Raw genomic sequence first — 42,627 nt, forward strand, 5'->3', positions numbered from 1 at the left:
ACAAGTTCAACACTATTGCCGGCTGGGCACTTTTCGGCGGCATCGTGGCCATCGGCCTTTCGAGCGTCAGCGGCCGCGTCTTCATGGCCGACAAGCACCACGCGCCTGAGGAATCGGGTTACGCGATCGCCGCCGCCGAAGGCGAAGGCGAAGGGGACAGCGGCCCGTCGCTGGCCACGCTGCTCGCCACGGCCGATGTCGCCGCGGGTGAAAAGCTGTTCGCCAAGTGCAGCGCCTGCCACACCGCGAACCAGGGCGGGGCCAACGGCATCGGTCCGAACCTGTGGGGCACGCTGGGTGAGGAAATCGGCCACGGCAAGGGCGGCTTCGCTTTCTCCTCCGCGCTGGCCGACCACGGCGGCAGCTGGGGCTTTGACGAAATGGACGCATGGCTCGCCAGCCCGAAGGCTTTTGCCGCGGGCACGAAGATGAGCTTCGCCGGCCTGTCGAAGGCTGAAGACCGCGCCAACATCATCGCCTATCTCAACTCGCTGGGCTCCAACCTGCCCCTGCCGACACCGGAAGCACCGGCGGCAGAGGAAGAAGGCGCAGAGCAGCCGGCAGCAGAGGAAGCACCCGAGGGTGCGGACGCGGCAGACGCGGAAGTGACGACGCCGGTGGCGGAGGAAGCGCCTGCGAACTGATCGCCGTTCAAGGCATAACGAAAAAGGCCCGCCGGTTTGTTTCCGGCGGGCCTTTTTCGTTTCGGCGGCGATGGTCAGTGTACCGGCGGGTCCTCTGCCGGAACGCGGTTGACCGGCGCGACCGGCTCGCCTTCCTCACGGGGAGGCATGGCGTTTTCGGGCACATCGGGGATCATCATGTCCGCACTCGGCACATCCTCAAGATTGCGGACGACGACGCGGATCCCTCCGCCGGACAAGTGCAGTTCGTTGAAGCTGGGCGGGGTGGAACGAAGCCGCTGCGACAATGTGCCCGCACCGATCATCCGCACCGGCCCTTCCGGCGTATCCTGCATCAGGTCGAACGCATCGTGGACATGGCCCGACATCACGGCCAGCACGCCGCGCTTTGCCAGTTCGGCCAGTGCCTTGTTCCCGCCCCGCGTCAGCGCGGTGCCGCGCGTGCCCACTTCCACCAGCGGGTGGTGGCAGGCGACCAGCGCGCGCGTACCGGCAGGCAGGGCATCGATGGCGGCAAGGCAGGTTTCCAGCGCATGGCCGGTGATCCAGCCTTTCGACCAGTTCAGCCGCCACTGCGCGCGCGCCGCTGTTTTCAACGGAACGATGGCCACGCCGGGCAAGTCGATCTCCCGCTCCACCAGTTCCTCGATCGCGCGGAACCGGCGATAGGGTGCGACGAACCGCTCGACCGGATTGAAGTACGGCATGTCGTGATTGCCGACCTCCACCGTAACCGGCACGTTCAGCGCCCTTATCCATTCGGAAGCGGCGGCAAATTCGTGGTGGCGCGCCCGCATCGTCAGGTCGCCGGTAATCGTGACCGCGTCGGGACGGCGGCGTTCGATCTCTGCCGCCACCCAATCCAGCGCCCGTTCGTCGGCAAGGCCGAAGTGAATGTCGCTGAGGTGGAACAGCAAACGATCGCCATCGGCGCATTCAGTCATCGGGGGTTGCCCCCGCCGTCACCAGCAGATCGACTTCGCAGGGCACGATCGCGAACCGCGCGCGCGCGGGCAATGTCGCAGGCTCTCCGTCGATCAGTGCTTTCAACGGTTCGTTTGCGGCACTGTCCATCGTCATCGCCTCGAATGTTCCCAGGTCGTCGTGCGGTCCTTCGCGGAAATCCCGCTTCACCAGCGCGACACCCTGCTGCGCATACTCGCCAACCGTTTCGGAATGATAGGCCGCGACCGACATTTTTTCGCCTTCCGGCGTCATCACGATCAGCGGATAGCCCTCTTCCTTCCCGATAGCCGGATCGACCACGCGGACACGGGTGCCGCCGGTCGATTCGCCCAGGGCCTCTGCCGCGCCGCCGGCCATGGCGAGGATATCGCCCTGTCGCATCGCTTCGCGCACGTCGTTCCATGCCGTACCCGGCCCGACCATAAGTCCCGCAAGCGCGTCTCCCTTGCCGGAGCGGACGACGGCGGGGCGTTCGGCGCGGGCCTGTCCGCTGGCCACGCGACACACGATCTCCTCTGCCGAAACGTCGCCGTGAAGGCGGATGGAAAGCAGGTTCATCGTGCCGCCCGGCAGGATCAGCACCGATCCGCCCCAGCCATAGAGGCCGGTGACCAGAGCGTTGATGGTTCCATCGCCGGTGAAGATGGTGACAAGGTCGATGCCGGCGGCGTCGAGTTCGTCCGCGCTCGGCAGGTCTTCCTTGGGAAAGCGGATCACGCGGTCCAGATCGATCGCCTGGTCGGTGCAGCAGTCGCACAGCGCGTCGAATGCCGCACGGTCATAGCTACCGCTATCAGGGTTCACGACCAGCCAGGTCTTGCGCGGAATGTTCATGTCAGTTGGAAAACCGGAAGCGCGCGGCGGTTCCCGATGCTAGCTCCCTTCAGGATTTTGGCATGCAGGAAGGGTATCATAATTTGCAAGGAGGCGTATGTCGCTATGCAATAAGATCGTCATTTATGAACTTGCCCGTTACTTTTCAAAATTAGCTTACATTCGTGTAAATTATTTTATTTGCCGCAATGGAGCTTGACTTGGTTTCCTGTGAAACTTTGGTAAATATTTCATTAATTTGGAGTCGACTCGAAGTAAATATCCAAGTAAATGGCGTTCGTCGGTCGAATAATGTCGTTCGTCGTTTTGGCACGACACAGGTCGGGCTCTATTGTCCCTTGGCAGACTTAGCAGGGACAGACGCCGCAGTGCGGTTCACAACAGGATCACCCGATCGCGAAACCGAACCGACAGACACTGGGGGAATACCATGTTCAAGTCTCTTATCGTTCCGGCCGCTGCCGGTATCGCCGTCCTCGCCACGCCCGCTGCGGCGCTTGCTGGCGAGAACCTGTCTCAAAACCGTGTCGTGGTCTCGATCAATGACCTCGACATATCCACCAGCGAAGGCGCGGCAGAGATGCAAAAGCGCGTCCGTGCCGCGACCTACAAGGCGTGCCTCTTCGACGAAAAGGGCCAGATCGTCTCGCCCGAAGCGCAGAACGCCTGCGCCCGTGTGGCCATGAAGAAATCGGAAACGCAAATGGCGCAGAAGATCGCCAATGTGCGCTACGGCGGCTGATCCCGAGCCGTCGCAACTAGAGCCCCGGCCGGATCAGTCCCCCGGCCGGGGCTCTTTCACCCGGTGATGCAATGAAGGCGGTGCCGATGCGGCAGCCGCCTTTTTGTCGGCCCCGTTAGCGCCTGACTCAACTACCGTCCGGCCATGGCCTTCACCGCCTTCAGGTGCGTGCGCCCGATCCGCACCGGCTCGCCCTTCGCGATTTCGGCAGACCATACGCCCAGCCCTTCGTGGCGCAGGCCGGTGATGAAATCCTTCTTCAGGATCGTCGACCTGTGGACACGGATAAAGCTTTCGGGATCGAGCCGTTCTTCCAGCGATCCGATCGTTTCCAGCAGCAGGTGGCTGGTTTCGCCGACGTGCAGCCTGACATAGTCGCGCTCTGCATCGATGCGATGGACATCGGCGGCGGCGATACGCAGCAGTTCGGACCGGTGGGGAACCCAGAATTCCTCGATCCAGGGTGTCGGTTGCGGCGCCCGGCCCGAACCGCGCCGGTTGAACGCGCGGTCGATCGCGCGTTCCAGCCGGTCCTGCGCGACGGGCTTCAACACGTAGTCCACGGCATCGAGGTCAAAGGCCTCCACCGCGAAACTGTCATGCGCCGTCACGAAAACGACGGCAGGGCGATCGGCGGGGTCGGCCACGGTTTCGGCGATGCGGCGGGCCACGGAAAGCCCGTCGACTTGCGGCATCGTCATGTCGAGCAGGACGAGATCGGGCGTCAGCGCCTCTATCATGCGCAGCGCCGCCGCACCGTCGCCCGCGGTGCCGACGATGCGCAATTGCGGCATGCGGGCGCAGATCACCTGCATCCGCTCCACCGCCAGCGGTTCATCGTCCACGATCAGCGTTGCAAGCGTTTCCGTCATGTCCCCGCTTTCCCCCCGGGCATTGCCTATTCCCCGTCCACGCCGTCGTAGGGCGCACCGCTGGCCGCGAACGACAGCGGCATGCGGATCACGGTGCGCCAGCCACTGTCGGCAGGGCCGCTCACCACGTTTGCCGCATCGCCAAATCGCGCCTTCAGCCGGTCGCGCACATTGGCAAGGCCGATGCCGAAGCCGTGCTCCTTGTGCTCCGCCGCCGCGCCCGGCCCGTCGTCGGACACCGTCACAACCAGCCGCTCGTACTCCTCGCGCGCCGTCAGCCGGATCGTGACCGGCCGGTTGACCGGCGCGACGGCATAACGGACCGAGTTTTCGACCAGCGGTTGCAGGATCATGCCGGGAATGCGCGCATTGGCAAGCTCGGTCGGGATATCGATCTGCACCCTCAGCCGGTCGGGAAAGCGCACGGCCTCGATCTGGAGATAGAGGCGTTGCAACTCGATTTCCTCGGACAGGGGCACGTCATGCGTCGGGTCGCCCGAAAGCGAGCGGCGATAGAACGTACTGATCGTCTGGATCATCGTTTCCGCCTGCTCGTTGCGGTTGGTCATCACCAGCGCCGACAGCGAATTGAGCGTGTTGAACAGGAAGTGCGGATTGACCTGATAGCGCAGAGAACGCAGCTCCGCCGCCTTGGCCGCACGGCGGTATTCGCCCTCCCGCCGCTCGGCCACGCGGGCCTGCACCGCCTGGCTCATCGCAATGTAGAGCGCGCACCACGACAGCAGCAGGAAATAACGGCCCAGTGCAATGTCGGTCAGCTGCTGCCACATGATCTTCTGGCGCAGCGGTTCTTCCAGCCGCACCATCTCTGCCTCCGCCTCGGCCGCGGCGCGTTCGGCATCCTCGCGCATCTGCTTGACTACATCGTCCGGCAACGGAGGGGCGGGGGGCGGAGGGGCATCCACCTCGCTGGCCGTTTTACCCGGCGGGACAGGCGGTGGCGGAGGGGGTGGAGGCACATCTTCGGTCGGCACGCCGGGCACATCGACCAGCAGGTTCCCGGCCTCGTCACGGCGGATGCGCACACCCTGATCGTTGCCCACGTTCTTCACGATCTTTGCCTCGACATCGGCAAAGGCCTGCTGGTTGATGACCGCAAGCAGAAGCGACGCCGGAACCGTGGCCAGCACGGCCACCAGAATGCGCAGGCCCATGCGCCGGTTGTCGAACCCGCGCAGCAGCAGCCAGACCAGCACGGTGACGCCCACGCCCGCCAGCGCCACGACGAAACGGCGGGTAAGCAGCGCATCCTGATAATCGAATTCGAGAACCAGCCCGCGCGCTGTCGCCATCGCGAAATAGGCGGCCCACAGGATCACCATCGAGACCAGCACGGTCCGGATGCCGACACCTTCGGCACGCGGTGCGCCGGTTATTTCATTCTCGTTCTTCACCCCGCCCTGATAAGCCGCGCTTTGGCGGCGCACCAGTGGGCGTACGTTCCCGGTCGAGCCGAATCCGCGCTTGGTCGATCAGGTACCGGGCAGCAGGTGCTCTGCCGCGATCTTTTCCTGCCAGACCAGCGGGGCGAGCCGGTGCACGTTCTGCCCCTCGGCATCGACAGCGACCGTGACCGGCATGTCCTCGACCTTGAATTCGTAGATCGCTTCCATGCCCAGATCCTCGAACGCGACGACCTTGGCTTCCTTGATGGCACGCGCAACGAGATAGGCCGCGCCGCCGACCGCCATCAGATAGGCAACCTTGTGCTTGGCGATGACATCGGTTGCGCCCTGCCCGCGTTCGGCCTTGCCGATCATGGCCAGAAGGCCAAGCTCGAGCATCTGGTCGGTAAACTTGTCCATGCGGGTCGCCGTGGTGGGGCCAGCGGGTCCGACGACTTCGCCGACGATCGGATCGACGGGGCCGACATAGTAGATCGCGCGACCCTTGAAATCGACGGGCAGTTCCTCACCCTTGGCCAGCATGTCGGCGATACGCTTGTGCGCCGCGTCACGGCCGGTCAGCATGTGGCCCGACAGCAGCAGGCGGTCGCCATGCTTCCAGCCCTTCACTTCCTCGTGCGTCAGCGTGTCGAGGTTGACCTTCTTCGCCGCCGCGTCAGGCTTCCAGCCCACGTTCGGCCACTCGTCAAGGTTGGGGACGGGGATGAAGCTGGGGCCGGAACCGTCCAGCGTGAAATGCGCGTGGCGGGTGGCGGCGCAGTTCGGGATCATGGCAACCGGCTTGCCCGCGGCGTGGCACGGCCAGTCGTAGATCTTGACGTCGAGCACGGTGGACAACCCGCCAAGGCCCTGCGCACCGATGCCCAGCGCGTTTACCTTGTCGTAGATCTCTACACGCATCCGCTCGATATCGGTCTGCGGGCCGCGCGCCTTCAGCTGGCCCATGTCGATCGGGTCCATCAGGCTCATCTTGGCCAGCTTCACGCAATGTTCGGCCGTGCCGCCGATGCCGATGCCCAGCATGCCCGGCGGACACCATCCCGCGCCCATCTGCGGCAGCATTTCCAGCACCCAGTCGACGATGTTGTCGCTGGGGTTCATCATCTTGAACTTCGACTTGTTCTCGCTGCCGCCACCCTTGGCCGCGACGTCGATGCTCACCTTGTCGCCCGGCACCATTTCGACCGACAGCACACACGGCGTGTTGTCCTTGGTATTGCGGCGGGTGAAGGCCGGGTCGGCAAGAATGGATGCGCGCAGCTTGTTGTCGGGGTTGAGATAGCCGCGGCGCACGCCTTCATCGACGACTTCCTGCAGGCTCAGCTTCGATGCAAGGCGGCAGTTCTGGCCCCACTTGATGAAGACGTTGACGATGCCGGTGTCCTGACAGATCGGGCGGTGCCCTTCGGCGCACATCCGGCTGTTGGTCAGGATTTGCGCGATCGCGTCCTTTGCCGCCGGATTCGCTTCCGCCTCATACGCCTCGCCCAGCGCCTTGATATAGTCCATCGGGTGGTAGAAGCTGATGTATTGCAGCGCGTCGGCCACGCTGTCGATCAGATCCTGTTCCTCGATCACCACCATGTCGGACATCGCTTGGGCCCCTTCTTGCTAACCGGTTTCGAGCCGCGCCTTAGACCCGCGAACCCATGATGGGAAGCCGCTGCTGCAAATGCGAGCAACCGGCGCGGCGTGAAGGGCTTGGCGGGCGGGCGCATATGGCGTAGGGCCGCGCGCAGGTCTTGCACCCCGACGATCCGGCCCATCGAATCTTGACGCCGGTGCCGCCATGGCGCAAGTGTATTGCATAGATAGGACAGTGGCTTTTTGCCCGCGTCCGCAGCAGAGAGTGAATACGCGATGGCCACCGCTGCCGCTGCTTCCGCCGCAACTACCGTTTCGGGCGGGGAATACGCCCGCGCCCGCCGCGCCATGATCGATAGCCAGCTGCGCGTCAGCGGTATCAACGATCCGGCGATTCTGGCCGCTTTCGCCGCTGTCCCGCGCGAGGATTACGTCGCCGCCGACCAGCGCGCGACCGCCTATGTCGACCGTGCCCTGCCGCTTGGCGAGGGCCGCGCCCTGTCCGCCCCGCTGTCGCAGGCCCGCCTGATTCTCGAAGCCGCGCCGAAGCAGACCGACAAGGTCCTGCTTGTCGCTGGCGGCACCGGCTATCTTGCCGCCGTGCTCGCCCCGCTCGTCGCCTCTCTCGACGTGGTGGAGGATGATGCCCGCCTGTCCGGCAATGCCGCGGCCAAGGCCGGAAGCTGGCACAAGGGCGACCTTACCGCCGGTTACAAGAAGGGCGGACCCTACGACCTGATCGTGATCGACGGCGCGGTAGAGGCGCTGCCCAAGGCTTTTGCCGCGCAGCTTGCGCCCGATGGCCGGCTCGTCACCGGCACTGTCGAGCGCGGCGTGACCCGCGTCGCGGTTGGCCGCCTTTCCGACAAGGCGATCGCGCTACAGCCGGTTCACGATATCGCGATGCCGGTGCTTGCCTCCTTTGCCGCTCCGAAGGAGTGGTCGTTCTGATGATCGGGCAGAAGGGCCGCACCGCCGCCGCGCTGCTGGCCGGGGCGGCGCTGCTTGCCCCCGCTGCCGCACTGGCCGATACGCTGCAGGAAGCGCTCGCGCTTGCCTATCAGACCAATCCCACGATCCAGTCCGCCCGCGCCGACCTGCGCGCGAACGACGAGAATGTGCCGATCGAGAAATCGGACGGGTTGCCCAGCATCGGCGGCAGTGCCCAATATGTCGAGGCGTTCAAGCAAAGCTCAAGCAGCTTCACCGCGCCCGACCGTTACCTGAACGCCGGTGTCGAACTGTCGGTGCCGGTCTATTCCGGCGGATCGGTGAAGAACTCGATCCGCGCCGCAAAGGAACGGGTGCAGGCAGGCCGCGCCGACCTGAAAGCGACCGAATCGGGTATCTTCGCACAAGTCGTGGCCGCCTACATGGACGTGATCCGCGATTCCGCGGTCGTCCAGCTGAACCAGCAGAACGTGGAAACGCTGCAGGTCAATTTCCGCGCGACGAGCGACCGGTTCGAGATCGGCGACCTGACGCGGACAGACGTGGCCCAGTCCGATTCGCGCCTTGCCATCTCGCGCAGCGACTTGCTGACCGCGCGTTCGAACCTCATCGGCAGCCGCGAACGTTATATCCAGCTGGTGGGCAAGCCGCCGGTCGCGCTTGCGCCGCCGCCGCCGCTGCCCGGCCTGCCTTCCGGCCCGGACGAGGCGGTGGACGTTGCGTTGGCCAACAATCCCGACCTGATGGCCGCGCGCGAACGCAGCCAGGCTGCGAAGTACGATATCGAGGTTGCCGGTGCGACCCGCCTGCCCCGCGTGGAACTCTATACCAGCGGCGCCTACGTCGATTATTTCGGCACGCTGGCGCGCGGCACCGAAGGCGTAAGCCAGAGCGAGACGACCGCGCAGGCGGGCGCGCGCTTGACCGTGCCGATCTTCCAGGGCGGCTTTCCCGCCGCGCTGGAACGGCAGGCACAGGCCCGCGCACAATCGACGATGGAAACCGAAATCGCCATCGAACGCGACGTGATCGCCCAGACGCGCGCCGCCTATGCCGCGTGGATCGCCGCGAACGAGGTTATCGAGGCGACGACGACCGCCGTTTCCGCAGCTTCGCTCAGCCTGGAAGGCGTGCGGGCGGAAAATACGGTGGGCAACCGCACCATCCTCGACATCCTTGATGCGGAGCGTGAATTGCTGTCGGCGCAAGTCCAGTTGGTGGCCGCGCAGCGCAATGCCTATGTCGCCGGATTCTCGCTGCTGGCCGCAATGGGAAAGGCAGAGGCGGAGGACCTGAACTTCGACGTCGGCCCGCTGTATGACCCCGTCGTGCATTACGACAGCGTGAAGAGCGCGATCTTCGACTGGCGGATGGAGCCGGACCCTGTGGCCCAATCGACCCGCACCGTTGACACGCCCGCGCAAGACGCGGACATTCAAGGCGAATAGACGGCCGGGAAGGCCCCGGCCAGACGATAGGAGCTGCCGCGTGCAGAAGGACGGGGAACCCTCGGTCGAAGATATCCTGCGCTCGATCAAGAAAGTCATCTCTCGCGATGACGAACAGGGCGGACAGGTCGGATTCACGCCCTCTTTCGCCGGCTCGCGCCCGTTCGGGCACCGAGAGGGATTTGCCCCGACGCCTGCTGCCGCGAATGCCACTGACGACAAGGCGCCTGATAGCCATGCGCAGGGCGGGAACGACGTCTACGACCTTGGCAACCTGCCCAGCGGAGAAGCGCCCGTCGTGCCGGAGCTTGCGGATGAACCCGTTCCGCTACCCGCAGCCTTCGCATTGCCGGACGACGAGGACGAGGACAGCCACCTTGGCGCGATAACTTCGGCGGGATCGCGGTTCACATCCGAAGTGGATCAGGAAACAGATGAGGCCTCCGGCGAAGACGCGGAGGAGGAACCTGCCATCACCCTGACACCGCCGGATGCCCCCGCGCAGGCAGAGGCAGCGCCCACCGCTGCTCCCGAACCCGCCAAGGCTGCATTCAAGCCCGCCGCCAAGGCGGATGCCACGGCAGACGAAGGCCTGATCGCCGGTGCCGCCGCAGCCGCCGTGCGCAGCCAGCTTTCGACGCTGAGCAGCCTGTCCGCCGCCGCGCCCAAGGCCGAAGCCCCCGCAAATCCGCTGGAAGACGTGGTCCGCGACATGCTTCGCCCGATGCTGAAGGAATGGCTCGACGCCAACCTGCAAGGCATTATCGAGCGCATGGTGCAGGACGAGATCGCCCGCATCACCGGACGGCGCTGAACCCGCCATGGCGCGGATCGCCGGGCCGGATCTGATCGCCCGCGCGCGTGCCGAACTTTCGGTGATGGGCGGGGGAGAGACGTTTTCGCGCCACATCTTCCTCTGCGCGGACCAGACCAAACCCAAGTGCTGCCCCAAGAAACAGGGCCTCGAATCGTGGGACTACCTGAAGACCCGCCTTGCCGAACTGGGGCTGGACCGTGCGGGCGGCGTGATGCGCACGAAGGCCAACTGCCTGCGCCTTTGCGTGGCGGGACCACTGGCCGTCGTCTATCCCGACGGGGTCTGGTATCACTCCTGCACGCCGGAGGTGCTGGAGGAGATCATCCAGCAGCACCTGATCGGCGGAGAGCCGGTGGAGGCGTACAGGCTGACGGTGCCGGAAGAAGGCTGAACGGCTGGATTCGAGATGTGTGTTGCGATGCCTTATCGCGACGAACCGCCCGTTTTCAACGATCACCTTCAGTCATGCCCGCGCCCATATGCGGACCAATCCGCATAATTCGGATATCAGGCGTCCCATGTCTTTCCTCGATCGTTTCCGTCTTGAACTGCCATTGATCCAGGCGCCGATGGCCGGTGTCTCGACGCCCCTTCTGGCCGCTGCGGTCTGCGAAGCAGGGGGGCTGGGATCGATCGGCGTGGGTGCGACGGATGCCGCTGGCGCAAGGGATATGATCGAGGAATTGCGCCATCGGACCGAACGCAGTTTCAACGTCAACCTGTTCGTCCACCAGGAGGCCGAGGCGAAACCCGCTCGTGAAGCCGCCTGGCTGGAATGGCTTGCCCCCCTGTTTGCAGAGTTCGACGCCGCACCTCCAAAGGCTTTGCGTACCATCTACAGGAGCTTTGCCGACGACCCTGAAATGCTGGCAATGCTGCTGGAACTGGCACCACCGGTGATCAGCTTCCACTTCGGACTGCCTGCGGCGGATGTCATATCCGCGTTGCGCGCGCGCAGCATCTATCTGATGGCGACCGCAACCAGCCTGGAAGAAGCACGGGCGGCAAAGGCGGCCGGAATCGATGCCGTAGTTGCGCAAGGGATCGAGGCTGGCGGTCATCGCGGCATTTTCGATCCGGCATCCCGTGATGATGCGCTTGGCACCTTCGCGCTCACGCGCATGCTGGTGCGGGAAGCGGAGTTACCGGTAATTGCCGCGGGCGGAATCATGGATGGCGCCGGAATTGCGGCCGTCTTGCAACTCGGCGCCGTGGCAGCCCAGCTCGGCACGGCGTTCATCGCATGTCCGGAATCGGCCGCCGACGATGCCTATCGAACGGCCCTCGCCGGCCCGGGCGCGTACCATACGGTCATGACATCGCTGATATCGGGCCGGCCGGCCCGCGCCCTTGCCAACCGCTTCACGGCCTTGGACAAGTGCGAAGACGGGCTGCTCCCGCCGGATTACCCCATCGCTTACGATGCAGGGAAAGCTCTTCACGCAGCAGCCAAGGCACGCGGTGATTATGGCTTTGGGGCACAATGGGCTGGACAGGGTGCACCATTATCCCGTGCCATGCCTGCAGGGGACCTTGTTCGAGAGCTGAAGAAAGAACTCGAAAGCTGCCAAACCGGGTTACATCGGCATTAGCCGCCGGCCCTACTCGATATTATCCCACGCATCCCTGGCCGAATCGCCCAGCCGGTCGTCCACCGCCTCGTCATGTCCCGTCCCGCTCGACAGGAAGACGAGACCCATCAGCGCCGCCATCAGCATCATTGCCGCCGTCACGCCTAGCGCCGTCGCGATGTAGAGGTGGATCGAAACCAGCCCGTTGCGCCAGTACAGGAACGCCATCGCGATCAGCACGGTCGTGCTGGTCAGCCCGAACATCCACTTCATCAACCGGCGATAGCGCGCCCATGCATGGGCGGCGTTTTGCGGGTCGTCGAGAGGCGAGGGGCGCGTCATGGCCCTACCCCCATGAACCTCGGCGGACCTGCTGGCAAGTCGCCCGTACATCTGTCATGATGCACTGCATCAAGAGCCGTGACCTGCCGGATGCGGGGCGGGTGCGGTGCAGCTGTTGGGAGACGGGACCATGAGCATCGCCAGGATCACCACGCGCCGCGATTTCGACATTGTCACCTGTTCGGAGGACCATACGGTCGCCCAGGCGGTCGAATTGCTGTCAGAGCGCAGGATCGGCGCGATGCCCGTTACCGACGAATCGGGCCGCGTGGTCGGTGTCTTTTCCGAACGCGACGTCATCCGCTGCCTGAAAGTGCATGGCGGCGACGCACTGGCGCTGAAGATGGCGGACGTCATGACCTCCCCCGCCGTTACCGTCAGCCCGGATACCAGCGAAAACCAGGCACTTGCGCTGATGACGCGGCGGCGCATCCGCCATCTGCCGGTGGTGGAAAACGGCAAGATGGTCGATTTCGTTTCGATCGGAGACCTCGTGAAAGCCCGCATCGACGAGATCGAGAGCGAGGCGCAGGCGCTGCGCGACTACATCCACTCCGCCTGAGAGGTATCGGGGCGCTTGCCCCGCCCGCGTGCGCACCCTATCTCGGCAGGTATGGAACAGCCGATCTCGCTCAGCCCCTCTGCCGCGGCCCGCGTGGCCACGATTGCCACGAAGCAAGGGCGCGACGCCGCGCTGCGGCTTGCCGTGGAAGGCGGCGGCTGTTCGGGTTTCCAGTACCGGTTCGACCTCGCCTCCGATATCGAAGGCGATGACATCGTCGTCGAACAGGACGGGGTGAAGCTGGTCGTCGATCCGGTCAGCCTCGATCTCGTGCGGGGCAGCGTGGTGGATTTCGTCGAATCGCTGGGCGGCGCGGCCTTCCGCGTCGAAAACCCGCAAGCGGCCGCCGGCTGCGGTTGCGGCTCCAGCTTCTCGATCTGACCCGGTGAGGATCGCAAGTTTCAACATCAACGGGGTAAAGGCGCGCATGCCGCGCCTGCTCGAATGGCTGGACGAGACGAAGCCCGACGTTGCCTGCCTGCAGGAAATCAAGTCGAGTGACGAGACCTTTCCCGGCGATGCCTTTCACGAAGTTGGCTACCGCGCGATCTGGCACGGGCAGAAGGGTTTCAACGGCGTCGCCATCCTGCAACGCGGGGAAGAACCCCCGCACGAAGTGCTGCGCGGACTTCCCGGCGATGACGAGGATACGCACAGCCGCTATATAGAGGCGGACGTGAACGGTGTGCGCGTCGTGTGCATCTACCTGCCCAACGGCAATCCGGTGCCGGGGCCGAAATTCGATTACAAGCTGGGATGGATGAAACGGCTGCGCACCCGCATGGCCGAACTGCTGGCGGCAGAGATCCCGGCGGTCGTCATCGGCGATTACAACGTGATTCCGGAAGACAAGGACGTCTGGTCGCCCAAGGCGATGGCATCCGACGCGCTGATGCAGCCGGAATCGCGCGATGCATACTTCCGCTTGTTGGGTGACGGGTGGACCGACGCGATCGACCTCCACCATCCGCGCGGCGGCATGTGGACGTTCTGGGACTATCAGGCCGGTGCGTGGCAACGCGACCACGGCTTCCGCATCGACCACGCCCTCCTCTCGCCCGCCCTTGCCGACAGACTGATATCATGCGGCATAGACAAGGAATACCGAGGCCGCGAAAAGGCAAGCGACCACGTGCCGGTCTGGATAGAAGTCAGGGATTAAACGCTAAATTCCACGCCAACGCCCGGTTGGATGGATTTTTTCACAGGGATAGGAGCGAACTTTAGGTTCGTGACCTGAGAAGCGACGCCGCCCTGGGGAAAAAGACGCCAACCGAAAAGTCGAAAGGCCGCCGGATTGGGGGAACCCGGCGGCCTTTCCGCTTACGCGCGCACTTGGGGGATTTGCGCGTTAGCGTTCCGACTCTCGACTTAACGATAGAAAATGTGATTGTCGATCTGTGCAAGCCGCGTCATGCGATTTTTCCAGCGCGGAGAGACGTAGCGGGCGTGGAAGAACAGCGCGCCTTCGGCCACGCTTTCCCATGCACCTTCATGCGCGATAGTCGCGATTTTCTTCGCCCGCTGCCACGCACGGCTGGACGTATCGATCGACGGCATACGGCCGCCGCGTACGAACGAGAACTGCGAACGCTGATAGACGACGCCGCAGTAGCTGGAGGGGAAGCGGCCGGATTCGGCGCGGGCGATGATCACCCGGCCAACGGCCAGCTGTCCGGCCAGCGGCTCGCCCTTCGATTCGAAATAGATCGCACCGGCAAGGCAGCGCATCTGTTCGTCGAGCTTTCCGGGAACCGGTTCTTCGGCGACCAGTTCAGCAAGAGAGGCCGCATCGCGCGGCGCGCCCGCCACGATCGTCTCGACAGCCGGAACCGGCTGAACAACAGGCTGGGAGATGAATTGCGTGCCAGATACGGCATCGGCGGATTCCGCCTGAGCGCCGGGAATGGCTTCCGGGGCGGAAATGGCAGTCTCTGCCGGCGAAACCAGGGCCGGCATGGCCACGCTGGCTTCTGCCATGGCGCTGGAACCGTCCGTTCCCAGCAGGGTGACCCCTAGGGTCGCGACCAGCGAAAGCGCGCTGGCGCTCTTGACCTTGCGGCTCATCAATGTTCGTTCGAGTGCGGTGAACACCTGTCACAGCGCTTTATCGAAGAACGAGCGGCCGATCCCGACTGCCCTTTCGCGTTCTTCGAAACGACGCTGCCGGTCGTTCCCCGTCTGCGCGCTCGCTACACGTGCCTTAATGCACGCGGCAGCTGCCTACGCCCGTAATCGGGGCGCATCTGCAATTGTGGCGTAAAAGTGTCAACACCGGTAACCTTACCGTTAAGGAATTACCGGGATGAACTGTGGCGCATTTGCGACATCCAGTTCCACGACCCAGCAATCTGGGTCCTGAGACACGCGCTTGTCAAGGTAGTTATTGAAATCTAACGGTTTTTCCGGGTCCATGCGCCGGATTTCGGTCCATTTCCGGCCCAGATCAAGGTCTGGCATGCGCTCATAAAGCACTGAATCGCGACCGTTTTGGCAAGCCACCACAAGAATTTGCCCGGTCTCCCGCTCGCCCTTGTTAATGATTGTGGCAAAGCCCCCTGCGGCCTCAACCGCCCGAATCATGCCGCTGACTTCGATATGAGCCGGTAATCTGCCTTCCATCACGGACGGCCCATCAGGAATTGTTCGGCACGACGTAACCGGGCAGGCCCGACAGCGGAATCTGCGATCGCATGAAAGTGCCGGTTCCGCGGCCCAATTCCTCGCCCTCTTCGTCGATGATGCGCGCCTCGCCCACCAGCACGCGACGACGGCCGCTGATCCAATTCCCTTCTGCCGTGACACGCCCGCCACGGATCGGGCGCGAAAAGTGAAGGTTGAACGAGGTGGTCAAAAGGAAGCGATCCGTGACCAGCGTGTTCGCCGCATAGAAGGCCGCATCGTCGAGCATCTTGAAATAGATCGTACCATGCGCGGCGCCGGCGGCGTGAAACACGCTCTGGTCGACGTCGAAGACAATGCGGGCCAGCCCCTCCCCCGGAATCTCGAGGCGCGAGGCGAACAGGCTGTTCACCGGGGCAGAGGCATAGAGCGATTCGAGCGCGCGCCAGTGCAGTGAGGCCCCGGTTGCAGCCTCGTTCCCGCTGTCCTGACCGCTCATTCCGCCTCCCCCGATCCGATGCCCGCGCCCCTTCAGGCCGCGCTGCGGCCCGATTCGCTGGTCAGCAAGGCATAGACGGTTTCGTCGTTCTGCGCTTCGGCAAGTCTGTCGCGCAGGCGTTCATCGCGCATCATGCGCGAAATAGCGGCCAGCGCGTGAAGGTGCGTCGCCCCCGACTGGTCGGGGGACAGCAGGCCGAAGGCAAGGTCGACCGGAAGCCCGTCTGCGGAATCGAAGCTGACCGGTGCGTCCAGCCGCACGACGGCACAGACCGGACGGCGCAGGCCGGGAATGCGGGCATGGGGAATCGCGACGCCACGCCCGAAACCGGTGCTGCCCAGCCGCTCGCGTTCTTCCAGCGCATCGAGAACGAGCGAAGCGTCGAGATCGTAGACACGGGCAAACCGCTCGGCCAGGGCCGAGAGTACCTCGTTCTTGGACAGGGCATTGCTGGACCCCACGGCGGCGGGGTCTAGAAGGTACAGCGCGCTCATCGTTCAGATCTTGTCTTTCAGCCTTACATCGTCCGTCCGCCGGTTCGGTGGCGGTCCGGAGCAGGTCGGTATGACGCCGTAAAGACACGCGCACGAAAGCGCGTGCCCCAAAGGCGCTTTGCGAACTCTTCTCCCTGATTCGCAAAAACCGACGATCAGCCTGCTCTTTCCGAAAGGGAAAGATCCTTAGCGGCCCGCGACTTGGATCGCGGGCACGCACCAGCAGGCGTTACGTGGACGGTTCGACCCAGCCGATCGTACCGTCAGCGCGGCGGTAAACCATATTATGACGGCCCGTGCCAGCATTTTTGAAGAACAGGGCCGGCGTGTCGCGCAAGTCGAGCATCATCACCGCATCGGAAACCGAAGTTTCGGGGATATGGGTACGCGTTTCGGCAATGACCGGCGGCGCATAAGTTTCGACCATTTCCTCTTCATCGTCATCGGGAACGACGGCGAATACAGTATAGGCCGCTTCTTCTTCCCTCAGCGCATGTTCGGTCTGTTCGTGGCGATCCTTCAGCCGGCGCTTGTAACGTCGCAACTGCTTGTCGATCTTCTCCGCCGCCTTGTCGACCGCCTGGTGCGCATCCTGCGCCTCTGCATGGCCCTTCAGGATCAGGCCTTGCATGACGTGGGTCACGATATCGACGGTGAAGCTGTCATGCGGGCCCTTGCCCAGCGTGACCTGGGACGAGATCGCCCGGTTGAAGTACTTGTCTACGATTCCGTTGAGTCTGTCGGAGGCGTGTTCCTGAAGTGCTGCACCCGTCTCGACCTGGTGACCGGAAACGCGAATATCCATCGACAACTCCTTCTTTCTTGTCATTTCCCATAAGGGCAGGAGCGTGGGTGCCGTTTGGGTCAGCCCGCGACCGCTCCTTTTATCCAGATGGGGTCTTTCAACGTCGCGATAAAGGCCTCGTGCCGCTCGATTTCCTCCGCGCTCGCCGCATGGGGACGAGCCGGTCTGAATTCGCGTTGGACGTGAGCCGTCTCGACGACGGTGGAAGTCTCGGTAATCGTGGTGCCGGCGGCCAGTTCAAGGCCGATCTGCCTGCCGCCGGTCAGTTCGACGTAAACTTGCGCCAGCAATTCGGCGTCGAGCAGCGCGCCGTGCATAGTGCGGTGGCTGCGATCGATGCCGTAACGGGTGCACAGCGCATCGAGCGAAAGCTTCGCGCCGGGGTGCTTCTTCCGCGCGATCTGCACGGTGTCTATCATGCGGGTGGTGGAAACGATCTCCAGCCCACACATGCCCAGTTCCGCGTTGATGAAGCCGAAGTCGAAACCGGCGTTGTGCGCCACCAGCGGGGCATCGCCGATGAAGTCGAGGAACTCGCCCGCCTTCTCTGCAAAGCGGGGTTTGTCGGACAGGAAAGTGGCGGACAGGCCGTGCACGGCTTCCGCCTCTGCCGGCATGTCGCGATCGGGATTGAAGTATTCGTGGTATACGCGGCCGGTGGCGACCTTGTTCACCATCTCTACGCAGCCGATTTCCACGAGGCGATCACCTGTGCGGGGGTCAAGGCCGGTGGTTTCGGTATCGAACACGATTTCGCGCATTTGCAAAACTATGCGCCCGCCCCGCCGGTCTGGCAAGTGGTTAGGGCGCGAAGGAACGAACCTTTGTACCTGCGGGTTTGGCTGATGCCATGAACACGCGCGCGCTTCCCGACTTTTCCTGGCTAAGCCCCGATCCGCACGGCATTTTCGTGGCGCCCTGCAATGCGTGGATCGACCCTTCGAAACCGGTGGAGACCGCGCTGGTCACGCATGGGCATGCCGATCACGCACGCGGCGGCCATGCGCGGGTTTTCGCGACTCGGGAAACGCTGGCGATCATGAACTTGCGCTATGGCGCCGCCGGGGATGAAATCGCGGTGCCGCTGCGCGAACCGGTGGAGCTTGGCGGCGGCGTGACCGCGACATATTTTCCGGCGGGCCACGTTCTGGGCAGCGCGCAGATCCTGCTGGAGCACGGCGGCGAACGAGTGGTGGTGACCGGCGACTACAAGCGGCGGCCCGATCCGACTTGCGAGCCGTTCGAGGTGGTGCCCTGCGATGTGTTCATTACCGAGGCGACGTTCGGGCTGCCCGTCTTCAGGCACCCGCCGATCGCGGGCGAGATGCGGAAACTGCTCTATGCGCGTGAACAACGGCCCGATGGCTGCGTGGCGGTTGGTGCCTATGCCCTGGGCAAGGCGCAGCGGGTGATCTGCGAGTTGCGGCGGGCGGGTTATCACGAACCGATCTACCTGCACGGCGCGCTGGAAAAGATGTGCGGGCTTTATGAAGAGCTGGGCGTGCCGCTGGGCGCATTGCGCAGTGCGACCGGCATTGGGAAGGACGAACTGAAAGGCCAGATCGTGCTCTGCCCGCCGTCGGCCCTGAATGACAGGTGGAGCAGGCGGCTGCCCGATCCGGTGACGGCCATGGCATCGGGCTGGATGCGCGTGCGTCAGCGGGCGCGGCAGCGCAATGTCGAACTGCCGCTCGTGATTTCGGACCATTGCGACTGGGACGAACTGACGCAGACCATCCGCGACGTCGATCCGGCGGAAACCTGGGTGACGCATGGGCGCGAGGAAGCGCTGCTGCGCTGGTGCCAGCTGAACCAGCGCCGTGCCCGCGCGCTCGCCATGGTCGGGTACGAGGATGAGGACGACTGATGCGCGCCTTCGCCACTCTCGTCGACCGGCTGACCTATACGCGCAGCCGCAATGCCAAGCTGGACCTCATCGCCGAATACTTGCGCACCACGCCAGATCCGGACAGGGGCTGGGCACTGGCGGCGCTGACCGGCGCGCTCGATTTTCCCGCCGTGAAGTCGGGCACGATCCGCAACCTGCTGACAGAGCGGGTCGATCCGGTGCTCTACACCCTGTCGCGCGATTACGTGGGCGATACGGCGGAAACCGCCAGCCTGCTTTGGCCCGCGCCCGAAGGTGAGACGCCGACGGACGAGCCCGGCCTGTCGGAAGTCGTCGACCTGCTGCGCGCGATGACGCGCGGTTCGGTGATGACGGAACTGCCGAAGCTGCTCGACCGGCTGGACGCCAACGGGCGCTATGCCCTGCTGAAGTTCGCGACCGGCGCGATGCGGATCGGGGTTTCGGCGCGTCTTGCCCGCGTCGCCTTTGCGCAGGCGTTCGATGTGCCGGTCGATGCGGTGGAGGAATACTGGCACGGCGTCGATCCGCCCTACCCCACGTTGTTCGCATGGGCTGCGGACGGCGCGGACCCGCCGCGCACCGATCTGGTCCCGCTGTTCCGCCCCTTCATGCTCGCCCATCCGCTGGAGGATACCGTCGTTTCGATGGACGACTATGCGGCGGAGTGGAAGTGGGACGGCATCCGCGTGCAGCTCGTCCACGTGAACGGCGAAACCCGCGTCTATTCGCGCAGCGGGGACGACATTTCCGCCACTTTCCCCGAAATGGCAGAGGCGCTGGACTTTCCCGCCGTGCTGGATGGCGAACTGCTCGTGCGCGGCACGCATCAGGGCGGTGAACAGGGCGGCGCGGCCAGTTTCAACGCCCTGCAGCAGCGGCTCGGCCGCAAGACCGTGTCGAAGAAGATGCTGCGCGAGGCACCGGCCTTCGTCCGGCTCTATGACGTGCTTCTCCGCGATGGCGAGGACTTGCGCGAACTGGGCTGGGCGCAGCGTCGCGAACATCTCGAACTGCTGATGGACCGCCTCGATCCCGAACGCTTCGACCTGTCCCGCCTGATAGAGGCCGACAACTTCGCGGACCTTGCCGCCATCCGCGAAGGCGCACGCGACGATGCGATCGAGGGCGTGATGCTGAAGCGGCGCGATGCCCCCTATATCGCGGGACGCAAGGTGGGCCTGTGGTACAAGTGGAAGCGCGATCCGCTGCTGATCGACTGCGTGCTGATGTATGCGCAGCGCGGCAGCGGCAAGCGGTCCAGCTTCTATTCCGACTTCACCTTCGGCTGCTGGGACGGTGATCCCGATGCGGGCGCGGAATTGCTGCCGGTCGGCAAGGCCTATTTCGGATTTACCGATGACGAACTCAAATGGCTGGACCGGCATGTGCGGCAGAACACCGTGAACCGCTTCGGACCGGTGCGAGAGACCGACAAGTCGCTGGTGCTGGAAGTCGCGTTCGATTCCGTCCACGAAAGCAAGCGCCACAAGTCCGGCCTTGCCATGCGTTTTCCGCGCATCAACCGCATCCGGCAGGACAAGCCCGCGCACGAGGCGGACCGGATCGATGCGCTGAAAGCACTCGTGCGCGATTAGCGCCGCAGATCGCGGGCCAGCACGCGGGCGATTCGTGCACCGGCGCGGCCGTCTCCGAACACATCGCTTACCTGCGGGGCAGGCCGCGCCAAGGCATAGCGGGCGGCGGTGAGCAGCATCTGCGGATCGTACCCGATGATCCGCGCGACCCCTGCCTCCACCGCCTCCGGCCGCTCCGTCGTTTCGCGCAGGACGAGAACCGGGCGGCCCTTCGCCGCCGCCTCTTCCTGAACGCCGCCACTGTCGGAAATCACCAGCCGCGCCGCCTGCATCAGCCGCAGGAAAGAGAAATAGTCGAGCGCGGGCACCAGCGATATGCGCGGCAGATTGTCGAGCCGCTGCCGCAGCATCTCGCTCTCTGCGCGCGGATGCAGCGGCAGGACGAGATGCACGCCCTCGCTCTCCACCAGCGACAGCAGGCCCGACGCGATGGCCCGCATGGCATCCGGCCCCGTTTCGCGGCGGTGGATCGTGGCCAGCACCAGCGGCTTGCCCTTCGACTCCTCTATCAACGGGATTGCGGCGCCGCCCAATGCCGGATTGCCGTCCAGCAACAGCTTTGCCCAGTGCAGGGCGTCAACCACGGTATTGCCCACCATGTCGATCCGGGCGGGATCGATTCCTTCGGCCTGCAAGGCGGTTTCGGCGCGGCGCGTGGGCGCAAAGTGCCAGCGCGCGATCTGGGTGACCATGCGGCGATAGCCTTCTTCGGGGAATGGGCGCGCCATGTCGCCCGATCGCAGCCCCGCCTCGACATGGGCGACGGGGATCTGCCGGTGGAATGCGGCAAGCGCGGCGGCAAGCGTGGTTGCCGTGTCGCCCTGTACGACAACCGCGTCAGGCCCCTGCCTGTCAATCGCCGCGCCGATGGTGGTGACCATGCCCGCCAGCAGCTTGGCAACGCCGGTCGCGGCGGGGCGGTCCAGCCGCTCTGCCGGATCGATCCGCGCGGCATCGAGAAATTCGCGGCCGAGATCGGGGTGCTGGCCACTATGACACAGCCGCACCGACATCGACGCCTCGTCACGCAAGGCCTGCACCACGGGGACGAGCTTGATGATCTCCGGCCGGGTGCCGGCGACGACGAGTATGGACAAGGTTTGCGACCCTTTGTTCCGTAAGGATGTTTGCCTGCCTTCACGGTAAAGGGCGCAGGTTCAAGGCCTGCCTGCAAGATATTGACCGGGATCAAGGACATGTCGTGGACAAGCGGGGCAAACGGCAGGCTCGGTAATCTGACAGGAATGGCGAGAGGCAGGCCGGCGATGGCGACAGACGAAACGAAACCGGAGGCCCGCACGCCGTATGATGCGCTGGGCGGCGCGCCCGCGTTTCGCACCATCGTCGACAGGTTCTACGACCTGATGGACAGCGACCCCGCCTATGCCCGCCTGCGCGACATGCATGGCACCGATCTTGCCCCGATGCGCGATGCGCTGGCCAGCTTTCTGGGCGGCTGGGCCGGCGGCCCGCGCGAATGGTTCGAAGCCAATCCCGGCCGCTGCATGTTTTCCATCCACGGCGGATTCCCGATCGATGCGGAAACCGGCGGCCAGTGGGCAGAGGCGATGGAGCGGGCGATTGCCGATGCCGACATCGATGATCGTGCCCTTGCCGGACAACTGTCCGAACGCCTGTCGATGATGGCGCGTGGCATGGCGCGGAACGCACAAGACGCCTAGCACCACAACTAGCCGGTAATCCGCAGCACCTTTTCCCGCGCGGTTGCCCCGCGCACCAGTTCGATGCGCGCGGGCGCGATGCCCAGCCCCTTTGCGACCAGGCGGATGACTGCCTTGTTCGCCTTCCCATCCTCCGGCACGGCGGTCACGCGAACGCGCAGCTTGCCGTCCTCTATCGCCAGCGCATCACCCTTCGCATTGGGCGTGGCGCGCAGGAACAGCAGCCCCTCCCCGTCGATCAGCGCACGCAGGGCATCGGCATCGGGCAGACTTGCGCGCGGCTTGGCCATCGCCTGTTTCAGTCGGCCAGTGCCGCCTTGTGATGTTGACCATTCTCGACATAGTGGGCCACGCCGCGCTGCATGTCGGCGCATTGCGCGTCGTTCAGGTGACGCATGAATTTCGCCGGACGGCCCGACCACAGTTCGCGTGCACCGATGGTCTTGCCGCCGGTCAGCATCGCGCCCGCCGCCAGCATCCCGTCGCTTTCGATCGTGGCCCCGCTCATCACGATGGCACCCAAGCCGACGAAGGCACGGTCGAACAGGGTGCAGCCGTGAACCATGGCAAGATGGCCGATCAGCACGTCCTCTCCGATAATCGTCGGCCAGCCTTCGGGCCGGTTGTCGGTCGGGCTGTCGCAATGGACGACGCTGCCATCCTGTATGTTGGTGCGCGCCCCGATGACGATGCGGTTCACGTCGCCGCGGATCACGCAGTTGTACCAGATGCTGACATCCGGTCCGATCTCCACATCGCCGATGATGCGGCAGCCCGGCGCGATGAAGGCGCTGTCGTGGATCTTCGGGCGCTTGCCGTGGATTGCGGCGATGGTGATGTCGTTCATGCCTGTCGTTCCCAGTCTTCTCGCGTGATCGTGTACACGATGATCCGTTCGCGCCCGAAACGTTCGTTCGGTTCCAGCACGAAATCGAGGTCGGCGCGGCGTTTCATGCCCAGCCGTTCCATCAGTCCCCAACTGGCCGTGTTTTCGATGACCGTCAGTGCCACGACATGCGGGGCTTCGTATGTGGCGAAAGCGGCGGCAAGGCTCGCCTCGGCGGCTTCGCGGGCATAGCCCTTGCCCCAGGCGTCTTCACGCAGGCGCCAGCCGATCTCGAAATCGCCTTGCGGACCATTCGGCAGGTCGGCCCGCTTCAAGCCGCAGAAGCCGAGGATTTCGCCGGCCAGGTGCCCGCCGTCGTCCTTGCGCTCCACGGCCCAGAAGGTGTGGCCGTACCCCTCGCTCCAACCGCGCAGCTTGTCGGCCATCTTGCCGCAGGTTTCGTCATCCATCACGCCGCCCAGCCATTGCATAACGGCAGGCGTGTTGGTGTGTGCGATGAACGGCGCGAAATCCTCGTCGCGCCAATCGTGCAAAATCAACCGCTCCGTTTGGAAAGCAATCTCAGCCATTCAGCAATCGCGCGGCCAGCGGCGCGTGATAGGTCAGCACCCCGCTCGTGCCCGCACGCTTGAACGACATCAGCGTTTCCATGACCAGCGCCTCACGCTCTCCCGCACCGGCAGCGGCGGCGGCTTCGATCATCGCGTATTCGCCGCTGACCTGATAGGCGAAGACCGGTACGGCAAATTCCTCGTGCACGCGGCGCACGATGTCGAGATAGGGCAGACCCGGCTTCACCATGACGCTGTCCGCACCCTCGATCAGATCCAGCTCCACTTCGCGCAGTGCCTCGGCGCCGTTCGCCGGGTCCATCTGGTAGGTTTTCTTGTCGCCCTTCAGCAGCCCGCGCGAACCCACGGCATCGCGAAACGGGCCGTAAAACGCACTGGCATACTTGGCGGCATAGGCCATGATCTGGACGTTGTGGTGGCCCTCGTCCTCCAGCGCTTCGCGCACCGCGCCGATGCGGCCGTCCATCATGTCCGAAGGCGCGACAATGTCCGCGCCCGCCGCGGCCTGCACCAGCGCCTGCGACACAAGCGCTTCGACGGTCGCGTCGTTCGCGACATAGCCGTTATCGTCGATCAGCCCGTCCTGCCCGTGGCTGGTATAGGGATCGAGCGCGACATCGGTCAGCACCCCCAGATCGTCGCCCACCGCGTCCTTGATCGCGCGGATGGCATTGCACATCAGGTTCTGCGGATTGTGCGCCTCGCTTCCGGTATCGTCGCGCAAGTTCGGCGGTGTGTTCGGGAACAGCGCGACGCAAGGAATGCCCAGCGCCACGGCCTCTTTCGCGCGCGCCGCGATCCCGTCCAGCGACCAGCGCGACACTCCGGGCAAAGAGGAGATCGGTTCTTCCACCCCTTGCCCCGATGTGACGAACAGCGGCCAGATCAGGTCGGCAGGGGTCAGCACCGTTTCGCGGTGCATCGCGCGGCTCCACGAAGTGGCACGGGTACGGCGAAGGCGGAGGTGCGGATACTGGCTCATGATGCGCAGCCTAGTGCCCGTTTTGCCGCGCCTAGGGAAGAGGGCTGTGCCCGCCGTTCGCGTCAGGCGGGCGCATTCGACAGGCGGTCGATCTCGCGCTGCGGTTCTTCCGGCTCTGCGGCGGTCTGCGTCATCGGTTCCAGCGCTGCACCCGGCTTCACCTTCTTCAATTCGAGAAGTTGCGCGCGGAACTGGCGCAGCTCGTCCGCCGACAATTGCGCGCGAACCACGAATTGCACCGACAACGGATCGATCGTCTTGCCGCCGCGATAAAGCTCGTAGTGCAGGTGCGGGCCGGTCGACAGGCCGGTCGATCCGGCATAGCCGATGACCTGCCCGCGCTTCACCCGCTGCCCGCTGGACACGGCAAAGCGCGACAAGTGGGCATAGCCCGATTGCAGGCCGCCGCCGTGGTTGATCCTGACGAAGTTGCCGAACCCGCCCTTGCGGGAGGCATAGTTCACCGTGCCGTCCGTCACCGCATAGATCGGCTGGCCGGTTCGCGCGCGGAAATCGACGCCCGCATGCATCCGCTTGTACCCCAGGATCGGGTGACGCCGCATGCCATAGCGCGATGTAATCGAACCGTTCGTCGGCGCGACGAGGCCCGAACGCATCTCGCCCGCGCCGTTCGCGTCATAGAACTTCTTGTCCTTGCCCCAGCGCAGCATCTGCGCCCGCGGCGTGCCGCGCCGCGACAGCCCGGCATAGAGCACGTCGCCCACCTCTACCTCGCCGGTCTCGGCCCGCTTGTAGGCGATTATGACGTCGAAATCGTCGCCGGCCCCCACATCGCGGTCAAGGTCGATCGCTTCGTCCAGCGCCTTCAGGTATTGCTGCACGGATCGTGCGGGCACGCCAGCCGCGCGGGCGGAGCGGTAGAGGCCCGATCCCACCTTGCCGGTAATGCGCAGCGGCGTATCGTCCACGCGGATGACCCGCTTTTCCAGCGCGAGCGGCCCGCCAGCCCGGTCCACCGTCAATTGCAGGTCGAACCGCGCGCGGAAGGTCAGGTTTTCCAGCGGTCGCGGCTGGCTCGGGCTTTCGCGGCGGCCAAGGCGCATCTGGAATCCGGTGCCCGGCTCGATATCGCCAACGGGATAAGCCTCGTTGATCAGCGCCTGAGTCTGCTCCGCATCGCCAGAACCCACGCCGGCGCGGCGCAGCATGTTTTCCAGCGATCCATCGCGGCCCATCGTCGCGGTCAGTTCGATGACGGGGCGTTCCGGCGCACTTGCCAGCGGGACGACCAGCCGCGAAGGCCCCATGCGCTTGCCGGTGTCGGCACCCAGCGCCAGCGGGGTGATCATCTGCGCGCGGTATTCCTCGCGTTCGTCATCCGTCAGCCGAATGTCGGGCGCGGCCTGCACCGCGTTGAAATCGGGCCAGAGCGCAAGCGCAATGGCGATCAGCACCAGCATGAAGGCAAGGCTGCGATACCAGCGCGGCGAACCGATGCCGTCGGCAAGATCGGAAACCCAGGGCTCGTCCTCGCCCTTCTTCAGCCCGAACTGGCGCAGCACGGTCGCGAAATCGCGGCGCTCGACCTCTGCGGTCTGCGCAACGTCCCCGTCTTTCGCCCCGACCTTGTCGAGTGTGGTCATGCGCGGTGCGTCCACCGCAGGCTCCTTCACACTGGTATCCGTTGCCGCCCGCCGATCCGTTGCACGCAGCATGGCGGGTTCGATGGCCCAAATCATGCTTTCCGCAAAGTTGCCAAAGTGCTGCTTCCACAGACCGCCGCGACGAGATGCCGCAAGGATGCGACGAACCGCACCGTCAAATGCCCGTTCGTCCGTTGATGACGCCGTGCGCGCATCTTGCGGCAGGGCATGGCCGCTGCCAGATTGGAAGGCATCATGCCCCGCGCTGCATCACACGGCAGTATCGTGAAGGCCGTGCTAGGCCCCACCAATACCGGCAAGACCCACCTCGCGGTCGAGCGGCTGTGCGCGCATTCCAGCGGCCAGATCGGCTTTCCCCTGCGTCTGCTGGCGCGAGAGATCTATGACCGCGTCGTCGCCATAAAGGGGGCCGATAACGTGGCTCTCATCACCGGCGAGGAACGGATCGATCCGCCCAACGCGCGCTGGAAACTGTGCACGGTAGAAGCGATGGACCGCGATGCCGACCTCGCCTTCGTCGCGGTGGACGAGGCGCAGCTGGGCGCAACGCCCGAACGCGGCCACGTCTTTACGGACAGGCTGCTGAACGCACGCGGGCGGGAGGAGACGATGATCCTCGGCTCCTCCGCCCTCGCGCCGATGGTCGATGCGTTGGTGCCGGAAGCGGAAATCGTCACCCGCCCGCGCTTTTCCACGCTGAGCCATGCCGGATCGCTGAAACTGTCGCGCCTGCCGCCGCGCAGCGCGGTCGTCGCGTTCAGTGCAGAGGAAGTCTACGCCGTGGCCGAAATGCTGCGTCGCTTTCGCGGCGGCGCAGCTGTCGTCATGGGCGCATTGTCGCCGCAGACGCGCAACCGCCAGGTCGAACTGTTCCAGTCGGGAGAGGTCGACTATCTCGTGGCCACAGATGCCATCGGCATGGGCCTCAATCTCGATGTCGCGCATGTCGCCTTTGCCGGCCTTGCCAAGTTCGACGGCCAGCGCCGCCGCCGCCTGACGATCGCCGAAATGGCCCAGATCGCGGGCCGCGCCGGCCGGCACCAGAAGGACGGCACCTTCGGCACCCTTGCCGGAGAGCGAGGGGCCGAGTTTTCCGAGGACGAGATCCACGCGATCGAGGAACATATCTTTCCGCCGATCGAAAAACTGATGTGGCGCGATGCGGAGCCGCGGCTGACATCCATCGACACGCTGATCGACGATCTGTCCGCCCCGCCCGCCGATCCCGCGCTGGCCCCTGCGCCCGAAGCCATCGATCTTGCCGTCGCCCGCATCCTGTCAGAACGGCCTGACGTGCGGGAACGGGCAAAAGGCAAGGCGATGGTCGGCCGGTTCTGGGATGCCTGTTCGCTGCCGGATTTCCGCTCGCTTGGCGCGGAAAACCACGCGCGTTTCGTGGCGCGGTTGTGGCAGGATCTTTCGACCGGCACCGGCAGGCTGGGGCATGACTATGTCGCGGGCATGATCGCCCATCTGGATGACGCGCGCGGCGATATCGACACACTGCAGGGCCGCATCGCCGCGATCCGCAGCTGGGCCTATATCGCGCAGCGCCCCGATTGGGTACTGGACCGGGAGGACATGGCCGAACGCGCCCGCGCGGTGGAGGCGAAATTATCCGATGCGCTGCACGAGCGGCTGACCGAGCGGTTCGTCAACCGGCGCACCGCAGTGCTGATGAAGAAGATGGGAGACGCCGGATTGCTACCGGTAACGATGGGTGAAAACGGGGCCGTTCTGGTCGACGGGGAAGAGATCGGAAAGCTGGAAGGCTTCCGCTTCGATGTCGATCCGCAGGCGCGGCTGGAAACGCGAAGGCTGCTGCTTGCCGCGGCGGAGAAACACTTGCCGGTGCTGCTGAACGCGCGCGCCGATGCACTGCTGGCCGATGCGAACGGACCAAGGGAAGAGCCGGGGGACGAAGCGCTGACATGGGCTGACGACACGATCGTCTGGCAAGGCCACATCGTCGCCCGGCTACAGGCAGGCCGCAAGGTGCTCGACCCGCAGATCCGGCTGGAACCCGGCCTTGCCGCGCTGCCCGCGCCATTGCGCGAAAAACTGGGCAAGGCGCTGCAGGAATGGCTGACCCGCACGATCGCCGCGCGCCTGAAACCGATGGTGCGGATCGACGAGGCGGCACAGGACAGCGAGGGCGGGCCCGACCTTCGCGCCCTGCTGATCGCCCTGCACGATGCGGGCGGCGCGCTGCCACGGCGCGATTCGCGTGTCGAGGAACTCGATCCGGCCCAGCGGCAGCGCCTGCGCAAGCTGGGCGTACAAGTCGGCGCGATCGATATCTTCATGCCCGCAATGGCACGCGCAGCAACTCTGGCGGACTGGGCAGCACTTGCATGGCTTGGTGACAGGGGCGCAAAGCCGCTGGCAAGCGAGCTTTCCGCCACCCTTCCGGCCAAGGGGCGTCCTCCCGCTTTCTACCGCCGTGTCGGGCAGCAATTCGTGCGCATCGATCTGGCCGAGCGCCTGCTCCACGCCGCGCACCAGCGGCGCGCTCGCTGGGCCGGGGGTGCACCGCGCCGGCGCCAACGCGGCGACACGCCGCCGCCCCGCTTCGCGCTCGATCCGACGTTGGCGCTATCCATGGGCCTGTCGACGCAGACGTTCGCCGAGTTGCTGCGCCAGGCCGGTTTCACGGCGACTGCCCCGCGCCCCCTGACCGAGGGGCAGTTCGGCCCGCCCGAACCCCCGCTGTGGCAATGGCGTCCACGGCGCAGCGGCCCACCCGCGGAACGGCGCAAGCCCGAAAACCGGAACCCCGCACGCGGCAAACCCGCACCCACCGTGGCAGAGGGCAATCCCTTCGCCGGTCTTGCCGAGCTGATCCGGTGAAGCCGGGCAGCGGCCCGCAAGCCGGTCCGCGCCCGATGCAGCGCATCGACCGCGTCTTGTGGATGCTGCGCCTGACGCCCACACGCGGCGCGGCACAGGCGCTGGTCGGTGAAGGACATGTGCGCGTGAACGGGCGGCGCGTGGTGCGCTGCGCGCAGCCGGTGGGCGCTGGCGATGTCGTGACGATGCCGCACGGACACGGCGTGCGCGTGGTGCGAATGCTGGCCCTGCCCGTCCGTCGCGGCCCTGCGGAAGAGGCGCGACGGCTCTACGAGGAAATTGAGAGTGTTTCGCATTAAGCCCGCATGGCTTGACGAAGCAATTCAGCGTGCATAGTCGCCAAAGCACGGCCCGGCGCGCATGGTCTTTTTGCGCCGGCACGAGAAGGAAAGTTCACGCGCCATGACCTACGTCGTCACCGATGCCTGCATCAAATGCAAATACATGGACTGCGTTGAGGTTTGCCCCGTCGACTGCTTCTACGAAGGCGATAACATGCTGGTGATCAATCCCAGCGAGTGCATCGACTGCGGCGTCTGCGAACCGGAATGCCCGGCCGAAGCCATTCTGCCCGACACCGAAAGCGGCCTTGAACAGTGGCTGGAACTGAACACCAAGTATTCGGCGGAATGGCCGAACATCACGGTGAAGCGCGAATCTCCCGCCGATGCCGACGAGCACAAGGGCGAAGAGGGCAAGTTCGACAAGTACTTCTCGGCAGAGCCGGGCGAAGGCGACTAAGCCCTTATCATCGCTGATGATTTTGCTGCATCGCGGCATGGCGCGACGCGCCGTGCCTTGATTGCGCCTGCCTATTGCGAACGGCAGCAGGAAGGATTCGCATTTTCCGTCAAATTGTGGTAAAACTTCTGTCGAACCGGTGGGTGATGTGCCCTCGGTGCGTCAGGAAAGGCGTTTTTCCCGTCAGGCATAATTCGGATCCGGCCGGGCTTTTCGGCAGGTGAAAATGACTGCCGCGCAGATCGACCGGTCCCTCCCGGTTGCGATGCAACATGCGGGGAAGTTCGGCCATAGAAAGGACAATGCATGACTGCCAAGGCTCCTGCCTTCGACGTCGGAGACTATGTCGTTTACCCCAAGCACGGCGTTGGCCGCGTGATCGAGCTGCAAAGCCAGGAAATCGCCGGCATGCAGCTTGAACTCTACGTTCTCCGTTTCGAGAAAGAACGGATGACCCTTCGCGTGCCCATGAACAAGATCGAATCGATCGGCATGCGCAAGCTGTCTTCGGACAAGACGCTGCGCGAGGCGATGGACGTTTTGAAGTCCAAGCCGAAGGTGAAGCGCACCATGTGGTCGCGCCGCGCGCAGGAATACGAAGCGAAGATCAATTCGGGCGACCTCGTGTCGATCGCCGAAGTGACCCGCGACCTGTTCCGCGCCGACGACCAGCCGGAACAGTCCTATTCCGAACGCCAGATCTTCGAGGCAGCTTCCAGCCGCCTCGCCCGTGAACTGGCCGCGATGGAAAAGACGGACGAACCGTCGGCACTCGCCAAGATCCTCGAGATCCTGAACGAGTATGCCCCCAAGTACTACGAGCAGACTGCCTGAGCCCCCAAATCAGGCATGACTCGCACGAGAGAGGCCGTCGGGAAACCGGCGGCCTCTTTTGTTCAGGCCCCCTCTCCCGCACTACATGCCGCTCATCGACCGCTCTTGACGGTTGATCGATAGGGCACGGTTCTTGCCCGGCACAGCGCATTACTGTATTACGTCGTTAATACAGTTGGAGAGCAAGCCATGTCGTTCCACATCAAGCTGCCCGGCCTTGCCAAGGCTATCGGGATCGCAGCCGGAGCCATGCTGGCCGGTACTGTCGCGGCCTGCGATGCCGAGAACATCTCGTTCGGCGACAAGAAAGGCGTGCCGCTTTCCGAACTCGACATGTCAGGTGATGCGCCCACCGCGATTGCCCTGATGGGCCCCGACACGGTGAAACTGAGCGAGGGCGACAAGCTGGCAATAGAGATCGAAGGGTCCGACGAGATGATCGCCGCCATGCGTTTCGCGCTCGATGGCGATACGCTCGGCATCCTGCGCAGCAGGAGCGCACCCGATGGCGAGCGGGCGATCGTGCTGGTCACGATGCCTGCCCCCGAATCCATCGTGATCGCAGGATCAGGCACTGTCGAGAGCGCATCGCTTGCCAAGAAGGCGGACATCACCGTCACCGGCAGCGGTTCCGCCGTCAGCAAGGCGATCGACACAGAAGAGCTGGAAGTGAACATCATCGGCTCCGGCTCCTTTACCGGCGCGGGCCGGACGGGTGATCTGGAGCTGTCTATCGCCGGCAGCGGTTCCGCGCCGATGAAGGACCTGACGGCGGACAAGGCGGAAGTGAACATCGCCGGATCGGGCGAAGGCGCATTCCGTTCCGACGGCAGGGTCGAGGCCAATATCATGGGTTCGGGCACCGTGCGCGTCTTCGGCCGTGCCAAATGCGAAGTGCAAGCCATGGGTTCAGGCAAACTGGTCTGCGAGGAGGGCTGACGGGCGGTTCGTGCGCACCGGTTAACCCGCCTGCCATATGCGGGGTGCTATCCGGTTCACGGGATCGAACGTGGACGAGGATACTGATGCGACGCACTTTGCCATTACCGGCCGCCTGCCTTGCTATTGCCGCCAGCTTGACCCTTGGCGGTTGCATCGCAAAGACGGCATTGGATGTCGCGACGGCCCCCGTCCGCATGACAGGCAAGGCCGTGGATCTGGCCACGACCAGCCAGTCGGAAGCGGACGAGAAACGCGGGCGGGAAATCCGCAAGCGCGAGGAACGGCTTGGCAAGCTCGACCGCCGCTACCGCGATGAAATCGATCGTTGCGACAATGGCGATGCGGCATCCTGCGCCGCCGCGCGGGCAACCTACGCCGAAATCCAGGCGATCCTGCCCACAGTTCCGGTCGAATCGTAGCGGTGTTCAGGCTGCGGCGCGACGTAGCCTGTCGGCAATCGCTTCCCCGATCCCGTCCCTGGGCAGGGGAACGACCGCGATCCGTTCCTGCGGTGCCGCCGCCGCGGCATGGAGCGCGGAATAAAGCCGCGACGCAGCCGCGTTCAGATCACCCTCCGGCGACAGGTTGAAGTGCCCGTCATCGCTTCCGAACCCGATACGGAACTCCCCTTCCCGTTCATCCGCCGCGTCCAACCGAACCGGCTTTCCCGGCGCGTAGTGGCTGGCCAGTTGTCCCGGTGCCTCGATCCCGTCCGTGTCCCCGCAAAGCGGCGGGCCAAGCACGGCGGCAACCTGCTCCTCCGTCACCGGCCCCGGGCGCAGCACCTGCCAGCCTGACGGGCGAAGCGCCACGATGGTCGATTCAAGGCCCCGTTGGGTATGCCCGCCATCCAGAACCAGTTCGATCCGGCCTGCAAGCGATGCTGCCACATGCGCGGCGCTGGTCGGGCTGACCGCACCGCTGCGATTGGCCGATGGGGCCGCCAGCGGAAATCCGCAGCGGCGCAGCACCTCCCGCATCACCGGATGGGCCGGCATCCGCACCGCCACGGTCGGCAACCCCGCCGTCACGGCAGAGGCCAGCCCCGAATCCGCGCGCAGCGGCAGCACCAGCGTCAATGCACCCGGCCAGAACGCATTGGCCAGTGCGCGCACGCGTTCGTCCGGCACGGCAATGCGTTCCAGCGCGGCATAGTCCGGTACATGCACGATTAGCGGGTTGAAATCGGGCCGCCCCTTGGCGCGATAGATCGCCGCAACGGCCCCGGCATCGTCGGCACGGGCGGCAAGGCCGTAGACGGTCTCCGTCGGCAGGGCCACCGGCACGCCTTCGCGCAACAGGGTGACCGCACCGGCAAGCCCGCTCTCGTCAGCTTGCGCGATACGCGGCATCGGGCCTTCGTTGCGGGCGGTGGCTTCGTTCATGCGCTGTCGCTATAGCCGGCGGGCAATTCGGGCAAGAAGGACCGGCAAAAACGTGATCGACACCAGCAACGATACCCTTGCCCGCATCGCCGACGCGCTGGACCGGATTGCCCCGCCCCGTTCGGCCCCCACCGATCTTCACGCCGCGCCCGCCTATGGCTGGGACGGCAGATCGCTTGCCGCCATTCCCGAAATCGTGGCCCCGCCCCTTTCCCTGCTGCGCGGGATCGACCGGCAACGCGACACCGTGGCCGACAATGTCGCCCGCCACGCCGCGGGCGCGGACGCGCATGACATGTTGCTGTGGGGATCACGCGGCATGGGCAAGTCGGCGCTCGTCCGCGCCTCTGTCGTGGCCGCTGCGGGTGATTCCGGCCGCATTGCACTGGTTCAGGCGGCAGGGGATGCCCTTGCTACCCTTCCGGCGCTGATGGCGCTGCTGCGGGGTTGCGAGCGGCGCTTCCTGCTGTTCATCGATGATATGGGTTTTGGCGCAGGGCAGGAAAGCGAAGCGCGCGTCCTGCGATCTCTGCTCGAAGGGGGCGTATCCCCTCGCCCCGCCAATGTGCGGATTGCCGTCACCTCCAACCGGCGCGCCATCCTTGCCCGGCATATGTCGGAACAGGATGACCCGATCAATCCGCGCGATTCGGTTGACGATTCGCTGGCGCTGGCAGACCGCTTCGGCCTGTCGGTGGGCTTCCACGCCTGCAGCCAGGACGATTACCTCGCCATCATCGCCGCCTATGCCGGGCAATACGGGCTGGAGTGGGAGGAAGCCGACGCGCTCGAGTGGTCGAAGCGTCGCGGCGCGCGATCGGGCCGCGTCGCCCGCCACTACATCACGGAACTGGCGGGCCGGGCCGGTCGCTCTCTCGACTAGCCGCAGCGATCAGGGTGCAGTCACCCGCCAAATGATGCCGCCGGTATCGTCACTGACCAGCAGGGCGCCGGTCTGGTCCCACGCCAGCATCGTCGGGCGGCCATGCGCATCGTCGTTCCCGTCCAGGAAACCGGTCAGCACCGGCACCGGCAACTGTTCCAGCGGATTGCCGCGATCGTCGAAGCCGACGAAGACGACATCGTAACCGGAAACCGGCTTGCGGTTCCACGAACCGTGCCGCGCCACGAATGCACCACTGGCGAATTTCTCGCCCAACTTGCCGCCATCGGCGAATACCAGCCCCAGCGGCGCGACATGCGCGCCCAGCGAATATTCGGGATACCGCACGTATTCCTGCAGGTACTGCGGCATCGGCGCTTCCACGCGCCCGTCATATTCAAAGCGCCAGTAGATCCACGGCCAGCCGTAGTGCACGCCGATCGGCACGTTGGTCAGGTAATCGGGCGGCCCGTCCGAACCCATCATGTCCCGCTCGTTCACCGTGGTCCACAGCTCGCCACTGTCGGGGTTGAAGGCAAGGCCGGTGGGGTTGCGGATGCCCGATCCGTACAGGCGGTGCGTGCCGCTCGCGATGTCGAATTCATGGATCGCGGCGCGGCCCGCTTCCTTGTCCATGCCGCTTTCGCCGATGTTCGATGCCGAACCGACGCTGATATAGAGATGCTCTTCATCGGGGCTGAGCACGATATTGCGCGCCCAGTGACCGCCGCCGCCTGGCAAGTCCATCAGCTTCGTCGCTTCCGCCTCGATCTTCACCTGCCCCGGCTCGAACGGGAAAGAGACCAGCGCATCGGTATTGGCGACGTAGAGTTTGCCATCATGCGCCACCATGCCGAACGGCGAATTCAGCCCCGAAAGCAGGACACTGCGGGTTTCGGCAACGCCGTCGCCATCCCCGTCACGCAAAAGGATGATGCGATTGGCAGACGGGACGCCCGCACCCACCTTGTCCATCATCCATTCCATGATCTTTCCGGTCAGGCCGTTTGCTTCGCGCGGGGGGGAATTGGTTTCCGCCACCAGCACATCGCCGTTTTCCAGCGTGAGCATTGCCCGCGGATGATCCAGCCCCGTCGCAAAGCGGGCGACCTGCAACCCGTCTGCCGCAACCGGCGTCGCCCCATCCGGCCAGCCGCTGGCGCCCAGCAGCTTGACCGTGGGCACCTTTTCATAGTTCGGCTCGGCAATCACGGGATCGGTGCCGGATACCGCATCCAGCGTCATTTCCGCCGGATTGCCGTGAATGAAATAGATGGCGATCCCAGCAAGGATGAGGACGACCATCCCGACGGCGATAAGCGTGTTGCGCAATTTCGAAGACATGCCCGCTAGATAGGCGGCACGCGCAATGCGGGCAATGGCGCATCTGGCGATGGGCCGCTAAGGCGGCGAAATGTACGATTTCACGCCCGCAGACCCAAACGACAAGCCGGCCCTCTATCGCGATCTGGCCGATGCCGTGGCCGCTATCACGCTGGGGGAACCTGATGCAGTGGCCAACATGGCGAACTGCGCAGCGCTGATGGGCGAATTCCTGCCGGATCTGAACTGGGCCGGTTTCTACCGCGTGATCGATGGCGAGCTGGTGCTTGGCCCGTTCGTGGGCCGCCCCGCCTGCATCCGCATCCCCTTCGGCAAGGGCGTATGCGGCACGGCTGCGGCAGAGGCACGCACCATGCTGGTCGACGACGTGCACACTTTCCCCGGCCATATCGCCTGCGACGCGGCCAGCCGTTCGGAACTGGTCGTGCCGGTGCTGAAGGACGGCGCGGTCATCGCGGTCATCGATCTGGACAGCCCCAGCCCCGCCCGTTTCGACGAAATTGACCGCGAGGGCGTGGAAACGATTGCGCGGATACTGGCGGAACTGTTCTAGATCTCGCCGCCGGAAAGGCGCTGGCAAACAAGGTCTAGCTGGTCCAGCGTCTTGTAACCCACGATCACCTGGCCCGATGTCGGATCGGCATCCACCTTGATCTGCACCGGCAGGCCCAGAAAATCCTCAAGGTGCTTTTGCACGGCGATGATGTCGGCATTGTCGCCGTCGCGCGGTGGACGCGCGGCGCGGCGCTTGGGCGCATCCTTGGCAGCGGCCTTGCGCACCCGCTTTTCCACGTCACGAACGGACAGCTTCCCGCCAGCGGCCTGTTTTGCGATCTCTTCCGCATCGTCGCAATTGATCAGCGCGCGGGCATGGCCCATCGACAGGTCGCCCTTCTCCACCAATGTCAGCACCGGTTCGGGCAAGCTGAGCAGGCGCATCAGGTTGGCGACGTGGCTGCGCGATTTCTCGACCAGTTCGGCAATATCGGCCTGCGACATGCCGTCGCGCGATGCAAGACGGTTGTAGGCCCGTGCTTCCTCCACGGGATTAAGATCCTCGCGCTGGATATTCTCGATCAGGGCCAGTGCGGTAACGTCGCGGTCGTTCAGATCACGAACAATTGCTGGGATTTCATGGACTTGTGCCTTCTGCGCAGCCCTCCACCGGCGCTCGCCGGCCACCAACTGGTACTTGCCGCCCTCACCCGGACGCACGATGACCGGCTGGATCACGCCGCGCGCCGCGATTGACTTTGCCAGATCCTCCAGCGCACCTTCCTCGAAATGGATGCGCGGGTTTTCCGGGTGCGGCTCGATACTGGAAACGGAAAGCAGGGCCAGCCCTTCCCCGTTCGCCGCAAGGGCGGGAACAGAGGCACCCGTTGGCGCGACCGGTTCTTCGCGCCGTGCATCGCCCAGCAAGGCGCCAAGGCCGCGGCCAAGCGCCGCACGACCCTTGGGCGAAGCCTTGGCGTCAGTCTTTCGGGCGGTGGCGTTCTGGGTCATGCGGCTTTCCTCGTTTCAGGCAGGCGTCCGATCAATTCACGTGCCAGATCCATATAGGCGCGCGAGCCGGTGCAATTATGGTCGTACACGATGGCGGGCATCCCGTGGCTGGGCGCTTCGGACAAGCGGACGTTGCGGGGCACGACCGATTCGAAGACCAACTGGCCAAGGACGTTGCGCACGTCATCCGAAACCTGGTCGGTCAGACGGTTGCGCCGATCGAACATGGTGAGCGCAATCCCCACGATCTCCAGCCGCGGATTGAACCGCTCTTTCACCTGCTCGACCGTGCTGAGAAGCTGGCTCAGTCCTTCCAGCGCGTAGAACTCGCACTGCAAGGGGACGAGCAGGCGATCAGCGGCAGCCAGCGCGTTCAACGTCAACAGGCCGAGTGAAGGCGGGCAATCGATAAAGCAGATGTCGTGGTGTGAATCGGCCAAACCTGCGCGAAGCCGGCCGGTACGGTCGTGCATTTCGACCAGTTCGATTTCTGCACCAGAAAGGTCGACCGTTGCCGGCACGATATCCAGGTCGGGGATCTGGGTCGGGATCACACACTCGTCCAGCGGGATCGCATCGACGAGCAGCTCATAGCTCGACTTGCCACGCTGATCACGCTCGATACCAAGGCCGGTGGAGGCATTGCCCTGCGGGTCGAGATCGACGAGCAGCGTCCTCCATCCGATTGCAGCCATTGCCGTTGCAAGATTGACCGCGCTGGTCGTCTTGCCCACTCCGCCCTTCTGGTTGGCGACTGCGATCGTGATCATGTGCCCTGGAACCTCGCTCTATGTGCGCCCTAGAAGGTTTCCGATAATGATGCCCGATTGCGGATCCGTTACCGACTGTTCCACGTGGAAAAAATGTCGCCATCCCTTCAGCTCTTGCAATTCCTGCGTGGCAGAGCGCCCTTTCGGCAAGACCCATGCGGTGGCTTTTGTGGAAAAGGCGGCGGATAGGTTGAGGAGACGTGGCAATGGCGCGAATGCGCGGGCGCTAATTACATCAAAATTGCGATCCGTCAGCGCCGAAACGTTCTGGGTCAGGATCTCAACATTCCCGAGTCGCATCACATCGCGGGCACGTTCCAGCCACTCCGTGCGCAGCGGTCTTTGCTCCACCAGCGTGAAGCTGACATTCGGCGCGAGGGCTGCACAGACCAGACCGGGAAAACCCGCCCCCGTCCCCATATCCAGCCATGTGGTCGATGTTTCACGTGGAACATGGGTCAGCAACTGGGCACTGTCGACGATGTGGCGGGTCCATGCGAATGGTACGGTACCCTTCGCAATCAGGTTTTGTCGTTCATTCTCGACTGTCAGCGCTTCGAGTAAGAGGCGCAGATTACCTATCTGGGCGTCCGTGACAGACAGGTTGTTATCGAGCCAAGCCAGCGCCCACTGCTCGTCATTGCGATCGAACGGATGGCTCATGCGGCATCCGTTTGGGCGAGACGGCGGGCATGGACAAGAACCGCTGAAAGCGCAGCCGGCGTTATTCCCGGCACACGGCCCGCAGCAGCGAGGCTGTCCGGTCGGGCAGTCGATAGTCGTTCAACCATTTCACGTGAAAGCCCCGGAATGGCCGCATAGGGAAAATCCGGGCGCAAAGCCAAACTCTCGCTCGCCCGCAGATCGCGAAGCTCCGCGTCCTGCCGTGCGAGATAGGGTGCGTATCGGGCATCCTCGATCATCTCTTCGAAAAGATCAGGGTCTTCTTCAGCCAGTGGCGCGGGCACGAGTTCACCGCAAATCGCGGCAACGCTGTCGAAGCGGAGCCAGTCGGACAATTGCGCGGCGGGTAAATCCCGACGCACATCGGCGCCGTTTTCGAGAAGTTGGGCAGGCGTCCACATCGCCTCGAGTTCAGTAGCCAGAGCGGCACGACGCCCTTCCTTCTTCTCGAACCAGTGGAGACGCTCCGGTGTCACACAACCCGTCGCGATTGCCAGCGGGGTCAGACGGCTCGTCGCGTTGCTGGCACGCAACCGCAGCCGATACTCGGCCCGCGCGGTCAGCATGCGATAGGGCTCGCTGACACCGTGCAGCGTCAGATCATCGATCATGACTGCCATGTAACTGTTCGCCCGATCGATGGCCGGTGCCGCCTTGCCGGTCACTGCACAAGCGGCGTTAAGCCCTGCGATCAACCCTTGCGCCGCTGCTTCCTCATAGCCGGTCGTGCCGTTGATCTGTCCTGCGCAGTAGAGACCGGGGATCGCCTGAAGCTCCAACGACCGGTGCAATCCACGTGGATCGACATGGTCGTATTCAACCGCATATCCGGGCACGGCCATGGTGACGTCTTCCAGCCCCTCTATCGATCGCAGCAGGCCTAGCTGAATGTCCGTGGGCAAGGATGTGCTGATCCCGTTGGGATAGACGAGGTGATCGCCCAGCCCTTCCGGTTCGAGGAAGATCTGATGGGAATCGCGATCGGCGAAGCGATGGATCTTGTCTTCGATAGACGGGCAATATCGCGGCCCACGCGCATCGATGGCGCCCGTGAAAAGCGGTGACCGGTCCAGCCCGCTGCGGATAATATCGTGCGTGCGCGGGTTGGTCCGCGTGATGGCACAGAAGATCTGCGGATTGACCCGCTTTCGGTTCATCGCCGACATCGTCCAGCCGTCAGGATCGGACGGCTGTTCTTCCAGCCTGCACCAATCAATGGTGCGGCCATCAAGCCGTGGCGGCGTGCCGGTCTTCAACCGCTGCATCGGTAAAGCCGCCTCCCGCATCTGTGCAGCGAGGCGATGGGCACCGGCTTCACCGATGCGGCCACCCTCCAGTATTTCCTCACCCCGGAACAGACGTCCGCCAAGGAATGTGCCGGTACACAGCACCACCGCAGGCGCAAGAAGCGTTTCCCCGTCAGCAAGGACCACGCCCTGCACGCATCCGCCAGCCAGCTTCAGCGCGGCAACTTCACCTTCAATCTGATCAAGGCCATCCTGCGCAGCCAGCATCGCCTGAATCGCGGCAAGGAACAGTCGACGATCCGCTTGGACACGAGGGCCGTGAACCGCGCTACCCTTCGAACGGTTGAGCATCCTGTAATGAATTGCCGCTGCGTCAGCTGCACGAGCGATCAAACCATCGAACGCATCCACTTCACGAACTAGGTGCCCCTTCCCCAATCCACCGATTGCGGGATTGCAGGACATTGCGCCGGTGCGCGATTTGTCGAACGTGACGAGTGCCGTCCGCGCGCCAGTACGCGCAGCAGCAGCAGCAGCTTCGCAACCGGCATGACCGGCTCCGACCACGATGACATCGTATTCACGCATGATGGGCGCTGTAATGCCTCACCGGATTGAGGTCAAAATGTTCGCTCAAGACTGTAAGATGTTCCACGTGGAACATCACTTGCCGATACAGAACCGCCCGAACAACGCGTCGAGCATGTCCTCCGGTGCTGCACGGCCTGTCAGTCGATCAAATGCTGTCCGCGCGATTCGGAGGTGTTCGGCAACGATCAACGGATCGGAATGCGATCCAATATCACCGAGCGAGTCTCGAGCATCTCGCAACAATTCGGCCTGCCGCCTGGAGACCGCCACCTGACCTGCGCGCGGCATCGACTGCCTTGCATGATTCACCAGCGCTTGCCGTAGATCGCCAATCCCCTCGCCAGACGCAGACGACACACGATAGTGCGGCGCAGCTTTCGGGAAGCGTTCGGCCACATCGATCATCGTCTCTATATCCCACGCCCCCGCCGGCGCTCCACCATCGGGTCCAAGCCACAGAATCAGGTCTGCGCGCTCCAGCTCCGCCTTCGCCCGGTCGATTCCGATGCGTTCGATCACATCGTCGGTTTCATCGCGGATACCCGCAGTATCGGTGAAAACGAAGGGTACCCCCGAAATCGCAACGGGCCGCGAAAGGACATCACGCGTCGTTCCCGCGATCGGGGTCGCAATAGCTGCCTCATATTCAACCAAAGCATTGAAAAGACTGCTTTTCCCTGCATTCGGCGGTCCGGCAATGACAATGCGAAAACCGTCGCGCAAGGTTTCGGCACGGGGCACGGCCAGCCATGCGCCGATCGCTTCGGCAAGTGTTGCACATCGCGCCGTGAAATCTGCGGGCAATTCCGCAACGTCATCCTCGTCCGCGAAATCCAGCGTGGCTTCGACGAAAGCAGCCAGGGCCAGCAATTCTTCCAACCAACGGTTGACCGCGTGCGAAAGCGCACCCTCTGCCAGCGCCTGCGCGTTGCGGCGCTGCAGTTCGGTTTCCGCAGCAAGCAGATCGGCCAGCCCTTCCGCCTCAGCCAGATCCAGCCTTCCGTTGGCGAACGCCCGCCGCGTGAACTCGCCGGCCTCGGCCTTGCGCAGTCTCTCGATCGCGCCAAGCGTACGCTCGACTGCCATGACGACCGCCCTGCCCCCGTGCAGATGCAGCTCGGCACAATCCTCCCCCGTCGCGCTTTGCGGACCGGGCATGAACAGGACCAGAGCCCGATCCAGCACATCACCGGTGGCAGGATCGCGCAAGGTGCGAAGGCGGGCGATGCGCGGTTCCGGCGCAGAACCGGCAATCCGCTCCAGCGCGGAAACACAGGCCGGCCCGCTCAGCCGCACGACGGCGATGGCCGCGGGCGGACTGCCGCTGGACAATGCGAAGATGGTTTCGCCCTTCATCCCGCGCGCACTAGCCTGTCGCGCGGGGCGGCGAAAGCGGGTTCTACTTGTTGTTCGTGGAGCCGAAGGCGGCCTTGGTCCCGCTTTCCATGATCTGCTGGAACATGCGCAGGCCCATCTCTCCCATCGGTGCGAAACCCTTGATCAGGTCCTGCACCTGGTCGAGACTTCCTGCACCCTTCATCGCCTGCACCAGACTGTCGACGTAGACGTCGTTTGCACGGGAAACATCGGGCAGCCCCATGAAGCGCCGCGCCTCTTCCGGCGTGCACTCGATCTCTACATTGACTTTCATCGGCGCATGTTCCCTGATTGCAACGGCCCCTCATCCAGAGGAAACCGATGTGATACCGGTGCGAAGCTGTCACAGCCGCGCTGCAAAGTCCATCATACGCCTGATTCATAACGCGCAATGCAACCGGAGATAGAAATGAGCCTGAACGCCGAAATCAAGACACTGGATGGCAGCGACACGTTCGGAGCCTATGTCGCCCGGCCTTCCGGCACACCGCGTGCGGCCATCATCGTGATGCAAGAGATCTTCGGCGTGAACCCCGGTATCCGCCGGAAATGCGACAAGCTGGCCGAGGCCGGTTACCTCGCCGTTGCGCCTGATCTGTTCTGGTACATGGAACGCCGCGTAGAGCTGGACCCCGATGTCGAGGCCGATATGCAGCGCGCCTTCGATTTCTTCGGCAAGAACGATTGCGACCGTAATATCAAGGATATAGAGGCAACCATCCACTGGATCCGTGGCGAACAGGGCGTCGCGAAAGTCGGGTGCGTTGGCTATTGCCTGGGTGGGCGGCTTGCCTACATGGCAGCTGCACGCACCGATATCGATGCATCGGTCGGCTATTACGGCGTGATGATCGACCAGATGTTGAACGAATCCCACGCCATCGCGCACCCGCTTCTGCTGCACATACCGACTGAAGACCACGTCGTAACGCCCGACGCACAGGCAAAAATGCACGAAGGGCTCGATGATCATCCCAAGGTGACGTTGTACGATTACCAAGGGATCGGCCACGGCTTTGCCACCGAAACCGGCAATCGCCGGAACGAGGAAGGCGCCGTACTGGCAGACAGCCGGACCGCCGCCTTCTTTACCGAAAATCTGGGCTAACCCCCCCCCCCC

The 42,627-nt window shown here is 64.3% G+C and carries 49 protein-coding genes (1 of these 49 cut by a window edge); 22 read left to right on the plus strand and 27 right to left on the minus strand.

The window, feature by feature from the left end:
- Positions 1–644, plus strand: the 3' portion of a protein-coding gene (locus A7A77_RS11370; RefSeq protein ID WP_066557941.1) for a c-type cytochrome. The gene continues 7 nt to the left of window position 1, outside the view; only the last 644 of its 651 coding nucleotides appear in the window; its start codon lies beyond the left edge, outside the window; the stop codon is at positions 642–644.
- Positions 645–718: 74 nt separating this feature from the next.
- Here A7A77_RS11370 and A7A77_RS11375 read toward each other — a convergent pair whose 3' ends face one another.
- Together A7A77_RS11375 and A7A77_RS11380 are read right to left on the minus strand one after the other, a co-directional pair.
- Complete coding sequence (locus A7A77_RS11375) at positions 719–1,588, minus strand: metallophosphoesterase family protein (protein WP_066557943.1); 870 nt, start codon at positions 1,586–1,588, stop codon at positions 719–721.
- Positions 1,581–2,444, minus strand: a complete 864-nt coding sequence (locus A7A77_RS11380; RefSeq protein ID WP_066557945.1) for a diacylglycerol/lipid kinase family protein — start codon at positions 2,442–2,444, stop codon at positions 1,581–1,583. Before A7A77_RS11380 ends, A7A77_RS11375 begins: the two co-directional genes overlap by 8 nt.
- A gap of 430 nt (positions 2,445–2,874) precedes the next feature.
- Here A7A77_RS11380 and A7A77_RS11385 point away from each other — a divergent pair, with 430 nt between their 5' ends.
- A complete protein-coding gene (locus tag A7A77_RS11385) occupies positions 2,875–3,186 on the plus strand; it encodes a UrcA family protein (protein ID WP_066557947.1) in 312 nt (103 codons plus the stop codon).
- Positions 3,187–3,317: 131 nt separating this feature from the next.
- Here A7A77_RS11385 and A7A77_RS11390 read toward each other — a convergent pair whose 3' ends face one another.
- The 3 genes from A7A77_RS11390 to A7A77_RS11400 are packed head-to-tail and all read right to left on the minus strand — an operon-like array spanning position 3,318 to position 7,078.
- Positions 3,318–4,058, minus strand: coding sequence for a LytR/AlgR family response regulator transcription factor (locus A7A77_RS11390; RefSeq protein ID WP_066557950.1), 741 nt, complete (start codon positions 4,056–4,058; stop codon positions 3,318–3,320).
- Between the two features lie 26 nt (positions 4,059–4,084).
- A complete protein-coding gene (locus tag A7A77_RS11395) occupies positions 4,085–5,506 on the minus strand; it encodes a sensor histidine kinase (protein WP_245638460.1) in 1,422 nt (473 codons plus the stop codon).
- A gap of 45 nt (positions 5,507–5,551) precedes the next feature.
- Entirely contained in the window at positions 5,552–7,078 is a 1,527-nt protein-coding gene (locus tag A7A77_RS11400; RefSeq protein WP_066557952.1) for a fumarate hydratase, read from the minus strand.
- 267 nt (positions 7,079–7,345) lie between these two features.
- On the opposite strand from A7A77_RS11400, the gene A7A77_RS11405 reads away from it, so the two are divergent.
- From A7A77_RS11405 to A7A77_RS11425, 5 genes are all read left to right on the plus strand, one after another.
- Positions 7,346–8,020, plus strand: a complete 675-nt coding sequence (locus tag A7A77_RS11405) for a protein-L-isoaspartate O-methyltransferase family protein (protein WP_066557955.1) — start codon at positions 7,346–7,348, stop codon at positions 8,018–8,020.
- Positions 8,020–9,468, plus strand: a complete 1,449-nt coding sequence (locus A7A77_RS11410; RefSeq protein ID WP_066557958.1) for a TolC family outer membrane protein — start codon at positions 8,020–8,022, stop codon at positions 9,466–9,468. Before A7A77_RS11405 ends, A7A77_RS11410 begins: the two co-directional genes overlap by 1 nt.
- A gap of 40 nt (positions 9,469–9,508) precedes the next feature.
- The gene (locus A7A77_RS11415; RefSeq protein ID WP_066557966.1) at positions 9,509–10,282 is read left to right on the plus strand and encodes a DUF2497 domain-containing protein; all 774 of its coding nucleotides are present in this window, start codon (positions 9,509–9,511) and stop codon (positions 10,280–10,282) included.
- A gap of 7 nt (positions 10,283–10,289) precedes the next feature.
- Complete coding sequence (locus A7A77_RS11420; protein ID WP_425388567.1) at positions 10,290–10,676, plus strand: (2Fe-2S) ferredoxin domain-containing protein; 387 nt, start codon at positions 10,290–10,292, stop codon at positions 10,674–10,676.
- A 127-nt stretch (positions 10,677–10,803) separates the two neighbouring features.
- Positions 10,804–11,877 (plus strand): NAD(P)H-dependent flavin oxidoreductase, encoded by a 1,074-nt coding sequence (locus A7A77_RS11425; RefSeq protein WP_066558133.1) that lies wholly within the window; start codon positions 10,804–10,806, stop codon positions 11,875–11,877.
- 9 nt (positions 11,878–11,886) lie between these two features.
- Here A7A77_RS11425 and A7A77_RS11430 read toward each other — a convergent pair whose 3' ends face one another.
- Positions 11,887–12,198: a hypothetical protein gene (locus tag A7A77_RS11430; protein ID WP_066557969.1), complete on the minus strand. Its 312-nt coding sequence runs from the start codon at positions 12,196–12,198 to the stop codon at positions 11,887–11,889.
- A gap of 130 nt (positions 12,199–12,328) precedes the next feature.
- On the opposite strand from A7A77_RS11430, the gene A7A77_RS11435 reads away from it, so the two are divergent.
- Genes A7A77_RS11435 through xth form a run of 3 tightly spaced genes read left to right on the plus strand, consistent with a single transcriptional unit; the run spans position 12,329 to position 13,922 of the window.
- A complete protein-coding gene (locus tag A7A77_RS11435) occupies positions 12,329–12,760 on the plus strand; it encodes a CBS domain-containing protein (protein WP_066557972.1) in 432 nt (143 codons plus the stop codon).
- A gap of 51 nt (positions 12,761–12,811) precedes the next feature.
- Positions 12,812–13,141 (plus strand): iron-sulfur cluster insertion protein ErpA, encoded by a 330-nt coding sequence (gene erpA, locus A7A77_RS11440; RefSeq protein WP_066557975.1) that lies wholly within the window; start codon positions 12,812–12,814, stop codon positions 13,139–13,141.
- A 4-nt stretch (positions 13,142–13,145) separates the two neighbouring features.
- On the plus strand, positions 13,146–13,922 hold the full coding sequence (gene xth, locus A7A77_RS11445) for an exodeoxyribonuclease III (protein WP_066557978.1): 777 nt from the start codon (positions 13,146–13,148) through the stop codon (positions 13,920–13,922).
- Positions 13,923–14,131: 209 nt separating this feature from the next.
- Here xth and A7A77_RS11450 read toward each other — a convergent pair whose 3' ends face one another.
- The 6 genes from A7A77_RS11450 to dnaQ form a co-directional block, all read right to left on the minus strand.
- Positions 14,132–14,827 (minus strand): cell wall hydrolase, encoded by a 696-nt coding sequence (locus A7A77_RS11450; RefSeq protein WP_066558134.1) that lies wholly within the window; start codon positions 14,825–14,827, stop codon positions 14,132–14,134.
- Positions 14,828–15,049: 222 nt separating this feature from the next.
- Entirely contained in the window at positions 15,050–15,382 is a 333-nt protein-coding gene (locus A7A77_RS11455; RefSeq protein ID WP_066557980.1) for a DUF1491 family protein, read from the minus strand.
- Between the two features lie 13 nt (positions 15,383–15,395).
- Complete coding sequence (locus tag A7A77_RS11460) at positions 15,396–15,881, minus strand: PaaI family thioesterase (RefSeq protein WP_066557988.1); 486 nt, start codon at positions 15,879–15,881, stop codon at positions 15,396–15,398.
- A gap of 32 nt (positions 15,882–15,913) precedes the next feature.
- Positions 15,914–16,375 carry a PTS sugar transporter subunit IIA gene (locus tag A7A77_RS11465; RefSeq protein WP_066557992.1) on the minus strand — a complete coding sequence of 154 codons (462 nt, stop codon included), beginning with the start codon at positions 16,373–16,375 and terminating at the stop codon, positions 15,914–15,916.
- 229 nt (positions 16,376–16,604) lie between these two features.
- Positions 16,605–17,180, minus strand: a complete 576-nt coding sequence (hpf, locus tag A7A77_RS11470) for a ribosome hibernation-promoting factor, HPF/YfiA family (protein ID WP_066557995.1) — start codon at positions 17,178–17,180, stop codon at positions 16,605–16,607.
- Between the two features lie 59 nt (positions 17,181–17,239).
- Positions 17,240–17,941, minus strand: coding sequence for a DNA polymerase III subunit epsilon (dnaQ, locus tag A7A77_RS11475; protein ID WP_066557998.1), 702 nt, complete (start codon positions 17,939–17,941; stop codon positions 17,240–17,242).
- A gap of 89 nt (positions 17,942–18,030) precedes the next feature.
- Between dnaQ and A7A77_RS11480 the strand changes: the two genes are divergently transcribed.
- Both A7A77_RS11480 and A7A77_RS11485 read left to right on the plus strand, forming a co-directional pair.
- Positions 18,031–19,047, plus strand: a complete 1,017-nt coding sequence (locus A7A77_RS11480) for a ligase-associated DNA damage response exonuclease (RefSeq protein ID WP_066558001.1) — start codon at positions 18,031–18,033, stop codon at positions 19,045–19,047.
- Positions 19,047–20,645: a cisplatin damage response ATP-dependent DNA ligase gene (locus tag A7A77_RS11485; protein WP_066558004.1), complete on the plus strand. Its 1,599-nt coding sequence runs from the start codon at positions 19,047–19,049 to the stop codon at positions 20,643–20,645. The genes A7A77_RS11480 and A7A77_RS11485 overlap by 1 nt, the downstream gene beginning before the upstream one ends.
- On the opposite strand, the gene wecB is transcribed toward A7A77_RS11485, so the two are convergent.
- Positions 20,642–21,742, minus strand: coding sequence for a non-hydrolyzing UDP-N-acetylglucosamine 2-epimerase (wecB, locus tag A7A77_RS11490; protein ID WP_066558006.1), 1,101 nt, complete (start codon positions 21,740–21,742; stop codon positions 20,642–20,644). The two genes, A7A77_RS11485 and wecB, sit on opposite strands and share 4 nt — an antisense overlap.
- A gap of 168 nt (positions 21,743–21,910) precedes the next feature.
- Here wecB and A7A77_RS11495 point away from each other — a divergent pair, with 168 nt between their 5' ends.
- Complete coding sequence (locus tag A7A77_RS11495) at positions 21,911–22,327, plus strand: group II truncated hemoglobin (protein ID WP_066558008.1); 417 nt, start codon at positions 21,911–21,913, stop codon at positions 22,325–22,327.
- Between the two features lie 8 nt (positions 22,328–22,335).
- On the opposite strand, the gene A7A77_RS11500 is transcribed toward A7A77_RS11495, so the two are convergent.
- From A7A77_RS11500 to A7A77_RS11520, 5 genes are all read right to left on the minus strand, one after another.
- Positions 22,336–22,617: a DUF167 domain-containing protein gene (locus A7A77_RS11500; RefSeq protein WP_066558011.1), complete on the minus strand. Its 282-nt coding sequence runs from the start codon at positions 22,615–22,617 to the stop codon at positions 22,336–22,338.
- A gap of 8 nt (positions 22,618–22,625) precedes the next feature.
- Positions 22,626–23,174, minus strand: a complete 549-nt coding sequence (locus tag A7A77_RS11505; RefSeq protein ID WP_066558014.1) for a gamma carbonic anhydrase family protein — start codon at positions 23,172–23,174, stop codon at positions 22,626–22,628.
- Positions 23,171–23,707 (minus strand): GNAT family N-acetyltransferase, encoded by a 537-nt coding sequence (locus A7A77_RS11510; RefSeq protein WP_342668664.1) that lies wholly within the window; start codon positions 23,705–23,707, stop codon positions 23,171–23,173. Before A7A77_RS11510 ends, A7A77_RS11505 begins: the two co-directional genes overlap by 4 nt.
- Before the next feature lie 28 nt (positions 23,708–23,735).
- A complete protein-coding gene (gene hemB, locus A7A77_RS11515) occupies positions 23,736–24,728 on the minus strand; it encodes a porphobilinogen synthase (RefSeq protein WP_172799895.1) in 993 nt (330 codons plus the stop codon).
- A gap of 62 nt (positions 24,729–24,790) precedes the next feature.
- A complete protein-coding gene (locus A7A77_RS11520) occupies positions 24,791–26,404 on the minus strand; it encodes a M23 family metallopeptidase (RefSeq protein ID WP_172799896.1) in 1,614 nt (537 codons plus the stop codon).
- Between the two features lie 183 nt (positions 26,405–26,587).
- Between A7A77_RS11520 and A7A77_RS11525 the strand changes: the two genes are divergently transcribed.
- From A7A77_RS11525 to fdxA, 3 genes are all read left to right on the plus strand, one after another.
- Positions 26,588–29,203 carry a helicase-related protein gene (locus A7A77_RS11525; RefSeq protein WP_156500537.1) on the plus strand — a complete coding sequence of 872 codons (2,616 nt, stop codon included), beginning with the start codon at positions 26,588–26,590 and terminating at the stop codon, positions 29,201–29,203.
- The gene (locus tag A7A77_RS11530; RefSeq protein ID WP_425388568.1) at positions 29,200–29,502 is read left to right on the plus strand and encodes a S4 domain-containing protein; all 303 of its coding nucleotides are present in this window, start codon (positions 29,200–29,202) and stop codon (positions 29,500–29,502) included. The genes A7A77_RS11525 and A7A77_RS11530 overlap by 4 nt, the downstream gene beginning before the upstream one ends.
- Positions 29,503–29,605: 103 nt before the next feature.
- Positions 29,606–29,944: a ferredoxin FdxA gene (gene fdxA, locus A7A77_RS11535; protein WP_066558141.1), complete on the plus strand. Its 339-nt coding sequence runs from the start codon at positions 29,606–29,608 to the stop codon at positions 29,942–29,944.
- Positions 29,945–30,053: 109 nt separating this feature from the next.
- On the opposite strand, the gene A7A77_RS17910 is transcribed toward fdxA, so the two are convergent.
- Positions 30,054–30,236: a hypothetical protein gene (locus tag A7A77_RS17910; RefSeq protein WP_156500535.1), complete on the minus strand. Its 183-nt coding sequence runs from the start codon at positions 30,234–30,236 to the stop codon at positions 30,054–30,056.
- Positions 30,237–30,250: 14 nt separating this feature from the next.
- Here A7A77_RS17910 and A7A77_RS11540 point away from each other — a divergent pair, with 14 nt between their 5' ends.
- The 3 genes from A7A77_RS11540 to A7A77_RS11550 all read left to right on the plus strand — a co-directional run bounded on the left by A7A77_RS11540 (position 30,251) and on the right by A7A77_RS11550 (position 32,139).
- Positions 30,251–30,778, plus strand: a complete 528-nt coding sequence (locus A7A77_RS11540; RefSeq protein WP_066558028.1) for a CarD family transcriptional regulator — start codon at positions 30,251–30,253, stop codon at positions 30,776–30,778.
- 189 nt (positions 30,779–30,967) lie between these two features.
- Entirely contained in the window at positions 30,968–31,717 is a 750-nt protein-coding gene (locus tag A7A77_RS11545) for a head GIN domain-containing protein (protein ID WP_082836078.1), read from the plus strand.
- 86 nt (positions 31,718–31,803) lie between these two features.
- Positions 31,804–32,139 carry a hypothetical protein gene (locus A7A77_RS11550; protein WP_066558034.1) on the plus strand — a complete coding sequence of 112 codons (336 nt, stop codon included), beginning with the start codon at positions 31,804–31,806 and terminating at the stop codon, positions 32,137–32,139.
- Between the two features lie 6 nt (positions 32,140–32,145).
- Here A7A77_RS11550 and A7A77_RS11555 read toward each other — a convergent pair whose 3' ends face one another.
- Entirely contained in the window at positions 32,146–33,105 is a 960-nt protein-coding gene (locus A7A77_RS11555; protein WP_066558036.1) for an L-threonylcarbamoyladenylate synthase, read from the minus strand.
- 55 nt (positions 33,106–33,160) lie between these two features.
- Here A7A77_RS11555 and A7A77_RS11560 point away from each other — a divergent pair, with 55 nt between their 5' ends.
- A complete protein-coding gene (locus A7A77_RS11560) occupies positions 33,161–33,988 on the plus strand; it encodes an ATP-binding protein (protein ID WP_066558147.1) in 828 nt (275 codons plus the stop codon).
- Positions 33,989–33,997: 9 nt separating this feature from the next.
- Here A7A77_RS11560 and A7A77_RS11565 read toward each other — a convergent pair whose 3' ends face one another.
- The gene (locus tag A7A77_RS11565; RefSeq protein WP_066558038.1) at positions 33,998–35,332 is read right to left on the minus strand and encodes a PQQ-dependent sugar dehydrogenase; all 1,335 of its coding nucleotides are present in this window, start codon (positions 35,330–35,332) and stop codon (positions 33,998–34,000) included.
- A 70-nt stretch (positions 35,333–35,402) separates the two neighbouring features.
- Here A7A77_RS11565 and A7A77_RS11570 point away from each other — a divergent pair, with 70 nt between their 5' ends.
- Positions 35,403–35,885: a GAF domain-containing protein gene (locus tag A7A77_RS11570; RefSeq protein WP_066558041.1), complete on the plus strand. Its 483-nt coding sequence runs from the start codon at positions 35,403–35,405 to the stop codon at positions 35,883–35,885.
- On the opposite strand, the gene A7A77_RS11575 is transcribed toward A7A77_RS11570, so the two are convergent.
- The 6 genes from A7A77_RS11575 to A7A77_RS11600 form a co-directional block, all read right to left on the minus strand.
- Positions 35,882–36,838 (minus strand): ParB/RepB/Spo0J family partition protein, encoded by a 957-nt coding sequence (locus tag A7A77_RS11575; RefSeq protein ID WP_066558044.1) that lies wholly within the window; start codon positions 36,836–36,838, stop codon positions 35,882–35,884. The genes A7A77_RS11570 and A7A77_RS11575 overlap by 4 nt on opposite strands.
- On the minus strand, positions 36,835–37,608 hold the full coding sequence (locus tag A7A77_RS11580; protein ID WP_066558050.1) for a ParA family protein: 774 nt from the start codon (positions 37,606–37,608) through the stop codon (positions 36,835–36,837). The genes A7A77_RS11575 and A7A77_RS11580 overlap by 4 nt, the downstream gene beginning before the upstream one ends.
- An 18-nt stretch (positions 37,609–37,626) precedes the next feature.
- Positions 37,627–38,271, minus strand: a complete 645-nt coding sequence (rsmG, locus tag A7A77_RS11585; protein ID WP_082836079.1) for a 16S rRNA (guanine(527)-N(7))-methyltransferase RsmG — start codon at positions 38,269–38,271, stop codon at positions 37,627–37,629.
- On the minus strand, positions 38,268–40,127 hold the full coding sequence (gene mnmG / locus A7A77_RS11590; protein WP_066558052.1) for a tRNA uridine-5-carboxymethylaminomethyl(34) synthesis enzyme MnmG: 1,860 nt from the start codon (positions 40,125–40,127) through the stop codon (positions 38,268–38,270). Before mnmG ends, rsmG begins: the two co-directional genes overlap by 4 nt.
- A gap of 75 nt (positions 40,128–40,202) precedes the next feature.
- A complete protein-coding gene (gene mnmE / locus A7A77_RS11595) occupies positions 40,203–41,486 on the minus strand; it encodes a tRNA uridine-5-carboxymethylaminomethyl(34) synthesis GTPase MnmE (RefSeq protein WP_066558060.1) in 1,284 nt (427 codons plus the stop codon).
- A 43-nt stretch (positions 41,487–41,529) separates the two neighbouring features.
- Complete coding sequence (locus tag A7A77_RS11600; protein ID WP_066558063.1) at positions 41,530–41,781, minus strand: DUF6489 family protein; 252 nt, start codon at positions 41,779–41,781, stop codon at positions 41,530–41,532.
- A gap of 135 nt (positions 41,782–41,916) precedes the next feature.
- Between A7A77_RS11600 and A7A77_RS11605 the strand changes: the two genes are divergently transcribed.
- Complete coding sequence (locus tag A7A77_RS11605) at positions 41,917–42,615, plus strand: dienelactone hydrolase family protein (RefSeq protein WP_066558066.1); 699 nt, start codon at positions 41,917–41,919, stop codon at positions 42,613–42,615.
- Positions 42,616–42,627 lie beyond the last annotated feature (12 nt).

The sequence above is a fragment of the Croceicoccus bisphenolivorans genome (assembly GCF_001634625.1).
Lineage (GTDB): Bacteria > Pseudomonadota > Alphaproteobacteria > Sphingomonadales > Sphingomonadaceae > Croceicoccus > Croceicoccus bisphenolivorans.

Bases quoted from the DNA above. Each gene is read 5' to 3' on its own strand.
- A7A77_RS11375 (WP_066557943.1), bottom strand. From the start codon at position 1,588: ATGACTGAATGCGCCGATGGCGATCGTTTGCTGTTCCACCTCAGCGAC.
- A7A77_RS11380 (WP_066557945.1), bottom strand. From the start codon at position 2,444: ATGAACATTCCGCGCAAGACCTGGCTGGTCGTGAACCCTGATAGCGGT.
- A7A77_RS11385 (WP_066557947.1), top strand. From the start codon at position 2,875: ATGTTCAAGTCTCTTATCGTTCCGGCCGCTGCCGGTATCGCCGTCCTC.
- A7A77_RS11390 (WP_066557950.1), bottom strand. From the start codon at position 4,058: ATGACGGAAACGCTTGCAACGCTGATCGTGGACGATGAACCGCTGGCG.
- A7A77_RS11400 (WP_066557952.1), bottom strand. From the start codon at position 7,078: ATGTCCGACATGGTGGTGATCGAGGAACAGGATCTGATCGACAGCGTG.
- A7A77_RS11405 (WP_066557955.1), top strand. From the start codon at position 7,346: ATGGCCACCGCTGCCGCTGCTTCCGCCGCAACTACCGTTTCGGGCGGG.
- A7A77_RS11410 (WP_066557958.1), top strand. From the start codon at position 8,020: ATGATCGGGCAGAAGGGCCGCACCGCCGCCGCGCTGCTGGCCGGGGCG.
- A7A77_RS11420 (WP_425388567.1), top strand. From the start codon at position 10,290: ATGGCGCGGATCGCCGGGCCGGATCTGATCGCCCGCGCGCGTGCCGAA.
- A7A77_RS11425 (WP_066558133.1), top strand. From the start codon at position 10,804: ATGTCTTTCCTCGATCGTTTCCGTCTTGAACTGCCATTGATCCAGGCG.
- A7A77_RS11430 (WP_066557969.1), bottom strand. From the start codon at position 12,198: ATGACGCGCCCCTCGCCTCTCGACGACCCGCAAAACGCCGCCCATGCA.
- A7A77_RS11435 (WP_066557972.1), top strand. From the start codon at position 12,329: ATGAGCATCGCCAGGATCACCACGCGCCGCGATTTCGACATTGTCACC.
- erpA (WP_066557975.1), top strand. From the start codon at position 12,812: ATGGAACAGCCGATCTCGCTCAGCCCCTCTGCCGCGGCCCGCGTGGCC.
- A7A77_RS11450 (WP_066558134.1), bottom strand. From the start codon at position 14,827: ATGAGCCGCAAGGTCAAGAGCGCCAGCGCGCTTTCGCTGGTCGCGACC.
- A7A77_RS11455 (WP_066557980.1), bottom strand. From the start codon at position 15,382: ATGGAAGGCAGATTACCGGCTCATATCGAAGTCAGCGGCATGATTCGG.
- A7A77_RS11460 (WP_066557988.1), bottom strand. From the start codon at position 15,881: ATGAGCGGTCAGGACAGCGGGAACGAGGCTGCAACCGGGGCCTCACTG.
- A7A77_RS11465 (WP_066557992.1), bottom strand. From the start codon at position 16,375: ATGAGCGCGCTGTACCTTCTAGACCCCGCCGCCGTGGGGTCCAGCAAT.
- hpf (WP_066557995.1), bottom strand. From the start codon at position 17,180: ATGGATATTCGCGTTTCCGGTCACCAGGTCGAGACGGGTGCAGCACTT.
- dnaQ (WP_066557998.1), bottom strand. From the start codon at position 17,941: ATGCGCGAAATCGTGTTCGATACCGAAACCACCGGCCTTGACCCCCGC.
- A7A77_RS11480 (WP_066558001.1), top strand. From the start codon at position 18,031: ATGAACACGCGCGCGCTTCCCGACTTTTCCTGGCTAAGCCCCGATCCG.
- A7A77_RS11485 (WP_066558004.1), top strand. From the start codon at position 19,047: ATGCGCGCCTTCGCCACTCTCGTCGACCGGCTGACCTATACGCGCAGC.
- A7A77_RS11495 (WP_066558008.1), top strand. From the start codon at position 21,911: ATGGCGACAGACGAAACGAAACCGGAGGCCCGCACGCCGTATGATGCG.
- A7A77_RS11500 (WP_066558011.1), bottom strand. From the start codon at position 22,617: ATGGCCAAGCCGCGCGCAAGTCTGCCCGATGCCGATGCCCTGCGTGCG.
- A7A77_RS11505 (WP_066558014.1), bottom strand. From the start codon at position 23,174: ATGAACGACATCACCATCGCCGCAATCCACGGCAAGCGCCCGAAGATC.
- hemB (WP_172799895.1), bottom strand. From the start codon at position 24,728: ATGAGCCAGTATCCGCACCTCCGCCTTCGCCGTACCCGTGCCACTTCG.
- A7A77_RS11520 (WP_172799896.1), bottom strand. From the start codon at position 26,404: ATGCTGCGTGCAACGGATCGGCGGGCGGCAACGGATACCAGTGTGAAG.
- A7A77_RS11525 (WP_156500537.1), top strand. From the start codon at position 26,588: ATGCCCCGCGCTGCATCACACGGCAGTATCGTGAAGGCCGTGCTAGGC.
- fdxA (WP_066558141.1), top strand. From the start codon at position 29,606: ATGACCTACGTCGTCACCGATGCCTGCATCAAATGCAAATACATGGAC.
- A7A77_RS17910 (WP_156500535.1), bottom strand. From the start codon at position 30,236: ATGGCCGAACTTCCCCGCATGTTGCATCGCAACCGGGAGGGACCGGTC.
- A7A77_RS11540 (WP_066558028.1), top strand. From the start codon at position 30,251: ATGACTGCCAAGGCTCCTGCCTTCGACGTCGGAGACTATGTCGTTTAC.
- A7A77_RS11545 (WP_082836078.1), top strand. From the start codon at position 30,968: ATGTCGTTCCACATCAAGCTGCCCGGCCTTGCCAAGGCTATCGGGATC.
- A7A77_RS11550 (WP_066558034.1), top strand. From the start codon at position 31,804: ATGCGACGCACTTTGCCATTACCGGCCGCCTGCCTTGCTATTGCCGCC.
- A7A77_RS11555 (WP_066558036.1), bottom strand. From the start codon at position 33,105: ATGAACGAAGCCACCGCCCGCAACGAAGGCCCGATGCCGCGTATCGCG.
- A7A77_RS11565 (WP_066558038.1), bottom strand. From the start codon at position 35,332: ATGTCTTCGAAATTGCGCAACACGCTTATCGCCGTCGGGATGGTCGTC.
- A7A77_RS11570 (WP_066558041.1), top strand. From the start codon at position 35,403: ATGTACGATTTCACGCCCGCAGACCCAAACGACAAGCCGGCCCTCTAT.
- A7A77_RS11575 (WP_066558044.1), bottom strand. From the start codon at position 36,838: ATGACCCAGAACGCCACCGCCCGAAAGACTGACGCCAAGGCTTCGCCC.
- A7A77_RS11580 (WP_066558050.1), bottom strand. From the start codon at position 37,608: ATGATCACGATCGCAGTCGCCAACCAGAAGGGCGGAGTGGGCAAGACG.
- rsmG (WP_082836079.1), bottom strand. From the start codon at position 38,271: ATGAGCCATCCGTTCGATCGCAATGACGAGCAGTGGGCGCTGGCTTGG.
- mnmG (WP_066558052.1), bottom strand. From the start codon at position 40,127: ATGCGTGAATACGATGTCATCGTGGTCGGAGCCGGTCATGCCGGTTGC.
- mnmE (WP_066558060.1), bottom strand. From the start codon at position 41,486: ATGAAGGGCGAAACCATCTTCGCATTGTCCAGCGGCAGTCCGCCCGCG.
- A7A77_RS11600 (WP_066558063.1), bottom strand. From the start codon at position 41,781: ATGAAAGTCAATGTAGAGATCGAGTGCACGCCGGAAGAGGCGCGGCGC.
- A7A77_RS11605 (WP_066558066.1), top strand. From the start codon at position 41,917: ATGAGCCTGAACGCCGAAATCAAGACACTGGATGGCAGCGACACGTTC.